This window comes from Phocaeicola coprocola DSM 17136, from assembly GCF_000154845.1.
GTDB lineage: Bacteria > Bacteroidota > Bacteroidia > Bacteroidales > Bacteroidaceae > Phocaeicola > Phocaeicola coprocola.
Window position 1 is genome coordinate 1 of record NZ_DS981450.1, and the last position, 57,671, is coordinate 57,671.

At 42.7% G+C, this 57,671-nt stretch carries 41 protein-coding genes, 1 pseudogene and 1 riboswitch (1 of these 43 running past the window's edge); of the genes and pseudogenes, 25 read left to right on the plus strand and 17 right to left on the minus strand.

What is annotated here, in order from left to right; translation table 11 throughout:
• From BACCOP_RS02795 to BACCOP_RS02850, 12 genes and pseudogenes are all read left to right on the plus strand, one after another.
• Positions 1-824, plus strand: a pseudogene (locus BACCOP_RS02795) (IS66 family transposase); the annotation flags it as partial.
• Between the two features lie 269 nt (positions 825-1,093).
• Complete coding sequence (locus tag BACCOP_RS02800) at positions 1,094-1,678, plus strand: RNA polymerase sigma factor (protein ID WP_022125633.1); 585 nt, start codon at positions 1,094-1,096, stop codon at positions 1,676-1,678.
• Positions 1,679-1,778: 100 nt separating this feature from the next.
• Positions 1,779-2,204: a SoxR reducing system RseC family protein gene (locus BACCOP_RS02805; protein ID WP_007566067.1), complete on the plus strand. Its 426-nt coding sequence runs from the start codon at positions 1,779-1,781 to the stop codon at positions 2,202-2,204.
• A 20-nt stretch (positions 2,205-2,224) separates the two neighbouring features.
• Positions 2,225-3,190 carry a Fe-S cluster domain-containing protein gene (locus tag BACCOP_RS02810; protein WP_007566068.1) on the plus strand — a complete coding sequence of 322 codons (966 nt, stop codon included), beginning with the start codon at positions 2,225-2,227 and terminating at the stop codon, positions 3,188-3,190.
• Positions 3,191-3,225: 35 nt separating this feature from the next.
• The gene (gene rsxC / locus BACCOP_RS02815; protein ID WP_007566069.1) at positions 3,226-4,563 is read left to right on the plus strand and encodes an electron transport complex subunit RsxC; all 1,338 of its coding nucleotides are present in this window, start codon (positions 3,226-3,228) and stop codon (positions 4,561-4,563) included.
• Between the two features lie 13 nt (positions 4,564-4,576).
• Positions 4,577-5,566, plus strand: a complete 990-nt coding sequence (locus BACCOP_RS02820) for an RnfABCDGE type electron transport complex subunit D (protein WP_007566070.1) — start codon at positions 4,577-4,579, stop codon at positions 5,564-5,566.
• The gene (locus BACCOP_RS02825) at positions 5,563-6,225 is read left to right on the plus strand and encodes an RnfABCDGE type electron transport complex subunit G (RefSeq protein WP_007566071.1); all 663 of its coding nucleotides are present in this window, start codon (positions 5,563-5,565) and stop codon (positions 6,223-6,225) included. Before BACCOP_RS02820 ends, BACCOP_RS02825 begins: the two co-directional genes overlap by 4 nt.
• Before the next feature lie 16 nt (positions 6,226-6,241).
• Positions 6,242-6,826 carry an electron transport complex subunit RsxE gene (gene rsxE, locus BACCOP_RS02830; protein WP_022125638.1) on the plus strand — a complete coding sequence of 195 codons (585 nt, stop codon included), beginning with the start codon at positions 6,242-6,244 and terminating at the stop codon, positions 6,824-6,826.
• Positions 6,827-6,845: 19 nt separating this feature from the next.
• Positions 6,846-7,445, plus strand: coding sequence for an electron transport complex subunit RsxA (gene rsxA / locus BACCOP_RS02835; protein ID WP_007566073.1), 600 nt, complete (start codon positions 6,846-6,848; stop codon positions 7,443-7,445).
• Between the two features lie 204 nt (positions 7,446-7,649).
• Positions 7,650-8,684 (plus strand): UDP-glucose 4-epimerase GalE, encoded by a 1,035-nt coding sequence (galE, locus tag BACCOP_RS02840; RefSeq protein WP_007566077.1) that lies wholly within the window; start codon positions 7,650-7,652, stop codon positions 8,682-8,684.
• 299 nt (positions 8,685-8,983) lie between these two features.
• Positions 8,984-9,052: riboswitch (Fluoride riboswitch) on the plus strand.
• Between the two features lie 113 nt (positions 9,053-9,165).
• Positions 9,166-10,443 (plus strand): voltage-gated chloride channel family protein, encoded by a 1,278-nt coding sequence (locus BACCOP_RS02845; protein WP_007566079.1) that lies wholly within the window; start codon positions 9,166-9,168, stop codon positions 10,441-10,443.
• 112 nt (positions 10,444-10,555) lie between these two features.
• On the plus strand, positions 10,556-11,908 hold the full coding sequence (locus BACCOP_RS02850; RefSeq protein ID WP_007566081.1) for an MATE family efflux transporter: 1,353 nt from the start codon (positions 10,556-10,558) through the stop codon (positions 11,906-11,908).
• Here BACCOP_RS02850 and BACCOP_RS02855 read toward each other — a convergent pair.
• Both BACCOP_RS02855 and BACCOP_RS02860 read right to left on the minus strand, forming a co-directional pair.
• The gene (locus tag BACCOP_RS02855; protein ID WP_007566082.1) at positions 11,905-12,648 is read right to left on the minus strand and encodes an SDR family NAD(P)-dependent oxidoreductase; all 744 of its coding nucleotides are present in this window, start codon (positions 12,646-12,648) and stop codon (positions 11,905-11,907) included. The two genes, BACCOP_RS02850 and BACCOP_RS02855, sit on opposite strands and share 4 nt — an antisense overlap.
• 25 nt (positions 12,649-12,673) lie before the next feature.
• Positions 12,674-16,942, minus strand: coding sequence for an AAA domain-containing protein (locus BACCOP_RS02860; protein ID WP_007566084.1), 4,269 nt, complete (start codon positions 16,940-16,942; stop codon positions 12,674-12,676).
• 198 nt (positions 16,943-17,140) lie between these two features.
• Here BACCOP_RS02860 and BACCOP_RS02865 point away from each other — a divergent pair, with 198 nt between their 5' ends.
• Positions 17,141-17,716: a Crp/Fnr family transcriptional regulator gene (locus BACCOP_RS02865; protein WP_007566085.1), complete on the plus strand. Its 576-nt coding sequence runs from the start codon at positions 17,141-17,143 to the stop codon at positions 17,714-17,716.
• 107 nt (positions 17,717-17,823) lie between these two features.
• Entirely contained in the window at positions 17,824-19,002 is a 1,179-nt protein-coding gene (locus tag BACCOP_RS02870; protein WP_007566087.1) for an acyltransferase family protein, read from the plus strand.
• 22 nt (positions 19,003-19,024) lie between these two features.
• On the opposite strand, the gene BACCOP_RS02875 is transcribed toward BACCOP_RS02870, so the two are convergent.
• Entirely contained in the window at positions 19,025-21,253 is a 2,229-nt protein-coding gene (locus tag BACCOP_RS02875) for a heavy metal translocating P-type ATPase (RefSeq protein ID WP_007566089.1), read from the minus strand.
• Between the two features lie 76 nt (positions 21,254-21,329).
• Positions 21,330-21,902: a helix-turn-helix domain-containing protein gene (locus tag BACCOP_RS02880; RefSeq protein WP_022125645.1), complete on the minus strand. Its 573-nt coding sequence runs from the start codon at positions 21,900-21,902 to the stop codon at positions 21,330-21,332.
• Between the two features lie 149 nt (positions 21,903-22,051).
• On the opposite strand from BACCOP_RS02880, the gene BACCOP_RS02885 reads away from it, so the two are divergent.
• Positions 22,052-22,258: a hypothetical protein gene (locus BACCOP_RS02885; protein ID WP_007566093.1), complete on the plus strand. Its 207-nt coding sequence runs from the start codon at positions 22,052-22,054 to the stop codon at positions 22,256-22,258.
• Here BACCOP_RS02885 and BACCOP_RS02890 read toward each other — a convergent pair whose 3' ends face one another.
• From BACCOP_RS02890 to BACCOP_RS02905, 4 genes are read right to left on the minus strand one after another with little or no spacing between them, the layout of a single operon-like run.
• The gene (locus tag BACCOP_RS02890; protein WP_007566095.1) at positions 22,259-24,187 is read right to left on the minus strand and encodes a transglutaminase-like domain-containing protein; all 1,929 of its coding nucleotides are present in this window, start codon (positions 24,185-24,187) and stop codon (positions 22,259-22,261) included.
• Positions 24,188-24,200: 13 nt separating this feature from the next.
• A complete protein-coding gene (locus BACCOP_RS02895; protein WP_007566097.1) occupies positions 24,201-26,336 on the minus strand; it encodes an O-antigen ligase family protein in 2,136 nt (711 codons plus the stop codon).
• Complete coding sequence (locus BACCOP_RS02900) at positions 26,320-27,513, minus strand: zinc metalloprotease (RefSeq protein WP_007566099.1); 1,194 nt, start codon at positions 27,511-27,513, stop codon at positions 26,320-26,322. The genes BACCOP_RS02895 and BACCOP_RS02900 overlap by 17 nt, the downstream gene beginning before the upstream one ends.
• A 1-nt stretch (position 27,514) precedes the next feature.
• The gene (locus BACCOP_RS02905) at positions 27,515-29,800 is read right to left on the minus strand and encodes a TonB-dependent receptor (RefSeq protein ID WP_007566101.1); all 2,286 of its coding nucleotides are present in this window, start codon (positions 29,798-29,800) and stop codon (positions 27,515-27,517) included.
• Between the two features lie 363 nt (positions 29,801-30,163).
• Between BACCOP_RS02905 and BACCOP_RS02910 the strand changes: the two genes are divergently transcribed.
• A complete protein-coding gene (locus BACCOP_RS02910) occupies positions 30,164-31,381 on the plus strand; it encodes a transposase (RefSeq protein WP_007566103.1) in 1,218 nt (405 codons plus the stop codon).
• Between the two features lie 13 nt (positions 31,382-31,394).
• Here the strand turns inward: BACCOP_RS02910 and BACCOP_RS20220 are convergent, their stop codons facing one another.
• Positions 31,395-31,655 carry a glycosyltransferase family protein gene (locus tag BACCOP_RS20220; RefSeq protein ID WP_007566104.1) on the minus strand — a complete coding sequence of 87 codons (261 nt, stop codon included), beginning with the start codon at positions 31,653-31,655 and terminating at the stop codon, positions 31,395-31,397.
• Positions 31,656-32,134: 479 nt separating this feature from the next.
• Positions 32,135-33,967 (minus strand): ABC transporter ATP-binding protein, encoded by a 1,833-nt coding sequence (locus BACCOP_RS02920; protein WP_007566109.1) that lies wholly within the window; start codon positions 33,965-33,967, stop codon positions 32,135-32,137.
• Positions 33,968-34,094: 127 nt separating this feature from the next.
• Between BACCOP_RS02920 and BACCOP_RS02925 the strand changes: the two genes are divergently transcribed.
• Genes BACCOP_RS02925 through BACCOP_RS02935 form a run of 3 tightly spaced genes read left to right on the plus strand, consistent with a single transcriptional unit; the run spans position 34,095 to position 36,128 of the window.
• The gene (locus BACCOP_RS02925) at positions 34,095-35,009 is read left to right on the plus strand and encodes a lysophospholipid acyltransferase family protein (RefSeq protein WP_007566111.1); all 915 of its coding nucleotides are present in this window, start codon (positions 34,095-34,097) and stop codon (positions 35,007-35,009) included.
• Between the two features lie 5 nt (positions 35,010-35,014).
• Positions 35,015-35,725: a glycosyltransferase family 32 protein gene (locus BACCOP_RS02930; protein ID WP_022125499.1), complete on the plus strand. Its 711-nt coding sequence runs from the start codon at positions 35,015-35,017 to the stop codon at positions 35,723-35,725.
• A 40-nt stretch (positions 35,726-35,765) separates the two neighbouring features.
• The gene (locus BACCOP_RS02935; protein WP_022125498.1) at positions 35,766-36,128 is read left to right on the plus strand and encodes a hypothetical protein; all 363 of its coding nucleotides are present in this window, start codon (positions 35,766-35,768) and stop codon (positions 36,126-36,128) included.
• Positions 36,129-36,198: 70 nt separating this feature from the next.
• On the opposite strand, the gene BACCOP_RS20915 is transcribed toward BACCOP_RS02935, so the two are convergent.
• Entirely contained in the window at positions 36,199-37,050 is an 852-nt protein-coding gene (locus BACCOP_RS20915) for a metallophosphoesterase family protein (protein ID WP_317618168.1), read from the minus strand.
• Positions 37,008-37,553, minus strand: a complete 546-nt coding sequence (locus BACCOP_RS20920; protein WP_007566118.1) for a fibronectin type III domain-containing protein — start codon at positions 37,551-37,553, stop codon at positions 37,008-37,010. Before BACCOP_RS20920 ends, BACCOP_RS20915 begins: the two co-directional genes overlap by 43 nt.
• 161 nt (positions 37,554-37,714) lie before the next feature.
• Between BACCOP_RS20920 and BACCOP_RS02945 the strand changes: the two genes are divergently transcribed.
• On the plus strand, positions 37,715-39,679 hold the full coding sequence (locus tag BACCOP_RS02945) for an LTA synthase family protein (protein WP_007566120.1): 1,965 nt from the start codon (positions 37,715-37,717) through the stop codon (positions 39,677-39,679).
• A gap of 268 nt (positions 39,680-39,947) precedes the next feature.
• Here BACCOP_RS02945 and typA read toward each other — a convergent pair whose 3' ends face one another.
• Together typA and BACCOP_RS02955 are read right to left on the minus strand one after the other, a co-directional pair.
• Positions 39,948-41,750: a translational GTPase TypA gene (typA, locus tag BACCOP_RS02950; protein ID WP_007566122.1), complete on the minus strand. Its 1,803-nt coding sequence runs from the start codon at positions 41,748-41,750 to the stop codon at positions 39,948-39,950.
• 108 nt (positions 41,751-41,858) lie between these two features.
• Entirely contained in the window at positions 41,859-45,602 is a 3,744-nt protein-coding gene (locus BACCOP_RS02955) for a family 78 glycoside hydrolase catalytic domain (RefSeq protein WP_227994768.1), read from the minus strand.
• 239 nt (positions 45,603-45,841) lie between these two features.
• Between BACCOP_RS02955 and rpsO the strand changes: the two genes are divergently transcribed.
• From rpsO to BACCOP_RS02975, 4 genes are all read left to right on the plus strand, one after another.
• On the plus strand, positions 45,842-46,111 hold the full coding sequence (gene rpsO / locus BACCOP_RS02960; protein WP_007566128.1) for a 30S ribosomal protein S15: 270 nt from the start codon (positions 45,842-45,844) through the stop codon (positions 46,109-46,111).
• Between the two features lie 406 nt (positions 46,112-46,517).
• Entirely contained in the window at positions 46,518-49,748 is a 3,231-nt protein-coding gene (locus tag BACCOP_RS02965) for a SusC/RagA family TonB-linked outer membrane protein (protein WP_007566130.1), read from the plus strand.
• Between the two features lie 13 nt (positions 49,749-49,761).
• Positions 49,762-51,831: a RagB/SusD family nutrient uptake outer membrane protein gene (locus BACCOP_RS02970; protein WP_022125782.1), complete on the plus strand. Its 2,070-nt coding sequence runs from the start codon at positions 49,762-49,764 to the stop codon at positions 51,829-51,831.
• A 26-nt stretch (positions 51,832-51,857) separates the two neighbouring features.
• Positions 51,858-53,492, plus strand: coding sequence for a DUF5123 domain-containing protein (locus tag BACCOP_RS02975; protein ID WP_040311753.1), 1,635 nt, complete (start codon positions 51,858-51,860; stop codon positions 53,490-53,492).
• A gap of 121 nt (positions 53,493-53,613) precedes the next feature.
• Here BACCOP_RS02975 and BACCOP_RS02980 read toward each other — a convergent pair whose 3' ends face one another.
• Both BACCOP_RS02980 and BACCOP_RS02985 read right to left on the minus strand, forming a co-directional pair.
• On the minus strand, positions 53,614-54,093 hold the full coding sequence (locus BACCOP_RS02980; protein WP_007566136.1) for an S-ribosylhomocysteine lyase: 480 nt from the start codon (positions 54,091-54,093) through the stop codon (positions 53,614-53,616).
• 17 nt (positions 54,094-54,110) lie between these two features.
• The gene (locus BACCOP_RS02985) at positions 54,111-54,806 is read right to left on the minus strand and encodes a 5'-methylthioadenosine/adenosylhomocysteine nucleosidase (protein ID WP_040311757.1); all 696 of its coding nucleotides are present in this window, start codon (positions 54,804-54,806) and stop codon (positions 54,111-54,113) included.
• A gap of 97 nt (positions 54,807-54,903) precedes the next feature.
• Here BACCOP_RS02985 and BACCOP_RS02990 point away from each other — a divergent pair, with 97 nt between their 5' ends.
• On the plus strand, positions 54,904-57,399 hold the full coding sequence (locus tag BACCOP_RS02990; protein ID WP_007566140.1) for a hypothetical protein: 2,496 nt from the start codon (positions 54,904-54,906) through the stop codon (positions 57,397-57,399).
• 266 nt (positions 57,400-57,665) lie between these two features.
• Here BACCOP_RS02990 and BACCOP_RS02995 read toward each other — a convergent pair whose 3' ends face one another.
• Positions 57,666-57,671 carry the 3' portion of a M48 family metalloprotease gene (locus tag BACCOP_RS02995; RefSeq protein WP_007566145.1) on the minus strand. Its footprint extends 1,530 nt past the window's final position, so the window shows 6 of its 1,536 coding nt (coding positions 1,531-1,536); its start codon lies beyond the right edge, outside the window — the gene reads right to left on this strand; the stop codon is at positions 57,666-57,668.

Below are 57,671 nucleotides of genomic sequence, written 5' to 3' on the forward strand. Positions count from 1 at the left end.
AGAGTGTCTCCAAGGAGTTGTCCACCAGGCAAAATTCCTATGGTTGACGAGACGACGAGCTGTCGAGTGAACACCGATGCAGCTTACAGAGAAGTATTATGGGCTTTTTGCAAAGCATGTCAAGTGGTTTACTATCATTACAATAACGGCAGCAGAGCCTCTGATGTAGCAAAGACCTTCCTTGAACATTTATGGGATCTGTATCTACAGACGGATATACGGTTTACAGGATGTTCGACGGAGAAGACTCAAAGGTGCTTCATATAGGATGCTGGACACACTGCAGGAGGCTGTGGGTCGATGCCTTGCCATCAGACAGAACTGCGATGGATATAATAGACCCTATCGGTGATATGTTCAGAAATGAAGACTTGTTCCGCACAATGAAACTCAGCGGTGAGCAGATTAAGGAAAAAAGACTTAAGCTTACGAGACCTATTCTTGAACGTATCCATCATAAGGTGGTCATGATGATGCAGGATACCAAACTCATGGCAAACGAACTGATGAGAAAGGCTGTGAACTATACGATAAACCAGTGGAAATCCCTGAAAAATATCCTCAAGGACGGTTCTGCGGAAATATCGAACAACCTCTGTGAGCAAAGGATGAAACCTGTAAAGCTGCTGCTCAAGAACTGTATGAACATAGGCAGTGAGGATGCAGCAGGAAACTCGGCATTCATCTTTTCTCTGATAGAAAGCTGCAAGCTTAATGATATAGCCCCTCAGGATTACCTGAAGCACTTGTTTGAATGTATTCTTCATGGTAAGGACTGCGACAAGAAGGTCCTTCTGCCATGTTTTTATAAATCGGAATGTTAAAACTAAACTATTTTCTTGCGGACATTTTTATTTTATCGGCTGAAAAACAGCCGATAAAATTGTCGTGGCGGAAAATAGAATGGTTACGAATTCAAAAACGCTTTCTGTTGAATATAAATTCGTTTGTGGTTTTGAGTTCTTGATTTTGAAATTGTCTGTAACACGGTATCACTCTTCTACAGTAGTTGTCTTTGGGTTTCAGAAGGAATAATTGAGCAGGGGACGCTGTGTGCGGGCAGATTGTTAAACCCTTAAAAGTCAATCCTGCTATGGAAGATAACGAAAGAATATTCCCGGATGATAAGTTGGTTTCTATGTTTCGTAATGGTGACAGTCACGCTTTCGAAATTTTGTTGTCACGTTATGATGAATGCATAATGAGAGCTATCCGAAAGAGTACCATTAATAATAATGATAGCGTAGAAGACCTGTATCAGGAAATTGTTACCCATCTCTATGAAAAACTAAAATGCGTATACAAGGCAAATGGCCATTTCGGAGCATGGCTGAATTGCGTCGTTGGGAATTTTTTATGTAGTGTGTATCGTAAGAAACATCAGGATTGCCTTCCATTGAAACTTGATATATTGAAAGATGACGATTGTCTTGTCGATAATTATATTTCAGCAGAAAGAAGAGAGCGGAAATTCGAGGATCTGAAAGAGGCTGTAGAAGGCCTGTCGGAAGAATTGGGCCGTTTGGTTAAAATGAAAATCTGGGAGGGGATGACCTATCAGGAAATATCAGAACAGACAGGTATTAATAGATCTACAGTTGTAAAACGCTTGAAGTCTGCTTATCAGGAGTTGGAAAAAAGGATGATTGCTAAAGGATATGACGATGCTTTGATATAAAATTTTACTTTTTTTAATGAGAAAAACATTGTTAACGTTACCAATGAAACAATTTTTATAGTACATTTGCCACGGATTTGTAAAGTACGGTTTGCAAAACATGGTAAATAGTATAAAACATCTAGGTATTGTGGAAAACATCAATGGCTCTCGCTTGAAAGTAAGAATTGTGCAGAGTTCAGCTTGCTCGTCTTGTAGTGTGAAAGGACACTGTAGTGCTTCCGAAACCAAAGAAAAAATAATTGATGTTTATAATAAGAATGGAGTTCCATGCCAGATTGGCGAACGAGTAATGATTGTTGGAACTACCTCAATGGGTATGAAAGCTGTCTTTTTAGCTTTTGTACTCCCTTTTGTCGTGTTATTGCTTGCCCTGATTTTTTCGTTGAAACTGACTGGGGGGGATGAGGTTTTGTCGGCTTTGATTTCTTTGGCTACCCTGGTTCCCTATTACCTTATTATATATATGTGCCGGCAGAAAATCAGCCGCTCGTTTATGTTTACCCTAGAATCAATATATAATTAATAAACTAACTTTATATTTTTATGAACTTAATTTTGGTTGCAGTGATTTCATTGGGGGCCATTGGCTTGATTGCCGCAGTTATTTTGTTTGTGGCTTCAAAGAAATTTGCTGTGTATGAAGATCCGCGAATTGCTCAGGTAGCCGAAGTGCTTCCACAAGCTAACTGCGGTGGATGTGGTTATCCGGGATGTTCTGGTTTTGCCGCTGCTTGCGTGAAGGCTGGTTCACTCGAAGGAAAACTGTGTCCGGTGGGCGGTCAGCCTACCATGGAAAAGGTTGCTGGTATTTTAGGACTGGAGGCTACAGCTTCAGAACCTAAAGTAGCGGTAGTGAGATGTAACGGTACATGTGCCAACCGTCCTAAACTTACTCAGTACGACGGTGTGCGTTCATGTGTAGTAGCTAATTCCACTTATGGAGGTGAAACCGGATGTACATTCGGCTGCTTGGGATGTGGCGACTGTGTGAGTGCTTGCCAGTTCGATGCCATTCACATGAATCCGGAAACCGGATTACCCGAAGTGGATGAAAGTAAATGTACTGCTTGTGGTGCTTGTAGCAAAGCATGTCCGCGCAACATTATCGAAATCCGTCCGAAAGGAAAGAACAACCGTCGTGTATACGTACAGTGTGTCAATAAAGATAAAGGTGCTGTTGCACGTAAGGCTTGTACCGCTGCATGTATCGGCTGTGGCAAGTGTGTGAAGGTTTGTCCGTTCGAAGCTATTACACTCGAAAATAATCTGGCATACATCGATCCGGCTAAGTGTAAATCTTGCCGCAAGTGCGAAACTGAATGTCCTCAGAATGCAATTGTTGCAGTAAATTTCCCTCCTCGCAAGGCTAAACCTGCTGACGCTGCTCCTGCAGCACAGGCTGCTTCTGCTGCACCAAAGGCTGCTCAGCCTGTAGCTGAACCTAAAAAGGAAACAGTGGAAGTTAAAGCTGCTGAAGCTCCGAAAGAAGCTCCTAAAACTGAGGCTTAATCAAAATTAGTAATTAAATTAAAAAGATATTTACAGTGAAGACATTTAGAATTGGTGGAGTTCATCCAGCAGAAAATAAATTGTCAGCAGGCAAAGCTATCGAAACGCTTGCTCTTCCTAAGCAGGCTGTTTTCCCTTTGTCACAGCATATCGGTGCTCCCGCTACTGCTATCGTAAAAAAAGGTGATGTAGTGAAGGTCGGAACCAAGATTGCTGAAGCAGGAGGCTTTGTTTCTGCCGCTATCTTCTCTTCTGTTTCTGGTAAAGTAAACAAAGTGGATAGCGTTATCGACGCCAGTGGCTATCGTAAACCGGCTATTTTTATTGATGTGGAAGGTGACGAATGGGAAGAAAGCATCGACCGCAGCAGCGAACTGGTAAAAGAATGTAACCTGACTCCTGAAGAAATTGTTGCTAAGATAAAAAATGCAGGTGTTGTTGGTATGGGTGGTGCTTGTTTCCCTACTCATGTAAAACTTACTCCTCCTCCGGGCTGTAAGGCAGACTGCGTAATTATCAATGCAGTAGAATGTGAACCATATCTGACAGCCGACCATCGTCTGATGCTGGAAAAGGCAGATGAAATATTGGTTGGCGTACAGATTCTGATGAAAGCAGCTAAGGTTACCAAAGGATATATCGGCATTGAAAATAATAAGCCGGATGCCATCAAGCTGATGACAGAGAAGGCTGCTGCTTATCCTGGTATTGAGATTGTTCCTTTGAAAGTGAAATATCCGCAAGGAGGTGAAAAACAGTTGATTGATGCTGTTATTGGCCGTCAGGTTCCTGCTCCTCCCGCAATTCCTATTAATGTAGGTGCAGTCGTTCAGAACGTAGGAACTGCTTATGCAGTATACGAGGCTGTACAGAAAAACAAGCCTTTGTTCGAACGTATCGTAACCGTTACAGGAAAATCGTTGAAGAACCCTTCAAACTTCCTGACACGTATGGGTACTCCGATGAGCCAGCTTATTGAAGCTGCCGGCGGTCTGCCCGAAGACACAGGAAAGGTAATCGGCGGTGGTCCGATGATGGGTAAGGCACTGGCCAATACCGAAGTTCCTATCTGCAAAGGTAGTTCGGGCGTATTAATCATGAACGATAAGGAAGCATGTCGTGCAGAACCTCAGCCATGTATCCGTTGCGCTAAGTGCGTTAGTGCTTGTCCGATGGGACTGGAACCGTTCTTGCTGGCTACTTGCTCGGCTCATGGCGACTGGGAACGTGTAGAACATGAAATGATTATGTCATGTATCGAGTGCGGTTCTTGTCAGTTCACATGTCCTTCTCATCGTCCGATGCTGGACTATATTCGTTTAGGTAAAGGTAAGGTGGGCGGAATTATCCGTGCACGTAACGCTAAAAAATAATTGAATTTTAATTATGGCAAACAAATTAATTGTATCATTATCACCCCACGTGCATAGCGGTGACAGCGTACAGAAGAATATGTATGGTGTAATCATCGCTTTGGTGCCTGCCTTGCTTGTATCATTCTACATGTTCGGTCTGGGGGCTGTCATTGTCACGTTGACTTCTGTCATTGCGTGTCTGTTTTTCGAATGGGCTATTACAAAGTATATCTTGAAGCGTGAACGTACTACCATTATGGATGGTTCTGCTGCGCTGACCGGTATTCTTCTTGCATTCAACTTGCCTTCTAATCTTCCTTTATGGATTATCATCATCGGTGCGCTGGTTGCTATCGGTATTGGTAAGATGACTTTCGGCGGATTGGGATGTAACCCGTTCAACCCTGCTTTGGTAGGACGTATTTTCTTGCTGATTTCTTTCCCTGTACAGATGACTTCATGGCCTGTTACCGGTCAGTGGGCAAGCTATACAGATGCTGAAACAGCTGCAACTCCACTTGCTCTGATGAAGCAGGCTGTACATGGCGATGCAAATGCATTGAGCCAGTTGCCCGATACAATGAGTCTTTTCTTGGGTAACAATCCGGGATGTATCGGTGAAATCAGTGCATTGGCTTTGCTTATCGGTCTGGTATATATGTTATGGAAAAAAATCATTTCATGGCATATTCCGGTATCTATCATCGCAACAGTGTTCGTATTCTCAGGCTTGATGCATCTGGCAAACCCTGTAGCTTATGCATCTCCGTTCGTTCACCTGTTTACCGGTGGTTTGATGTTGGGAGCAATCTTTATGGCTACCGACTATGTTACTTCACCTATGACTCATAAAGGAATGATCATTTATGGTGTAGCTATCGGATTCCTGACAGTGGTAATTCGTCTTTTCGGTGCTTATCCGGAAGGAATGTCATTCGCTATTTTCATCATGAATGCATTTACTCCGTTGATTAACACTTATTGTAAACCTAAACGATTCGGGGAGGTAGTAAAGAAATGAAAAAACTTGAATCATCTTTAAAGAATATGGCCTTGGCACTAACAGGCTTTTCTGTAGTAGCCGGAGGTTTATTGGGCTGGGTGAACGATATTACCGCTGAGCCGATTGCTCAGGCAAATGCTAAAACATTGAGTGATGCAATTGCTGTAGTGGTTCCGGGATTTGACAACAACCCTGCCGAAGCGCCCGAAACTGTAGAGGTAAACGGTGCTACTTATAAGATTTATAAAGCAACTAAAGGCGGAGAGCCGATAGGAGCTGCCGTAGAGTCGTCGGCAAACGGATTCGGTGGTGCGCTGACCGTATTGGTTGGTTTTGATAATGATGGAAATATCATCGATTATTCTCTGTTAAGTCATGCAGAAACTCCGGGATTGGGTTCGAAGGCTGCCGACTGGTTTAAAAAGGGAGCTAAAGGCGACATTACCGGAAAGAATCCGGGTGAAGCAGCCCTGACTGTAAGCAAGGATGGGGGACAGATCGATGCGATTACGGCTTCTACCATTACTTCACGCGCTTTCTTGCTGGCAGTGAACAATGCTTATGCAGCATATAAGAATCAGTATGTAGATGGTGCTAGCGGTGCAACTACCCAGGCTGAAGAGGCAGATGCTGAAACAGCTGTTGCTGCTGATAGTACAAATGTTGAAAATAATTAATAGGAAGGAGCAGACTATGAATAATTTTAAAGTATTGATGAACGGGATTGTAAAAGAAAATCCTACGTTTGTACTCCTTTTGGGTATGTGTCCTACGCTGGGTACTACCTCTTCTGCCATTAATGGTATGGGAATGGGACTGGCTACTATGTTCGTTCTTATCTGTTCGAATGTGGTGATTTCGTTGATTAAGAATCTGGTTCCTGACATGGTACGTATTCCTATTTTCGTTGTAGTTATCGCTTCGTTCGTAACCTTGTTGCAGATGGTGATGCAGGCTTATGTCCCCGCACTGTATGCTACCCTCGGATTGTTTATCCCCTTGATTGTGGTAAACTGTATCTTGCTGGGACGTGCAGAAGCTTTTGCTGCAAAGAATAATCCGCTTTCGTCGTTCTTCGACGGACTGGGTATGGGACTTGGTTTTACCATTGCTCTGACACTGTTGGGCGGTGTTCGTGAATTCCTTGGAACAGGTAAGTTGTTTAACATTGCCATCATGCCGGAAGAATATGGTATGCTGATCTTTGTACTGGCTCCGGGAGCATTCATCGTATTGGGTTACCTGATTGCTATTGTAAACCGTCTGAAAAAGGCATAACTCCTAAAAAGTAGAAGATATGGAATATATATTGATATTTATCACCGCTATCTTTGTGAACAACATTGTGTTGTCACAGTTTCTCGGTATCTGTCCGTTCTTGGGCGTTTCTAAGAAGGTAGAAACCGCTATGGGTATGGGAGCTGCTGTTGCCTTTGTGTTGACGCTGGCTACCATTGTGACTTACGTTATCCAGAAGTTTGTGCTCGATGCTTTCGGACTGGGTTATTTGCAGACCATTGCATTTATCCTTGTCATTGCGGCATTGGTTCAGATGGTGGAAATTATTTTGAAGAAAGTTTCTCCGGCTTTGTATCAGGCTCTGGGAGTATTCTTGCCGTTGATTACAACAAACTGCTGTATCTTGGGTGTGACTATTCTGGTTATTCAGAAGAATTATGATTTGCTGACAGGTGTTGTCTATGCGTTCTCTACAGCTCTCGGTTTTGCTTTGGCATTGATCGTCTTTGCTGGAATTCGTGAACAACTCAGTCTGGTGAATATCCCTAAAGGTATGCGTGGCATGTCTATTGCATTGGTCACAGCTGGTCTGCTGGCAATGGCATTCATGGGCTTCTCTGGTGTAGATAAAGGCCTGGCAGTTTTATTTGGACTGTAATCCGCACGAAACCTGATTGGTTAATATATTGAATGAGCAGAACTCTTTTCTGTCCGGAAGGATGAAAGAGTTCTGCTTTTTTTATGCCTTTGCATATTTATTTGATAAATTTGAGAGAGTTTTTTCTGACAGATGACGTGATATTCGATAATTATTTCTACTTTTGTTGAAGAAAAAATTTGAAGGACGTAATTTTATAGCAATATGAAAGAAAGAATTCTGGTAACAGGTGGAACCGGTTATATTGGTTCTCATACAGTTGTAGAGCTTCAGAATAGTGGTTATGAGGTAATTATTGTAGATAATCTTTCGAACTCTCGTGCTGATGTAGTCGATAATATTGAAAAGATTACAGGTATTCGTCCTGAATTCGAACAGGTAGACTGCTTGGATTATGCAGGAATGGATGCTGTGTTTACCAAATATCCAGGTATTAAAGGAATTATCCATTTTGCAGCAAGCAAGGCTGTAGGTGAATCAGTGCAGAAACCTTTGTTGTATTATCGCAACAATCTGGTTTCATTGATTAACTTGCTGGAGCTGATGCCTAAGCATAACGTTCCGGGCATTATCTTCTCATCTTCATGTACAGTATACGGTCAGCCCGACAAACTTCCTGTTACAGAAGAGGCTCCGATTAAGAAAGCAGAATCACCTTATGGAAATACAAAACAGATAAACGAAGAAATTATTCGTGATACTGTGGCTTCCGGCTCTCCGATTCATGCTATTCTGTTGCGTTACTTCAATCCGATAGGTGCTCATCCTACAGCACTCATCGGTGAATTGCCTAACGGTGTTCCGCAGAATCTTATTCCGTATCTGACTCAGACAGCTATCGGCATCCGTGAAAAATTGAGTGTATTTGGTGATGATTATAATACACCTGATGGTTCATGTATCCGCGATTATATTTATGTTGTCGATTTGGCTAAGGCACATGTTATTGCCATGAACCGTATCCTGGAAAACAAACAGAAAGACAAAGTTGAAGTATTCAATATTGGTACAGGTAGAGGCCTTTCTGTTCTGGAACTGATTCATGCTTTTGAATCGTCAACAGGAGTGAAGCTGAATTATCAGATTGCAGGTCGTCGTGCCGGAGATATCGAACAAGTGTGGGCCGATCCTTCTTACGCTAACAATGAATTGGGCTGGAAGGCTGAAACTTCTATCGAAGAAACACTGCGTTCAGCATGGAACTGGCAGCTGAAACTTCGTGAAAAAGGAGTTCAGTAATCGGTTGAATGAAAAATGATAAAAAACGTTAATATATAAAACCAAAACGTTTGAAGAAATGTTTTATTGATGCAGACGCTTAAAACACTTGGATGTATGTGAATATGTGTAAGTGTTACCTGTTCCAGAAGTGGAAAAGGAGCGTTAATGCATAGTAGTTTTGTCGTGTTTTATTTTGTGTTTGTGTTGTGACTGTTTCTCGACGTGAGTCGGGAAACAGTTTTTTGTTTGCAGAATTTTGTATAACTTTGCAGCCGATTTTGAATTCTGTCCGATTTTACCGATTATTCAGGCTGATTCAAAGTCAGGGGAATGGGACTTCCCTGTTATAAACCGCTAATAAAGTAGCTGATAGTTCCTGCCGGAGTTGGTCTTTGGAGTAAGACTGGCAGGAAAATCTATATCTGCTTGTCTGAAAAAAGAATCCGGCTTCCGTTTTCGAAGAAGTTATTTTTATTGTTTGACAAAATATAGACAAGAGATGAAGATTCAGAAAAATCAAAACATTGCGATGAAACTGCAACAGTTTCCTTTACTTTTTTATTTATTCAAGTGGCTTTTTCTTTCTGCTATATCCGGAGCGTGTATCGGTTCGGCTTCCGCCTTATTGTTGGTTTCGCTGGAATGGGCAACCCAATATCGTGAACACCATCTGTGGATTATAGCCCTGCTTCCTGTAGCCGGCTTGGTCATCGGACTGATGTATCATTACCTGGCAGGTACGGCGTCACGGGGAAATAATTTTTTGATAGAAGAAATCCGTTCTCCGCATGACATAATTCCTTTTCGGATGGCTCCTCTTGTTTATATAGGAACAGTTCTGACACATCTGTTTGGCGGATCAGCCGGACGTGAAGGAACCGGAGTGCAGATGGGAGGGGCAATAGCCGACCGTTTTTCCAAGCTTTTCCGTTTGCCCAGACGCGACCATCGGGTTATGGTGGCAATAGGTATCAGTGCCGGCTTTGCTTCTATTTTCGGTACACCGCTGGCAGGAGCTGTATTTGGCCTGGAGGTAATCATTGTGGGAAGAATGCGTTATGAATCTATTCTTCCGGTCTTTTTGTCGGCTGCCTTTGCACATTTGACTTGCCATTCCTGGGGCGTAGAGCATACGCTTTATCCGGCTCCTGTAGTTCCGGAACTGGGCGTTTCAAATATCTTGTGGGTTGCTCTTTCGGGCATTGTATTTGGAGTTGTCGCGATGGCATTCTCACGTTCTATCGGTTTCTGGGGAGGAGTGGCAAAAAAGTTTATATCCTATCCACCTTTACGTCCGGTAGCAGGAGGTATAATAATTGCCTTGGCAGTCTGGCTGTTGGGTACGACCAAGTACATCGGACTGGGTGTGCCGACCATCGTAGCCTCTTTTTCGGAACAGCAGATGTGGTATGATTTCCTCTTGAAACTGATTTTTACAACATTTACGATTGGTGTTGGTTTTAAGGGAGGAGAGGTTACTCCTTTGTTCTTTGTCGGAGCTACCTTAGGCAGTGCCTTATCTTTTATCATTCCATTGCCCATGAGCCTATTGGCCGGACTCGGATTTGTAGCCGTTTTTGCCGGAGCCACCAATACCCCGATAGCCTGTACCTTTATGGGAATCGAACTGTTCGGTATAGAGCCGGGAATTTATCTGGGCATAGCTTGTGTCGTAGCCTATTTGTTTTCCGGACATACAGGAATATACACGTCGCAGGTTGTTGGTACTCCCAAACATTTACTCTATTTGCGTGATAAGGGAAAGACGCTGAAATAAGTCTTGATTTATAGCAAGATTTTGAAGATAAAAAATGAGAAAACTGTTAAATCGGCAATATTATCCATGGGTTTCCGTAATTTTGTAACCTATTTCAGAAACAGACACGGATATGGCACAATTAAGAGAAATGACAACAGGCCCTTCACTGCCGTTGATCTTCAATTTCACATTACCTTTATTGCTGGGTAACTTGTTGCAGCAGACTTATTCATTGGTTGATGCGGCTATTGTCGGAAAATTTCTTGGGATAAATGCCCTGGCATCGGTCGGAGCAAGCACTTCGGTGGTCTTTCTTATATTAGGCTTCTGCAACGGATGCTGTGGAGGATTTGCTATTCCCGTAGCTCAGAAATTTGGTGCGCGCGACTATGTGACGATGCGGCGTTATGTTTCTGTCAGTCTGAAAATAGCCGGAGTCATGTCGGTCATCATCGCATTGCTTACCAGCCTGCTGTGTGCCTTTATTCTCCGGACGATGCAGACGCCTGAGAATATTTTTCAAGGAGCATACAGCTATCTGCTGGTAACTTTCATCGGAGTGCCGTGTACATTTTTCTACAATCTGCTGTCCAGCATCATACGTGCGTTGGGCGATAGCAAGACACCTTTCTGGTTTCTGCTTTTCTCGACAATCTTGAATATTATACTTGACCTCTTCTGCATACTGATTATGGGGTGGGGGGTAACAGGAGCTGCTGTCGCTACGGTATTTTCTCAGGGAGTTTCGGCTGTATTATGCTATTTTTATATGTACCGGAAGTTTGATATTCTGAAAACAGAACCTTTAGACCGTCGCTTCCGTCCGGAACTTGCCAGACAACTGATGTACATTGGCGTGCCTATGGGACTTCAGTTTTCCATAACCGCTATTGGCAGTATCATGCTTCAGAGTGCGAATAATGCGCTGGGTACGGCATGTGTGGCAGCCTTCACAGCCGCTATGCGTATCAAGATGTTTGTGATGTGCGCGCTCGACAGTCTGGGAATGGCGATGGCTACGTACAGCGGGCAGAATTACGGTGCGGGCAAACCAGGCCGTATCTGGCAGGGCATTAAGTCGGCTTCACTGATGATGATAATCTATGTAGCTGTAGTGGCAGCTCTTATCTGGGGATTTGCCGATAAGTTTGCCTTGCTGTTCATTTCTGCTGATGAAACGGAAATCATAGCCGATACAGCCTTATTTCTGCACTTCAATGTTTCTTTCTTCCCCTTGCTGGGCATGCTCAGCATACTCCGCTATTCCATTCAGGGAGCGGGATATACCAAGCTTGCCATGTTTTCCGGCGTTTCAGAGATGATAGCACGTGTGCTGGTAAGTGTGATTATTGTTCCACTTTGGGGATTTGTAGGAGTATGTGTGGGCGACCCAACCGCATGGCTTTTTGCCAATCTCTTCTTGATACCCGCATTTATCTATGTATATCGCCGTTTGCAGGTCATTGTAGCCAAAGAACGTTAGTTCTTCACCGGCATCCGTTTCCAGATTCCCGCAGGGATAAGCTTCCAGAAGAATACTAGCAGACGGTATCTCCAGTCGATAACGGCAATGCGCTGTTTCCTGTGTAGGGCTCGTACGATATGTGCGGCTACTGTTTTCGGTGACATGAGCATGGGATAATGTTTCCCGTCGTTCAGAAGTCCGGTAGCGACAAAGCCCGGCCGGATGTCTGTGAAACTGATATGCAGGTGATGCATACGCGATAATTGTTCGAGTGCATCGATATATGTATTCTGGAAACGCTTGGTTGCCGAATAAGCCGGTGCGATACCCAAGCCTTTAGTTCCGGCTATGGAACTGATGATTGCGATATGACCTTTACCCTGCTGGCGGAAGTGCCGGAAAGCATATCCTACCATACGTACGAATCCTGTACCGTTTGTTTCAAGCGTATTCAGTTCAATGTCGGGCGAAAGCTCAAAATTCTGGAAACCGATACCGGAACTTTGTAGAAACAAATCCATGCCTCCCAGTTCCCCTATTAGTTTCTCCAGTTCGTTTTCTGCCCCTTCTTTCCTGATGTCGAGTGCACAGATTTTTATTCTGTCGGGAGATTTCTTCTGAAATTCCAGCAGATTTTCCCGGCGTCTTCCTGCTATGCCGAGATACCATCCTTCGGCTAATAATAACTGTGCTACCTCATAGCCTATGCCCGAGGTTGCTCCTATGATGACTGCACGTCTGGTTTTCGGTGAATCCATATCAGTGGTTGTTATAGTGTGTAAATTATTTGTTTGTACGTATTTCGTATATGAATGTTTCAGCGTTTGGAATATCCGCACCCTTACAGTTGTAAAAGAACTGGCCGGCAAAAGGCATTTGTTCATTCAAGGGCCGGAGCTCTTGTGTAAGATGGGCACAGAATGTTTTGTATGAATGGATATTCATGCGTTCGCCGGCATCGTCACGGAAAAGGATGGCATAATGGTTAAGCGGACGGGCATGCACAAGCTGGTTGATTTCCAGGGCAAGTGAGCGGGCTTCCCGAGCCGATATACGGTCGAAAAGACTGGAAACATTGAAAATAATCAATTCAGATAAGACAGCGTGTGCCGTCCAGAATGAAGTCGGTACAGCCGATATTCTCGGATAGAAACAGTGAGTTGCATGGCGATACGCTTCCGACTGGAAGAACTGCAAGGCTATATCGTCCATTTCTTTTGTCGGGTAAATACCCATATAAGTCAGATCCAGATGAGGGAGCCGTCGGCATGCGTCGATAAAGGCAAGCCCGGAAGCACCTGTTTCGTAGCTTAAGTCGCAGAACACTACACGTCCCGATAAGTTGCGGACAGCACTGAACAGCCAGCCTCCGTTGCTTTCGAACAAAGCACGTGCCGCACTGTATGCACGCCTCATATAGTAGCAGTTGTAGAGCTGTATTTGCTCGTATGCAGAAACGGTATCCGTTCCGTTCCGGAAATCACATCTTCCGTAAGCCGTCAGTTCACGGTTACGTGCTTCATCCTTGTTTATTTTGCTGTTTTCTTCTACTATATGACGGAAAGCATGGTCGAACGCTTCAGAAAGAGGATAGTTTTCCGATTGTAAATCCCATCCCGGCATATATTCAGGCAATGTGAAATCTCCCCGGCAGAATGCGTCGGTATCAGTCTGGCTATATCCGTTGTTCATGCGGATATATTCCATCAGTTTATAAAATGTGATGTTTGCCCCCAGTATTTGTGGGTTTCCGGTAAGAAACAACTGCTTTCTTGCGCGGGTGATCGCCACATTAAGTTTTCGGTCTATTACATATTCATCTTCCTGAAAAGTATTGGCCGTCAGGAAATTCAGCTGACTGAAATTCTGTATGGTAAACGAATAGATGATTACATCACGCTGGCTTCCCTGATAGCGTTCTACCGTATCAATGGAAATATGGGCCAGTTCCGGGATTCCTTTTCTGGCAATCTCTCTGCGTATCATCGCTATCTGATTTCTGTACGGGACAATCACCCCCACAGTCTTGTAGGCGTCAAAAGTGCCGGAAGTCATCCGGTAAATACGTTCGAGCAGAGCGGCGACGATTCGTGCTTCATTGATGTTCGTTTTCTCCGAATAAGCGAGATTGTCGGGAGCATCTGCGGGGATAAACACCATACGGCGGCTTTGTATTAATTTATCCAGATTATCCTGTGGGGCAGGTGCGGAGGCGTAGGGCAAGCACTCCTCCTGATGCGGCAACGGGACTGGCTCCAGTTGCTCACGATAGTAAAATGTCTGGTTAGGAAATTCCGATATGGCAGGATGCATACGTCCCTGTTTATGCAGAATACTTCTGAAATCCTCCTTACTCTGTTTATACAAACGCTCGAAAAGCGAATTGCGGCAGTCGTTCAGTCCGATAGACTGTAACAGCGGATCATCTACGCGAGCTTCTTCCTCTTCCTGCTGGGCGATGGCGGGCAACTGCTTGTAGTCGCCTATCAATATAAACTTGTCGATTGCGTTACTACGGTCGTGGCGTGCCGATAAAATACCGACCAGGTCCGGTTCCAATATCTGTGAAGCCTCATCGATGATAGCCAGTGTGAAATGTTTCAGATTAAACAGGTGCAGACGGCTGTTTATTGCAGTCGTAGTACCAGTGAAAATGCGTGTATGAGCTATTTTCTGCTGAATATCCGTCAGCTTGGGGCAGTCGGCAAGGCTGTTCTTCAATAAGTAAGGCGCGAAACGTTTATCGCATGACAGTTCACTGCCTATCCGGATAAAAGGAGTACTTTCTGCGATGCCCGAGTCGACCAGCATGCTACAGATCTCATCAACAGCCCGGTTGGTGTACGACAAAAGCAGGAGAGAAGCTTCCGGATCGGTCAGAGCTTCTTCTACCATATACCGCAAGGCACACGATGTCTTTCCGGTTCCCGGAGGACCTACCAGCAGGAAGTAATCGTCCGTCTGCTTTTCTTTCAGAATCAGTTCGTCAAAACGTCCGTACGAACCGTTCAGTGTACGTTCCGGATGTTTCCCCGGAGTACGTAGCCCCAGCAACAGTTCTTTACGGTCGGTTCGGGCAGACAGGAACGCATATAGTCCGCGCATGGCATTCATGGCCGAAGAGTCAGACGAGTCATGTTCTACGGCAAACACTTCATCGGCTCCACCTATGATATCCTTGTTCTGCTGTCCGTTACGCAGCAATATAGTAAGGTTGTTAGCCTGTATGTCGAGTATATTGCCTTTCATCAGTATCTGTTGGCGTACGTCGGGCTCCTTTTGATATGCATAAAAAATGATGATATCCCCCGTGCGGAAGTTGGGCAGGAAGTCTTCCCCCTGTTGCGGTATATGGAGTTCGATAATATCATATCCTTTTCCCGGTCCGCTTTGACGCTTTTCGGTGACTGTCAGTCCGAGCAGAATATTTCCCGATTCGATTTTTTCGGCAAGAGGAGTGTGCCAAAGGCCGGCAAATCCGTTCGAAGAATCATTCTTTCCTCCCGTTTTGCTTAGTATCTGCTCTTTCGATACAAAGGTGAAGAACCGCTGGAAGTAGGCCCGTTCCAGTGGCGTACAGCGTTTCAGCGTATTGATTGTTTCCTGCAACTGCGGTTCTTGAAAATCATTCCATAAGCGGTTGCTCACCTGTAGCTCGTTCAGCAGGTCGGTGCTCAGTTCTTCCGTTACAGAAGCGATAGCTCCGTCACCGAAAGCCATTTCGCGTGCCGCTATCCGGTTGCGCAGATGTATGCTCTCACGAAACAAAGTTTCGGCAAAATGTTCTATCATGAGGCCATCGGTATATTTGGAATAAAGCAGGAAAGTCTGCAAGTCCTCCGTCTTCCGTCCGAAGTTATACATCAGTACCCCCTGATAAAGCATCATCTGGATGAAATGATCCTCCTTATGACGCCGGTTGTATTCATCCCGTTTTCCCGATTTCTGTTCCACAAGTACCTTGAAATCCTTTTGAAGCATATCGACACGTCCCTGCAAGCCAAGCTGTTCGCAGATGAAAGAAGCCTCCAGCAAGGTATTGTGCTTGTCGAAAGCCTGAATATTATGTGGCAGTACATCGTGTACAAACGAGCGGATGTTCATCATTTGTGCCTGCGCCTGCTCGTGAAAGTTGGCGGGAATAGGGCAGGTACAAAACTCCAAAGCCGCTGAAGCAAAAAACTTCTTGACCGTTGTGCTATAGGCTACCGGGGCATCTTCGCGTTCGTTTATATAATCATCCAGAAACTGGCTGGCCAGGTTACCCAGCAGAATAGGAGCCGTATTAGCCTTTGGCTTGACCTTGTTCATGAAAAAGTTCAGCGGATGATGCCCGTACTCGCGGAAACAGGCAGCCAGCGAACTGATATCTATCAGATAGTCGGGATGGATGACAATCAGGTTCGGTATATAATGATTCTCTTCATCCACATGTACATCCAGCAGATTCAGCTGAAGATTTTCAGCAAGCAAGTCTTTTACGTAAAGCATGTCGCTGTTATATCCTCCTTTTGCATAGTCAATGATGATGAAAGGATCTTCATCACTGTCGGTTGCCGCAAATATCTTTGTATCATCCCAACTGCTTACGGCTGCGCGTATATAGGGGATGCGTGAGTACTGCGTACCGCGATAAGGACGGTTCGAATGTGGAATTTCCGGAATTAAAGAAGCTGGAATATCTTCATCGAAAGCCAGGGAAACGAAACGGACTATGGCACGGAGGTCGTACAGGTATTCTTCCATTACGGGACGGAAATCGTCGCGCATGGCAGCGTTGCAGTTGCGTCGCATGGTCTGTATGGCATATTTGTCCGAAGGAGTCATCCGTTTCTCTTTACAGATATAGTCGAGGCGTGAAAACAAATTTGCGAAAGAGAACGTAACCCCTGCCGTCAGTTCGTAACATGCCTGTTCGAGCACTTTGTATAAAAGAATATATTTGGCCCGGATATTTTCGGGAGCGGCTGTAGGCTGACGGTGAATTTGTTCGATGCGATTATATAAATCGAAAGATTGCAGTTCGATGTGGTTCGTTAAGTTTCCAGACATGGCAGATGAATATCCTTGAATAAAATGACTTTACATAACAAACAAAGTAAAGCCCTTACCTATTAATCTTTTGTTCAAAGATACAACTATTTTCCGAAACACTGCAACCTCTCCTGCGTTCTGCTAAAATCTTTTGCGGTTCGTGATGCTTTTTGTTTCTCTTGCTTATCTTTGTCATTTGAAAAACGAAATAGTATTATGAAGCATGTAATAGCGTGTATGAGGGCCTTATGTCCTATATCGGATGAAACAGTGAAGGAACTGGAAAGTCTTGTTGTAAAATGTAATTATCCCAAAAGATATCAGCTTATAAAAGAGAATATTTTCTGCCGATACGCTTATTTTATAGAAAAGGGAATGACGCGTTCTTTCTGGCTGGTAGACGGAGAAGAAATTACGACCTCATTTTCGTGTGAGGGAGGGATTGTCTTCAGTATGGACGAACTCTATTATAATAAAAAGAGCGAAGAATTTGTTGAAACACTGGAAGACGTAGAGGTGTATAGAATAGAACTGACAGATTTAAGACGGCTGTTCGAAACCAATCTTGAGTTTTGTAACTGGGGGAGAATCATACATCAGAATGAATACAGAAGGCTGCACAGAAGTCATAAGGAAAGGCTTACACTTCCGGCCAGACAGCGGTATGAAGAGTTCAAGAAACAGTTTCCGTATGTTTGCCAGAGAACCAATTTAGGCTACATCGCCTCTTATCTGGGCATTACTCTCTCTACGTTGAGCAGGCTTCGCTCGAATGAGAATGATAAGGCATAATGGCAGCCGATTTTGATGTAGGACAACTTTTTATTGGCGGATAGAGGCTACCTTTGTTGTGTGATTAACCTTGAAAGTTTATTTGTTTAATTTAAAAATCGATAATCATGCAACAATTAAAAGCATCTGCAGCTTTTTCTGATACAAAGCCTCATTACGACTTGCTCGACGGTCTGCGTGGGGTAGCTGCTATCTTGGTCTTATGGTATCATGTTTTTGAAGGATATGCTTTTGCGGCAAATGCCCCAATCATCGAAACTCCTAATCATGCATATTTGGCCGTAGACTTCTTTTTTATCTTGTCCGGATTTGTCATCGCTTATGCGTATGACGACCGCTGGGGAAAATCAATGTCTTCCGGCAACTTCTTTAAGCGCCGTTTAATCCGTCTGCATCCCATGGTCGTAATGGGAGCTGTATTGGGAGTAATAACCTTCTTGTTACAGGGCAGTGTGCAGTGGGACGGAACACATGTTGCCACATCAGCAGTGATGATTGCCCTTTTGTGCGCCATGTTCTTTATCCCCGCTGTGCTGGGTTGCAGTTACGAAATACGCGGAAATGGCGAAATGTTTCCGCTGAATGGTCCTGCATGGTCACTTTTCTTCGAGTATATAGGCAATATCTTGTACGCATTGTTTATTCATCGTTTCAGCAACAAAGCGCTGGCTGTGTGGACGGCCGTCATGGGAATTTGCTTAGCCTTCTTTACACTGACCGATTATTCGGGTTATGGTTCGCTCGGAGTAGGATGGACACTCGACTCTGTCAATTTCATCGGAGGCTTGCTGCGCATGCTTTTCCCGTTCAGTCTTGGTATGCTGGTGTGCCGTTATTTTAAACCCGTGAAGGTTCGTGGCGCATTCTGGATTTGTTCACTGGTATTGATATGCCTGTTTTACGTACCGTTTATTCCGGGCTTGGAACCCATCTGTTACAACGGCGTGTTTGAAATGGTGTGCATTATGATTGTTTTCCCGGTTCTGGTATGGCTAGGCGCTTCCGGTTCTACCACCGATACGATTTCCTCTTCCGTATGTAAATTCTTGGGCGATATATCTTTCCCCGTTTATATCATTCACTATCCTTTCTATTACCTGTTTTACGCGTGGCTGATAAAGAATCAGTATTTCACTTTCGGAGAAACATGGGAAGTTGCAACCTTGTTGATGGCCGGTAATATCGTTTTAGCCTACCTGTGTCTGAAGTTATACGATGAACCGGTGCGTAAATATCTTGCAAAACGTTTCATGCATAAAAGACAACAGGCAGGCAGTCTGCGTTGATTTGATATGTTGATTTAGAGGACTATCTGATTCGCTTCATTCTCAGTCGGAGGCTGTTTGTTACTACCGAAACCGAACTGAATGCCATGGCAGCTCCCGCAATCATCGGGTTCAGCAAGAATCCCGTGAAAGGGTAAAGCACACCTGCCGCTACGGGAATTCCTGTCAGGTTGTAGATAAATGCCCAGAATAAGTTCTCGCGAATAGTACGTACGGTGAGTGTCGAAAGCCGGATGGCCTCACTTATTTTAGTCAGGTCCGACGATATAATGGTCATCTTTGCCACATCCATGGCGATGTCGCTTCCTTGTCCCATGGCGATACTCAGGTCAGCTTGGGCAAGGGCGGCGCTGTCGTTGATGCCGTCGCCAACCATGGCTACATGCTTTCCTTCCGCCTGAAGCTGTTTGATATACTCCGATTTTTGCTGAGGCAACACTTCCGCGCGGAATTCGGCGATACCAGCCTCCGCAGCAATCCGACGGGCAGTCTGCTCATTGTCACCCGTCAGCATGACAACTGAAATACCTCTTTGCTGTAACTCGGCGATGGCCTTTTTCGATGTTTCCTTTATCCGGTCGGCAATGGCGCAAGTTGCCAGTGCCTGCTGTTCGTCGGCAAACCAGATGACGGTTTTGGCTTCCTGTGCGAAAGCTTCAGCCTTTTCTGAAAGGGCAGGAGAGATAGTAATACCCCTTTCGGCAAGCATCCGGCGGTTTCCTGCATAATACGTTTTGCCGTTCCAGCTTGCTTTCACACCTTTCCCCGTAATACTTTCGAAACCGGTTAGCAGACAATCCCCTCCGTTATCAGCATTTGCCTGAGATAATGCCTGCACTACGGCTGTAGCCAGCGGATGTTCGGAATGCTTTTCCAGTCCCAGAAAGATACGCTGTATATCAGCATTCTCAGCTTCCCAGACAATGTCTGTCACCACAGGCTTCCCTTCCGTTATGGTTCCCGTCTTGTCGAGTACAATCGTATCTATCTTTTTGGCCATTTCCAGACTTTCGGCATCCTTGATCAGTATACCGTTTTCGGCCCCTTTGCCGATACCCACCATAATAGCCGTAGGGGTAGCCAGTCCCAAGGCGCACGGACAGGCGATAATCAGTACGGTAACGGCTGCCAGCAGTCCGTGCGTAAAGCCGTTCTCCGCCAGCACGATCCATGCAATGAAAGTAAGCACGGCCATTGTCATGATAGCAGGGACGAATACAGCTGCAATTTTGTCGACCAGTTGCTGTACGGGCGCTTTGCTTCCCTGAGCTTCCTGTACCAGATGAATAATGTGAGAAAGCATCGTATCAGCTCCCACCTTTTCAGCCCGAAACCGGAAACTTCCTTTCTGGTTGATGGTTCCTGCATATACTTTTGCTCCTGCCGACTTACAGACAGGAATTGGCTCGCCGCTCAGCATACTTTCGTCGATGAAAGAACTGCCTTCCGTTACGGTTCCGTCTACAGCGATACGTTCTCCCGGTTTCACGACAATCATGTTGCCTGGAACAATCTGATCAATACTCACTTCCCGTTCGCCGGTTCCGTCATCGATAATAACTGTACGGGGCTGTAGTCCCATCAGTTTCCTGATAGCAGCCGATGTATTGCCTTTTGCGCGTTCTTCCAGTGTGCGTCCCAGCAGGATAAAGGCGATAATCACGCTGGCCGCTTCAAAATACACATGCGGAGTCACTCCCCTTGATAGCCAGAAATCGGGAAAAAACAAGTTGAACAAGCTGAACAGATAGGCGATTCCGGTACTGTTTGCCACCAGCGTGTCCATATTGGCAGAACGGTGCTTCAGCAGCTTCCAGGCATTGACATAGAATCCGCTTCCCAGCCAGAACACTACAGGAGTAGATAATATCCACATGATGTAATTGGCATATGGCATATCCATGAAAAACATTCCGATAATAGCGACAGGAAGCGATAGGATAATAGCCCATATAGTCCGGAACTTCAATTGCCTGTAATGGGCGGCATGTGTGTCTTCAGCCTCTTTTTCGGCTTCTTTAGCCGTATCAATCAGCAAGTCGAATCCTGCGTTTTGTACAGCCTGCTTCATCATTTCGGGCGAGCAGAGCGACGGATCATATTCTACGGTAGCGATAGCTGTTGCCAGATTGACATTGGCCGAGCACACCCCTTCCTGCCGGCTCAATGTTTTGTTAACACGTGCAGCGCAGGCGGCACAACTCATGCCCAGTACGGGGAAAGTCTGTTTTTTTATTTGTTGGTCTGTCATTGTTCTTTTCTTTTTGATTCTGGCGCAAAGATACACCGGCAGACCATTGTGTGTGTTATAAAATTATGGGTATGATTTATACGATTTCATCCAGTCCTTTGCGTAATTGGATCTTTTGTTTTTTGAATTCGCTAGGAGTAGTGCCGGTCACTTCTTTAAACTGCCGGCTAAGATGAGCCGTACTCGAATAATTTAGCAGGAAAGCGATTTCGTTCAGTGAGAGTTCATCATACACAAGTAGTTCCTTTACGCGCTCTATTTTTTGTGAAATGAAGTATTTTTCTATTGTAATGCCATTGGTTTCCGAAAACAGTTTGCTTAAGGAGCTGTAATCGTGATGAAGCCTGTCGGCAAGAAAGTCCGACAGAGTTGTTTTAAGTTCACCGTTTTGGCTATGTACCAGCCGGATAATTTCCTGCTTGATTTGCTCTATCAGCCTGTTGCGTTTGTCGTCTATCAGTTCAAATCCCACAGACTGTAACGTTTGCCGGATATGTTCCAGTTCGGCTTTTCCGACAGTTTCCTGTATGATAGCCTTTCCCAGCTCAACATGCAAGGGTGTAAAGCCCAGTTTGGCAAGCAAGTCTTCTACCACCATAATACAGCGGTAGCACACCATGTTTTTAATATAGAGCGTTGTATTGTTCATGCGTCTTAAAATAATTTCTGCAAAATAAAGCTTTTCAATATGAATATATGCCGGTTTGCTGAATTTTCTTTTGTTAAAAGAACCACAACTGTTCTTTTTTTGTTTCTATCTTATATTTTTGTAAAGTTAATAAAAATCAGCATAGAGAAATGAGAAAAATGCTTTGTCCGCAGTGTAAGATTGCTGCCATGTATGTAAAGAATGAAGCAGGCGACCGCCGTCTGGTATACGTTGTTGAGGGAGGAGAGGTCATACCTAAAAATCCGGAAGAGTCGCTCGACGGATTCGATGTGAGCGAAGTATTCTGCCTGGGCTGTTCATGGCACGGGAATCCGAAGAAACTGGTCCGCTATTGATTACCACCACATCTGTTCCCCATTTTCGTAAGTGAAAGGACGTTCCTCTTTTCCTGAAGTGCGGTCTTTCAACAGGAGTAGAGCATGTGCAGGTACTCTGTCGTATGTCAGTGTATAGGTTTCAGGCTTGCGTTTACCCAGTGAAACCCATCCTCTGTCGTAATAAAACAGCTCATATTCGTGTGTAGGAAGTACGAAGTTGTCATCGTTCCACGGATAGAATACGATAGAGTCCAGTACTGCCGGTTTTTCCAGTTCATAGCCCAATATATATCCCGGAGTGATATCCGGTCTGGTCAAAGTATTACCGTCCACACTCAGTTCCACTTTCTTTACTGTACTTTGACCCGGTACGGCTTTCATTTTGCTTCCTTTGTTCCAGAATTCCACTTCCGCCATCGGAGTATCACATGTATCATTCGAACAATAACGGATATAGCGGTACATCTGTTTGCTTTCCACTTTCAGTACATTGCGGAATACCGGCATCTGTTCTACCCGTGCCAGAACTTCCGCATGAGTAAAATTCTTGTCATTACTACCCTCAAACCGTGCCCCAGGCATTGGAGCCCATTCATTTGGCCACTTTCCCGTCAGCGGGTATTTACGGGTTAACACCACCCGTCCGGTCATACTTTTGTCAGGCGAAAGCGTGTGCTTCTTTCCGTTTAGCATCAGGAATGCATTATCCAGCGCTATCGGTTTTTCTTTTTCGAATCCGATTACCGCATATACAACCGAATCTCCCAATGCTTCAAAGCGGCACATTCCGTTCTTAACTTCGGAAGCAGCGACTGGCGACCAGTCTGTTCCGGTAGCGAATGTACACAGATATGCCCGTTTTACTGCACGGTCCGTTTGCATTTCCACACTATTGTTCAGCCCGTAAGCGGCTGATACATCCATACGGAAAGGTGATGATACGTTCTTTCCCCACTCATCTTCTGCGACATCCTCCGTCGGCTGTCGCTCGAACGTGCTTCGCCATATCTTGGCACAACGTTTCTTGAAATCCGTCCGCATCGGAAAATCTTCCGGTATCGGATACTTCAATTCGAATTCCGTAGCATCGATGCGGTTATTAATCTTTGCCACTCTTTCGTCTTCGTATACCGAGTAAGTCCCTTTGTCGGTAATAAGTGCCGCCCAGGCATGACCGTTCCGGCTGTAATTCGCCCATCTTCCAACATTGTCAATGGCAGCCGGAATCCCCAGCGCACGCATTACTGCCCCTAACATCACACATCTCTGTACACACATTGCCTTACGCTGATGTTGCATTGCCACTACATCCAGTATATGAGGAAAGTGCGAACTGCTGCTCAATAACCGTTTCCATACCGTATCGTGTACGATTTCGAACGCCTCTTTTACAGTCCGTGCATCTTTTACTAATGTATGATATTCCTGATAAAGCGAGTCCCTCCAGCCATACGCCAACAATTCCGACTCAAAACGATATGGCAACACATATCGGCAGAACAGTCCGAAATCTATTTCTTTTTGCCATGGCGCTTCCTGCCATGCCTGAAAAGCTCCATCTATGTTTTGAATGAGAAAATCGGCTTTCACGTAATTCAAGTCCCGCTTCAGTATTGGATGGTGATTCTTTGCCAGTTCGTCCCACCATGTATTCAGTGGTTCCATGGTCAGCAGCGAGTCAGCTTCCGCTACCCGGTTCCGGAAGGTATCAATCGCTTCACTCCATACTGTACCGTGCCCCCTCATGTTTTCTATCAGAAACAGTGCCGCTTTCAGTTTCAGCGAGTCACTGTTATCCACATTCTGGTAATGGTCTATCACCTTCAGCAGCTCCAGTCTGTTTTCGCCAGCCTCTTCCAGCGCCAGCTCCAGATTTGTTTGCCTACCACAACTATACAGCACCAGTACCAGGAGTGCACTTAAACTAAAAAGATTCCACTTATTCATATCATATCATTTATCAAAACATCAATTTACACCGATACCAGTTTTGAAACTTCGCCGCATAGTCCACCAGCATCAGCTGATGCTCGCCGAAGTTACGTTTTTCGTTTTCCATCGCTCGGTCACTGTTATTGAAAGCCCCTTTTATCCGCAGATTATATTTGCGGAAGCAGCTGTCCGCCTGTTCCATTTTGCCCTCTTCTCGATAGATTTGTCCTAAAAGCAGCCACGGCACAGCATATCCCGGCTGTGCATTTACTACTTGTTCCAGTACCTCTGTTGCCTCTTTTTTTCGGTTCAGATAATAAGCCAGTGCTCCGTATCGGGCATAGGCATGAGCCGTCCCTTCGTTTTTTGCCAGCCCTACCGTCAGTCCCTGTTCCACGGCACGGCGCAAGTCGGGGTCCGCAGTCAGCCACTCTTGTGTCTTTTCCGTACGCAGCCAGTCAGGACGCAACCATATAGCCCGGCGCAACTGTTCTGCCGCCTCATCCTTTCGTCCGATTTCATACAGTAACACCGCGCTCTCGTAGGCAATGGATGCATTTCGAGGAAACTCCGATTCTAACTTTTGCTGTACCAGCATTGCTTCCTCGTACTTTCCGTCAAGCCGGTACAGCCTGCCTCGCAGAAAATCGGCATACACATCCGTGTCGTTCATATCCAGTTCCAGTTGCTGCCGTATCTTTGCCCGATATCCCTCAGATAATGTGCTGTCGGGCGCGAACGCCGCAACTATCGCCTTGTTTATCCGGCAGGGAAAACGGTCGGAGGTCTGTTCCAATGCTTGTAATGCCTCTTTGTGATTTCCTTTTTTCCAAGCCTCGCAAGCCTGCTCCACCGCCTTGTTATCCATACGTAGACGTGTGTCCAACACCATAAACGCTATCCAGCAGCAACATCCCACGGCTAGCGGCATATACCGTATCCATGCAGTAAGCCTTACAGACTTTACAGTTTCGTTTCCGCTCTCTGCTTCCGTCTGCATCAAGGCAAGCAATATCAGGGTAAGTATCCATACGGATCCGTCGGCCAGCATGATGCTCATTGTCATTTCCTTTACTCCCACTGCCAGCAGACATGCAGCTATTGCCGTCATTGTCTTTTTCTTGCGATATTTTATCCAATATATTACTACCGCTGCACACAGACCGATATACAGCATCATCCCTGTCAATCCTTTCTCTACCAGCACCTGTACCACCACATTCGGTGCATACGAGGTATAAGGTCGGGTAGAGTCTTCGTTCAGTACCCGATCCATCGCCAGCGTATAACTTCCGTTTCCTGTTCCCGTCCACAGATGTTCCTTTATCACTGTCATTGCCTGCTCTGTGGCACGAAAACGGCTTTCCGTACTCTGTCGCTGCGATTCGGTACGCTTCATTGCCAGTGTAGTTCCTGTTTCGGTAGGAAACAGCATCCATACCGTTCCCACAATGAATACGCACACTGCCACCAGTACCAACCTGTACCGCCATGTAGCCATAGATACGCACAATACTGTCACATACACCGCCCACGACACAAAGGCTCCTCTCGAAAAAGACAGCAGCATTGTTACGGAAGCCAGCACCCAGCATATACCGAACACCTTCCGCCATCGGTCTATCCGGTATATCCCCATCGCAAGCATCCCCAATACGGGTAACCATACACTTGCCCATGCATTTGTGATGTAACCGAAAGGACGGAACAAGAAACGGAACGGATACACATCGGTAAATCCCGCTCCATGTACCGCTCTCGTCCAGATTGAGAATGAAGCCAGCGTAATCGCCAGGGCGATGCCTGCTATTCCGGCGGACAGTTTCAGAAAGAGCGAAATACTTTCTGCCCGGCACGATGCCTCTCGTAGCAACAGATATGCGCAAAGTCCCGTCAGCGAGATACGTGCCGCATACATTCCTGTTATCGGATTTAGAATCCAAGTTGCCACGTCATACAGACAGACTGCCAGCACCGCCGCGTCCACCGCCGAAAACCGGAAGTGCAGCCACAATACAGATACAGTTACACACAGCCCGAGCGGTAACAACATCCACGGGTCGTTTATGCGGAATAATTCCGCAGCCAGTGCCATGACAGCCATTACAGCCGCTATCTGCATGCCCCATCGTGCCGAAATCCGTTGTCTATCTTCTGCCGACATTCACTTTTAATTTGCGTATCACATTGTATAGCATGAATCCCACCAGTCCCAGCAACACAAGTTGCATGAAGATGTTGCGCAGCAAGGCGAACGAGGGCGCCATACCATTAGACAGATACAGCACCAACTGGTGTATCTCATCGGGAAACGAAGCCACAAAGTTTACCATAAACTTAGGCAGGATATAGAAGAAGTAGTATCCCATAAACAGATTCACCACCACGGTATACACCAGCAGTCCGTAACGCCCCAGCCGGTTGGTTTGGAGTAGATAGGGCCTTTCACTCTCCGCACGTCCGCGTATCCGGCTGTACAGATAGTTCAGCAATTCCTTCGAACGGTTGCGTAGGTTGGGGATGCCCAGCACGTCGGACGCTATCCAGTAGCCGTCGAACTTGAAGAAAGGATTCAGAGTCATGATAAATCCGAGGTTGAGTGTCAGTATCATGTAGCGAAGTGTATCGCTTCCAGTAGCATAAAACAAGGCAAGCACTGCCAGCAGGATATACATCTGGAAGTATACTCCCGCCAGGTTTACGATGCAACGGTCTGTACGCCGCAAGCGCCACACCTCGGTCACGTCGGTGTACAGCACGGGGAAGTTAAGGTACAGTCCGAATCCGATTCCTCCGTGGCGGATGCCGAAGTGCTTGCACGCCGAAGCATGTCCCAACTCATGGAAGAGCGATGATGCTACCATAAATATCAGCATTCCTATCACCATATAGGCATTGGCGGAACCGTTGAAGGTAAGTAGGTTGTCGGTGATACAGAAGAAACAGATGTCGGCTGCCAGTACCGCTATCATCAGCGGAAACATTACCGTTTTACGGAACAGAAAGCTACATGCATCCGAAAAGCGGTCTATCACCGAAGCGGAGAACAGCTCACGTTCGTAGAGGAATGTCCGTTTACGGGGTTTCGCATCGTCGGCAAACATCGGCTGGATCAGCCGTGTTATCACGTCCTCCACCTGAGCGTACGAAAACATGCCCTTCTTTTTTTCCACAAAGGCAACTACCGCCTCCTCTTGTGTATTTTCTTGTTGCAGACAGCGGATTAGGTCTACCACTGGTGCGCCAGCCTCGTAGTGCCGTCCGTTATACACCAGCAAGAAGCGTTCCTTCACCGAGGCCGAAGAAAAATTTTGTATATGTATCTGCTTATATTTATTCATTCTATTCCACTTTCAATATTGCGCTATTGATATTATAATCAACATCATTTCTGTCACGGGAAGTTTTCTTTCCGAATTCGAATGTATAGGCTACCTTTACGTATCCGCTTTGCTGATTATATCGGTAATATTGGTAACGGTCGAAACTATATACCTCCGAAGTCAGATAATTTCGTGTCTTGCTGCTGTCGATAAACGGATTATTCGTACCTCCTTCCAGTGACCAGTTGCCGTGATTCCAACTCAATGACAGCCCATAACAGCCGTCCTGTTCGCTGTAAATACCACTCATACTCAACTCCTTGCTTTTCATTTGTCCGTAGATGTTCAGTGCAAAATCTTTCCAGAAGTAATTGATGTCCAGTTTACCGTACACACTGTTTTCATGTTCTTTTTCTGTTCCTGTTATCAATCCACGCTGCCAGCGTCCGCTAATTTTCAAACGTAACGCATCAGTCACCTTGTACGAAAGATCCAATCCACCACGGAACGAATGATAATCTCCGTCACCTCTGAATGTTTCCACCACTTTATCCCCTTCAATAAAGAAAGCAGGCAGGGTGGTGTTTATCTCCGTATCATACATGAAGATTCCAAACAAGTTAAAGCGCCCGAACTGTACGCTATAGTTGGCTGATGCCGAATACATGGAAATCTTAGGCAAATATGGATTACCACGTTTCACATGAAGCATATCCACTGTCTGCTCAGCCGTGTTGATGGTATTGATTTCGGGATAGGCATTACCTACTGCCATTCCTCCGCCAAGGAACTGCTTCTTGCTGATGCTGTACATCAAGGCTACAGAACCTCGCGGGCTGATCCGGCTGATTTTGTCTTGACCATGCAGACGATACTGTAAGGAAGACATACCCGCTTGTGCATCTAACGTGAGTTTCTTGCTCAACTTGTGATTATAATTAAGAAACAATAAGGTTTCACCCGACCACAGATGTTGCCAGGAAGGAGAATCACCTTTATAGGTAGTCGAACTGATACGATGTATATGACGAACTTGAGCTGTCAGAGAGTTACCGTGTTTAAACTTGGCATAATATTTCACCGAAGGAGAAAGCGTGTACATTTCTTCCTGCACATTGCTATGTGAAATAAACTTGTTTTCCAGATACGAGCGGTCATAACTGTTATCGGTGTAATCTCCATTCAGCGTACACTGCAATTTCTGATTCTTATTGAAACGGAATTCTCCATATAGGTTTAACGACGGTTTCAGCGAGCGCTGTTCCATCCTGCTATGGGAGGATGAGCTGGGGTATAGCTCCGAATAGGTCAGGCTGCTTTCCTGTTCACTGCCCGGCTCTTCACTGTGTACCAACGCCATCTTGGCCATCAGTTTTCGTTTGTTGGTCTGGTTCAATATATTCAACTGTGCATATTGTCTATTGTTCTTCTTGCGGTCTAAGTCCGTATTGCCTTGTTTTACAATACTATGTTCCGGAAAATAATAGGTTTCTGTATTTACGCTTCCCTCATTCTCATATTCTTGCATAGAATGTCCGCCAAACAACGTATATGAAGTATTACCACTATACAGCTTGACTCCCAAGTTATAATCTCCTTTCAGATAACCGATTGTCTGGTCCGCATCTGCCGACACATAACCTCCGTTTATCCGCTTCTTGGTAATAAAATTTACGGAAGTTTTATCTCCGGCATATTCTCCGGTGGGCATATCCATGTATTCTATCCTTTCAATATCTTTCGGGCGTAGATTCTTTATTTCCCGATAGTCTGCTTCGCGTCCGTCTATATATAAAGTGGCGTTTCCGCCCATGGCTGATACTGTTCCTTTCCGGCGGTCGACATCCATGCCCGGAATCATCAGATTATAAAGCAAATCGTATCCTGTATGTGAGTGTTTCAACTGCTGCTTGTCGGGAATTATCAGTATTCGGTCGTCTTTACGGATGAATGAACTTCCTTTAATTTCTACATTGTTTAGCATTATATTGTTAGTCTGTAAGGTAATGACTGGTAATGTCCTGTCATTCTCACCATTGCTAATTACAGGAATTGTCTTGGTAAGATAGCCGATTGAACTGACAGACATCAAATATTCTCCTTTCCGTACTGTCATTTTATAGTTACCGGTACTATCGGTTGCTGTTCCTTGTACAAAAGTAGAATCCGGTTGTAATAATTGAATTGATGCATAAGGAACAGCAGTTCCAGTTTCTGATTTTACAATACCTTTCAGTATAGACTGTGCTTGAAGAGGAGTCGTTATCAAACTGCTGAAAAATAAAATTTTTATAATCAATTTCATAATCTTTAAAATTATGAGATTTAGGAATACTGACTAGATTCCTAAATCTCAATACAATAACTGTGTTACCAATCATAACCATGACAACTCATACCTGGACATTTGTATTCATCACAATGCCCTAGAGTATCAATATCCAATACTTCGGTAAATTTTTACCGAAAGATTAAAAGTTAAACAACAGAACCGGCAAAAGCTGGTTCGGAAACACTAAAGAGGTCATTGAAATGTTGTCAAAAACGAATGGTTAAGCATGAAGAAATGTGCTGAAAAAAGAGAGCTAACCTGCTGATAATAAAGGAGGAAAGTATTGCATAATTCGTTATTTCTTAGTAAATTAGAAGTCTCTGAACTCTTCTGATTATGACTAAAGAAACACTCCTTATGCAATACCAATCCGAGTGCCTGTCGGCTCTCAAATCAGTAGCGAATATACACAAACCTTTTGAAAAAGCATTCATGGACACCATGAAATTATTCATGGCCATCCCGGATCGTATAAATTTCCTTCAATTGGGCAGATATGGCTGTTTCTCAGAACAGACTTATCGCAACCTTTTTGAGCATGAAACTTTCGACTGGTTTGCGTTCAACGGATCTATCATCAGCAAGCATCTCACAGGCAAAAGAAAAGCCATTGCCATCGACCCTTCCTATATTCCCAAATCAGGCAAGAAGACACCTTGGATAGGTTACTTCTGGTCCGGTTGTGCAGGAGAGTACAAGCGTGGACTGGAAATCATGGGCATCGGTGTCATTGACATCGACAACCATGAATGCATGACTTTAGGTTCCATTCAGACACCGGATTGTAAGACCTTGGATAATATGGACAAGAACCTTGTTGACTGGTACAGCTGCTATCTTATCAGCAGAAAAGACAAGCTACAGAGCCTGTCCAGAACGGTGGTTGCAGACGCATTCTTTTCCAAGGAAACTTTCGTAACGCCTATGTGTGAGAACGGTTTCCATGTCATCAGCCGCTTTAGGAATGATGTTGTCCTGTACTATCCGACATTGGAAAAGAAAACAGGAAAACGTGGTCATCCCAAGTGGTTTGACGGCAGGATTGACTTTGCCAATCTGGATTTGACCCGGTGCAAGGAATACGAGGTGAACAAAGGAAAGCTATACGGATTGAGGGTTTATGCTAAAGCTTTCAAAAGGTATGTTTCCTTAGCCGTCTGGTATCCGATGGACGGAAGAACAGACAAGTGGCAACTTTATTTCTCTACAGACGATTCCATGGATGGACGCGAGGTGCTGGATTATTACAGAACCAGGTTCCAGTTGGAATTTTGCTTTAGAGATGGCAAGCAGCATGCAGGAATCACCAGCTGCCAGTCTACCGACTTCAGGAAATTGGATTTTCACTTCAATGCATCGCTTGCTGCTGTCAACTTGGCCAAAGCGGCATGTAAGAGGCTCGGAATAACCTATTCCATATCCTCCTGCAAGTCTTTCATACACAATGCTTATATGCTTGAACGATTTATTTGCGTGTTTGGGATTAGCCCAGACCCGCAAGTTATTGACAAACTTTTCAAAGAACTCATTTTATTTACTGCCAGAGCCGCTTAGGCTTGGCGAATTTTTAACGAACTATTGTTACTTCATAGGCATTTTTAAATGATTCTCCTACGTTAAAAAAAGAAACACGACAATCTTTAGAATAAAAATCTTGTATTTTTAAAATTTGGCTTCTATATTCTGATGAAAGATTTTCTTCATTATATAAAATGAAGAAATCATAGTAGGTATTTGTATGCTTGTTTAAAAGCATTGAAGTAATACATACACCAGCTGGCATTACCATATTTTTGTCAAAACAAAAAAATATAGGAATTTTATTCATATTTGTTTATTTTTTAACTAAGCGGGTGGCTTGGATTACTGAATGAATAATCCGATAAATTATTTTGTTTACAAAGTTATAGTTTTTACTAGATAAACACAATTTTGTCCCTTTAAAATGTTTATATTGATATGTTTCATATGTAAACTTTTGCTTTTTATATATAAAATGTTCTTTTCTTAAAATACTGCTTGTCTTTTTGTTTTTTGTTAGGTAAGGGTGGTATATTTAAAAGATGTATATACTTCGCAGATAGAAGAAAAATTAATTAGAAAACAAACTCTTCTTAGATGTTTATTTATAATTACTTGTTCTTTTTCTAAAAACATCCTCATCTTTTTTTATTTTTCGTACAAATCCATAGAACCTATTGTACAAAAAAAGAAGTAAAATTTGTAGAGAAAAAAATAAAAGGTCTTGTACTTTTCTTTTTTATACAAGACCTTTTGGTTATATTATACGTTTGGTATGGTCAGAATCTACAGAGCCTGCATATCGTTCAAACGTTTATAGTAACCGTTTTTCTGGAGCAGCTCTTCGTGTCTGCCGCTTTCTACGATACGGCCTTCATAGAGTACATAAATGCAGTCGGCATTCTTGATAGTCGACAAGCGATGTGCGATAGCAATAGTAGTGCGGGTCTTCATCAAACGTTCCAAAGCCTCCTGTACCAGGCGTTCACTTTCTGTATCAAGGGCAGAAGTAGCTTCGTCCAGAATCAAGATGGCCGGGTTTTTCAAGATGGCACGGGCTATCGAGATACGTTGACGCTGTCCTCCTGAAAGGCGGCAGCCGCGGTCGCCAATGTTGGTGTCGTAGCCTTTTTCACTTTCCATAATGAAATCGTGGGCATTGGCTATCTTGGCAGCGGCAACAACTTGTTCCATGGTGGCATTGTCTACACCGAAAGCAATGTTGTTGAAGAAACTGTCGTTGAACAGGATGGCTTCCTGATTTACATTACCTATCAGTCCGCGGAGGTCTTTTACTACCAGATCTTTAATATTTTTTCCGTCTATCAGAATTTCACCAGCCTGCACATCGTGAAAGCGGGGAACTAAATCGACTAGTGTTGACTTTCCTGAACCACTTTGTCCTACCAATGCAATAGTCTGTCCTTTGCGTACTTTCAGGCTGACGTCGTGGAGTACTTCATGCGTGCCGTAGCTGAACGAAATATTGCGGAATTCCAGTCCTTCTTTCATTTCGCTGATATGTTCGGCATCGGTACGTTCTGTAATGTTGTTTGGAGCTTTCAGAATCTTGTCTACACGTTCCATTGAAGCGAGCCCCTTCGGGATATTGTAACTTGCCTTGGAGAAATCTTTCAACGGGTTGATGATGCTGTAAAGTATCACCATATAGAAAATGAAGGTAGAAGCGTTGATGGTAGAGTTAGCACTTAGAATCAGTGAACCACCAAACCAAAGTACAAGTACGATGAGTACGGTTCCCAAGAACTCGCTCATCGGGTGGGCAAGACTCTGGCGCATGGCTACGCGATTGGTTGCACTACGATATTCATTACTGCACTTCACGAAGCGGTTTATCATTTTTTCTTCTGCGATAAATGCCTTGATGATACGCATACCGCCTAATGTTTCTTCCAACTGCGACATGGTTTCGCTCCATTTGTTCTGGGCTTCGAGCGACTGGCGTTTCAGTTTGCGTCCTACACGTCCCATGATCCATCCCATAACTGGCAGCACGATGATGGTAAACAGGGTAAGTTGCCAGCTGGTTACAATCAGGGTGGCGAAATAAGAGATGATAAGAATCGGGTTTTTCAACAGCATGTCGAGTGAGCTGGTGATGGAGTTTTCTATTTCGCCAACGTCGCCGCTCATACGGGCGATGATGTCACCTTTTCGTTCGTCAGATAGGAAGCTGAGTGGGAGGTACATTACCTTTGAATAAACCATGATGCGGATATCGCGTACTACACCGGTACGAAGCGGAATCATGATGGCTGTAGAACCGAAATAGCATGCGGTTTTCAGCAGGGTCATTCCTGCAAGGAAAAGTCCCAGCCAAAGTAAAGTAGTGGCAGGGCCGAATATTTCTATCAATTCGGATACGTAATAATAGAAATTATTTACGGCAACGTCTTTCAGTTCTCCGCTTCCCCATTCCATAAAATGATATACTTTTTCTGACTCTCCAGTCTTGAACAGGATGTTCAGAATCGGTATAAGAAGTGAAAAAGAGAAGACATTGAATATTGCCGACAGCAGATTAAGACCTATTGCTCCGACAACATACTTTTTGTAGGGCGAAATGAACCGCCGCATCATTTGGAAAAATTCTTTCATGCAGGAAAAATTTCTGTTATAATATAGTGCACAAAGATAGTGTAATTTATTGTTTTATTTTATATAAAGCAGGTGCTTTTGCATATTATTTTATAAATTTGCACTTTAACTGAAACATGGCAATTCAATGAAATTCATATATTATCTGATTTTTTTCTTCTGGTATCTGCTCTCTTTGCTGCCATTGAGGGTACTCTATTTCATATCCGACCTGCTGTTTGTACCGTTATTCTATGGCTTGAAATATCGCCGGGATATTGTACACCGCAACATTGCCGGTTCGTTTCCGGAAAAAAGTGAAAAGGAGATTCTGAAGATAGAAAAGGAGTTCTATCATTTTTTCTGCGATTATGTGGTAGAAACCATCAAATTGTTTTCCATGTCGAAAAAGCAGATGATGAAGCGTATGACTTTCAGCGGACTGGATGAGGTACGCGCGGAGTTGGACAAGGCTGGGAAAAAATGTTGCTTCGTATGTCTGGGACATTATTGCAACTGGGAGTATGTAGCTTCTCTGCAATACTGGTTTCCTGAAATTCATTGCGGACAGATTTATCATCCTTTATATAATAAGGCGTTCGATAAGTTATATCTCCGCCTTCGCGGACAGTTTGGTGGTGAGTCCATTCCGATGAAGGAGACGTTACGCCGGCTGGTTACACTCAGCAGAGGAGAAAAGAAAGTGATGATAGGCTTTATTTCCGACCAGGCGCCTGGATGGGAAGGGATGAGCCACTGGACAAAGTTTTTGCATCGGGACACTGCTTTCTTTCAAGGAACGGAACGCATAGGGCGCCGGCTGGATGCTGCCGTTTACTACCTGAAAGTAACACGGGTAAAGCGCGGATACTATCATGCTTCTTTCGAACTGCTGACCTTGCATCCTGCCGAATTACCTGAGTATCAGCTGACGGATATGTACTCGGAGCATCTGGAGCAACAGATAAAGGAAGCTCCTGCGTATTGGCTGTGGAGTCATAACCGATGGAAACGGACAAAAGAAGAATGGTTGAAAATGTCGTGGAACACTCAAAATTCGTAGATATCATGCCCCCGAAAATTATTCATTTATGCTGGTTCAGCAAGGATCCTTATCCGCTGGAAATCAAGATTTGTCTGGCAAGCTGGAAGCGTGTTCTTCCTGATTATAAGGTACGTGTCTGGACGTACGAGGATGCAAAGGCTATCGGTTGTAAATATATAGACCAGGCGCTGTCGGTCAGGAAATGGGCATTTGCGGCAGATGTAGTCCGTTTTTATGCTGTATATAAAGAAGGTGGCGTGTATATGGACAGTGATATTTATCTGCGTAAGCGTTTCGACCGGTTTATTCCTGAAACCGGATGTGCTACGTTTAATGAGCGGTGGGAAGAAGGAGAAACCGATTATGGTATTCAGGCCGCGTTCTTTATCGGTTCAAAGGGAAATGATTTCTGTAAGGAGGTCTTTGAGTATTATCAGGAACGGGACTTTATCCGTCCTGACGGTTCGCTGGACCAGACGATTTCTCCGTATATCATGCGAAGTGTTGCGGAACGTAGGGGATATGTCTGCAAGGAGGAGGAACAGCATTTGGATGGTATACATATATATCCTACTCATTGGTTGTCGCCAAGAAGCCGCTTCAAGCATAGTCCGGATGCTTTTGGGGAACATCGGGTGTACGGAAGCTGGCGTGACCATAAGTTTGGCAGGAAACTGGAACGTTCGTTCAAGCATTTCTGTAATGCGGTAAGATTTTATCTGCTTGGCAGATAATGTGACTGGATTACATGGTAAACTAAAAAATAGAGTAAGTATGGCTTTTAAAAATTTACGTTTAGGTTCTGATACATCAAGGCTTATATTATTATTTGTCGCGATATTGCCTGCTACGGAGTCTAAGGACTGGCTCTTTTATACGGTTTCTGTCTTAATCATTGGGCTGTTTATAATGCATGTGATTTATGCTATACAATTGTACAGAAAGGAAAAGTCTTTCTTGTGTATAACGGGCAATCTGCGGAGTGAGCTGATTGATTTGATGGTTGACATCGCAGGGCTTATGGTAGCTTATTCTATGGATTATACTGGATATATCCGCTTTTGGTGGTTCATGATTGCTATTACGCTGGTAGGGATTCTGCTTCAACTGAAACTGAAAAATCAAAAGAAAGGATAATTGCTTAATACGATATGGAAAAAGGATTTATGACATTTCAAAAGTCATAAATCCTTTTTTCATCTTATATTTATTGGATACCTTTCCGCTGTTTGTATTCATCGATTCGCTTCTGGAAGGCTTCTTCTTTTTTTCCGCCGTTGGAATGGAATATCAGTGCTTCGGGAATCTCTTTTCCACGGTCTTCCAGTCGGGATTTTCCGGTTTTATCTTTTATTATATCGACAGCATCGTATAAGTCGTTGGTCGTGGCATCGTAGGCGTTCATGGTGAGGGTGTCGCCATGTACACGGATTTGCTGATAGTAACGGCTACCTGTTCCGAACTTGTCGAACCGCTTGTCGAACTCAATGTAGTAGTTTTTGGGTGAGCAGTGACTGACTGTATAAACAGGTGCTTGGGCTTCTCCATTTTCACCGTGGGCAGTCATACGGGCATAAGCGTGTTCGTGTCCTTGCAGTACGAGATCGACTCCATATTCCTCAACCAGCGGGTTGAACATGGTACGTTGAAACAGGTTGTTCATACTGCCTTTAATGGAGTATAGCGGATGATGAAGTACGACGATCTTCCATCGTGCATTGCTTTTCTTGAGCTGTTCTTCTAACCATTTTTTCTGAGTCCACAGGTAGAAGAACTCGCGGTTACTGTCGAGACAGAAGATTTGCATGTCGTTATACTTCAGAGTATATACTTGATTTTCGCCTACCATTGAGTCGAGATAGTATGAAAATACCAGTGAGAAGCGGCGTTCCAGTTTGCGAATGATGTATTTCAGGTATTCGTGGTTTCCTGTAACGGTGATGACAGGGTATTGTTGTCCGATGGAATCCAGCCCGCGATATGTTTCTTCCCAGCGTTGTTCAGTTGGACGTTCGGTCAGATCGCCTCCGAAAACTCTGTATCGGGATGACGTTGCAATGCTTCACGGAAAAAATGGTTTGCTTTCCCGTTGATGCTGTCTTGCACATCGCCTACATACATGAATGAATAATCGTTGCGGGTAGACTGATTGTATGTACGGAAGCTATACCAGGATGAGGTCTTGCCTTCATTACAAACGCGGTAAGTATAATAGCGGTCAGGTTGTAAGGTACGGAGTTTGGCAACGTAGTATGCTGCCTTTCCGCTACGTGACTGGAAAATTTCTCCTTGTACATCGATTTGTATGGTATCTTTCGAAAGTGTATCTACCAATTCGACATGCGACGGTACGACTATAGAGTCGTACTGCCAGCTGATATTGCGCGACAGTTCGTTTTCATCGCCGAAAGTGAGTAGTACTCGTCCGGGTTCTGACTGCGGTGCATAAGGAAGTTCTGCTTCGTTGTGGAACCATGCGCTCCAGCGTGAATTGATCCACAGTGCGAGTGCCGCGATGACAATCAATGTGATGCTAAGTCGGATGATAGTTTTCTTTTTCATGTTGTAACAGATTGTTATTCGGTTACAAAGATAGAAAATGGTACTTTAAATTTCTTATATTGTGTTCTGTTTTACAGAAAAGTTATTTTAAAATAAGGTCTTGAGAGGGTTTGGAAAATAATCGTTAACTTTGTCGCTCTTAACCTCCAAAAACATTGGCAATGAAAAAAGAATTGTTTTCGAATGTCTTTTCCTTGATATGGAATTTGTTCATTATCTATGTGTGTTATTCGCTTTGCCGTTTGACTTTTTTGCTTGAGAATTTCCGTCTGTTCAGTGAGAACTTGACAGGAGAATATGCGCTGAATATGTTCGGAGCAGGTATTATTTTTGATACGACGGCCATTTTGTATAGCAATGCCTTGTTTATTTTATTGTTTCTGCTGCCGTTTCATTGGAAAGAGAATGCTACCTTTTATAAGGTTGTCCGCTGGATTTTTACGGTAGTCAATGGCTTTTTCCTGATATCGAATCTGGTAGACTGTGTGTATTTCCGTTTTTCCGGACGGCGTACTACCATGAGTGTCTTTCAGGAATTTAGCAATGAGGGTGGGGGTAATCTGGCTTCTATCTTCATGGATGAGTTTATTTCGCACTGGTATCTGGTGGTATTGGCGGCAGTGTTCTGTTATGCTATTTATAAATTGTATCGGGCACCACGGAATATTCCGGTATATAGCAAGTGGCAATATTATCTGATACAGACCGTTACTTTGCTGGTTGCCATACTGTTTACAGTATTTGGTATGCGTGGAGGTATGACAACTGCTACACGTCCGATTACCATTAGTAATGCCAATCAGTATGTCGACCGGCCGCTGGATGCGGGGGTGGTGCTGAATACACCGTTTTCTATTTTCCGTACACTCGGGAAAAAGGCTTTTATTGTTCCCGACTATATGCCCGAAAGTGAAGCACTTGCCGTATATTCTCCGGTACATGTTCCTGCCGATTCAGTACAGTTCAAGCCGATGAATGTGGTTGTGATTATTTGGGAAAGCTTTACGAAAGAATTTGTAGGCAAGCTGAATCCTGATCTGGATAACGGGACATATAAGGGTTATACACCGTTTATCGATTCACTGTTGACAAAGAGTCTGAGTTTTACATATACTTATGCCAACGGGCGAAAGAGTATCGAGGGAATGCCTTCGGTCTTGTCGTCCATACCGAGTTTTGTTGAGCCGTTCTTCCTTACACCGGCTTCGCTGAACGATGTATCCAGCATTGCAGGTGAGCTGACTAAGAACAAAGGATATTATTCGGCTTTCTTCCATGGGGCTATGAACGGTTCGATGGGATTTCAGGCCTTTGCTCGTTCAGTAGGATTTACTGATTATTACGGACGTACGGAGTATAATGAAGATCCTCGCTATCACGGTGATGATGATTTCGACGGTACATGGGCTATCTGGGACGAAGAGTTTCTGCAATACTATTGTGATAAGATGACAGAATTTAAGCAGCCGTTTGTTACTTCCGTATTTACGGCAAGTTCACATCATCCGTTTGCAATACCAGCATGTTATGAAGGAAAGTTTCCAGACGGACCAACTCCGCTTCAGCGTTGTATCGGCTACACGGATCATGCCTTGCAGCTCTTTTTTGAGAAAGCTTCCCGTCAGCCTTGGTTCAATAATACATTGTTTGTGATAACTGCCGATCATACCAGCTTTGGTACATATCCAGAGTATATGACCGACTTGGGTTTGTATAGTGTTCCTATCTTGTTTTATGCTCCCGGTATGCCGGAACTTCGCGGTATGGAGGACAAGATTGTCGAGCAGATAGATATTATGCCGACTGTACTGGGATTGCTGGGTTATGATCGCCCATATATCAGTTTCGGACAGGATGCACTCCAAACTCCGGCTGCTGAGAAATTCTCAGTGAATAATGTAATGGGTACAAATGTCTATCAGTTTGTAAAGGGAGATTACATGATTCAGTTCGATGGAGAGAAAGTGCTGAAAGCTTATCGTTACCGTACCGACCGTTTACTGAAAGATGATGTGAAGGATACCATGCCTCAGGACACACTTCGGGCTATGGAAACACAAGTGAAATCGTTTATCCAGCAGTATATGCAACGTATGAACTCGAATGATCTGGTTTACAGAGAGTAAGTTCGCTTTGTGTCAAACTCTGCAAAGAATATAATAATTTTCTATAACTATTGCTTATGGTTGTTGCTCTATTTTGAAAAAGAATGGAGTGAAACTCTCCTTCTTTTAATGGACGAAAGGTTTTAATAGTTAGCTATATATAAAACAGCCCTGTCAGATTCAGCTTTTAAAGTGAATGACAGGGCTGTTTTATATATAGTTAAATCTAAAATCAGATTAAAAGTTTATTTTCTGAAGTTGAAATTTAGCTTTTATTCTGTATTCTTTATCAGTTCTTATTTGCGCGCTTACGTTCTGTTTCATCCAGAATGACTTTACGCATACGCATGCTCTTTGGAGTTACTTCTACATATTCGTCTTCTTTGATGTATTCCAAAGCTTCTTCCAGTGAGAAGATTACCGGAGGAATGATACGAGCTTTATCATCCGATCCGGAAGCACGCATGTTTGTCAGTTTCTTCGATTTGGTAACGTTGATGACAAGGTCGTTTTCGTGAACATGTTCTCCTACTACCTGACCAGCATATACTTCATCCTGCGGGTAAATAAAGAATTTTCCACGGTCTTGCAGCTTGTCGATAGCATAAGCAAACGCTGTTCCGCTTTCCATTGCAATCATAGAACCATTAGTACGGCGAGGAATTTCACCCTTATATGGCTGATATTCTTTAAAGCGGTGAGCCATGATAGCTTCTCCCTGTGAAGCTGTCAGTACATTGGTACGCAGACCGATGATACCACGTGAAGGCATGTCGAATTCGATGTTTACGCGGTCACCCTGAGTTTCCATAGAAACCATTTCACCTTTACGGCGTGTTACCATATCAATCATCTTGCTGGCAAACTCTTCGGGTACGCTGATGGTCAGTTCTTCAATCGGTTCGCATTTTACACCGTCTATTTCTTTGAAGATAACCTGAGGCTGTCCTACCTGAAGTTCGTATCCTTCGCGGCGCATGGTTTCAATCAATACAGACAAGTGCAATACACCACGTCCGGAAACAATCCATTTTCCATCTTCATTTTCTGTCTTGCGTACACGTAATGCCAAGTTCTTGTCAAGCTCTTTCATCAGGCGGTCGTGGATGTGACGTGAAGTAACAAACTTACCTTCCTTGCCAAAGAACGGAGAATCGTTGATAGTGAACAGCATACTCATGGTCGGTTCATCGATAGCAATAGGTGGCAGTGGTTCCGGATTTTCAAAATCGCAGATAGTATCACCGATTTCGAATCCTTCTATACCGATAAGTGCACAGATATCACCTGAAGAAACTGATTCTACCTTTTTGCGGCCCAATCCTTCGAAAGTGTGAACTTCCTTGATCTTAGATTTCACCATTGTTCCGTCACGTTTAGCCAATGTGATATTCATGCCTTCGCGAAGTGTTCCGCGATGTACACGACCTACGGCTATACGTCCGGTATATGAAGAATAATCAAGAGAGGTAATCAGCATTTGTGGAGTACCATCCAATTGATGAGGAGCCGGTATATATTTAACGATAGCATCCAATAATGGAGTAATAGTGCCGGTAGGAGTTCTCCAGTCTTCGCCCATCCAGTTATTCTTTGCAGAACCGTAAAGAACAGGGAAGTCAAGCTGGTCTTCTGTAGCGTTGAGGCTGAACATCAGGTCGAATACCATTTCGTAAACTTCTTCCGGACGGCAGTTTGGCTTATCTACCTTGTTGACAACAACAATAGGTTTCAATCCGATCTGTAAAGCCTTTTGCAATACAAAGCGTGTCTGTGGCATCGGACCTTCGAACGCATCAACCAGCAGGATGCATCCGTCTGCCATGTTCAAAACTCGTTCTACTTCTCCACCGAAGTCGGCGTGTCCCGGAGTATCGATAATGTTGATTTTTGTACCGTTGTAATTGATGGATACGTTTTTAGAAAGGATAGTTATACCTCTTTCACGTTCCAGATCATTGTTATCCAGTACCAATTCGCCATTGGCTTGGTCATTGCGGAATAAGTGTCCCGCCAGCATCATTTTGTCCACCAGTGTAGTTTTTCCGTGGTCTACGTGGGCAATAATGGCAATGTTTCTAATATCTTGCATACTATACCTATAATTTGGTTGCAAATTTACTACTTTTTTATTGAACGCAAAAACGTAAAGATACAGAAGTTTTTATTTATTCTGATATGAGCGTAATAAACTGTGTCTTTAGAGTTTGTCTAAGTCTATTTTCATATATTTTATAAGTTCTCTGCGCCAGGTAAAGGTGATATGTAGTTTTCCATCTTTTCCTTGTATGATTGCAGGATAGGAGTATTCACGTATCGGAGAATCTTCCAAAGTAAGTACAGGTTTCCAGTGGATACCATCCTCGGATAAAGCAAGGTTGAGTGGAGTACGCACTGCTTTTTTTGCACGAAGCTGTGGCTTGGAGTTATTGTAGACTAATACATGTCTTCCATCTTTCAATGTAACAGCATCGGTTCCGGAGTTATTGTTGGGAAGTTCGTCGATCAGGGTCACTTTGCTCCAGGTTGTTCCATTATCTTTGCTCCATGAGGTTGCCAGATGGGAGTTTCGTGTACGGCAGATTACTTGTAGCGTTCCATCCTTATGCTTGAGTATACTGGGCTGGATAACTTGTATGGGACGTTTCAAGGAATCATCAGCTCCGATACCTTGATGCTGGCTGAGAAACTCTTGTTCTGCATCTATCGGACCTGTTGTTTTCCATGTCTTTCCCATGTCGTCAGAATATTCCATATGTATGCGCCAGCCGGCATTTCCTTCCGTGCTTGACGGACAAATGATTCTTCCGTTTATGAATTCAGGTTTATTTTTAATGGGACCTAAAAAGCCTTTGGGAAGCGGTTCACGTTTGCTCCAGGTTTTTCCTCCATCCTTTGAACGTACCAACCAGCCCGTCCAGTCGGGAACGTTTAATCCTATTTTGAAGAAAAGTAGCAGGTCGCCTCCCGGAACTTGAAACAGGACTGGGTTCCAACAAGCTTTACGATGATCTTTTATGTCGGCGGTTACACCGGCTATGGTTGCATCAGGATCGTCTAAATCGAACACACCGTCGGCTGCTTTTATCGGTGCAGTCCATGTATTGCTGTCATGAGATTTACGGCATACCCAGATACATACATCGGGATTGCGTTCTTTTGTGCCACCGAAGAAAGCAGTTACCAAATCGCCATTGTCGAGTTCTACAATCGTAGAGGCATGACATTCGGGGAAAGGAGCCTTTTCATATAGAAATTCATTTTGAATAACAGCGGGATGAATAGCTGGTATTTCTACTGCATAATGATATTTTCCCGATCCTATTTGCTGTATGCTGCCATCAGGGAAATGGACTTCTGCTGTGGTATTGCAGGGGATGGTGATGTCCCACTCTACATGAGTCAGTGTCTTTTTCCACCGGCTTTCTATTTTGCCATACAATGAACGATAAGAGGCGTTTACCCAGAATAAGTTCTGGATGCTGAAATCAGGTTTTAATATAATGTGTTTAAATCCTGTCTTTTCACGGTCACTACGTATCCCAGCTGCGTTTTCATAACACCATGGCAGTAAGTCGCCCAGCAGCATAACATGATTTCCGCTATTCATTGCTGGGTTAGCGGTATTGCCATTCCATAATTCCCATATCGTAGTAGCTCCTTGCTGAGCCATATATCCCCAGGAAGGGTAGGTTTTGTTTGATGCAAGTAAGAATGCTACATCGGAAAAACCTCTTCGGGAGAGTTCACGCAAGAGCCATTGTACTCCAATGACTCCGCAACCTATATGACCTCCGTTTCGGAGAATGGTATTGGCTATGATTTGGCCTGTAACATCTTTCTGGCAATCTTCTGGTACAATATCGAATGCCAAAGGCAACAGATTGGCTGTGACAGTATTATTACTGTAGCGGATGCTATCCGGATAGAGTGGGTTACCGGGTTTTTGTGAAGTCCCGCGTTCGATGTGCAGATATTTTTTATTGAAAGCATCTTTCATTTCTTTGGCCCATGCTTGCCATTGGTTTCTATCCTCTTCAAGATTCTGGAGGGATGCAAAACGGCTCATCATATCAAGAAGCTTAATGTAATATGCTGTAGATATCAGGGTTCCGTCGGTTATACGTGCAGAATCTTTGCTGTGAATCAGTTCCAGAGATTCTGGTGGAACACACCAGTCACCGTATCTGTCTTTGGTAATTAATCCGTCTTTTAGATATTCTTTATGAAGATGTAACATCCACTTGCGAATGTAAGGATAACAGCGTTCTATGGGTTCACGATTTCCAAACTGTGTATACAGCATGTCGCAGGCAAAAGGTAAAGCTGCCGGCCATGTAACATTGTCGCTGTAGTACATCCAGAAGGCTGGGGCCACATCGGGAATGCAGCCATCTTCGCGTTGGGCCTCACAGATGTCGCGTGTCCATTTACTATATAATGTGCTGTTATCGAATAAAAAGCTTTCTCCCCAGCAGCCCATTGTGCGGTCGCCGAGCCAAGGTTGACGTTCGTCACGCTGCGGACAGTCTACTGGCATACCTTTATAATTATCAAGTATTCCCCACCATGCATTTTGGTGAATGCGGTTTAATGTGGTATCAGAACATTCGAATGTTCCGATTGGTTCCAGGTTATCACTGACAACTTCTCCCGTGAAATCAGACAGTTTAGCATTTTTATATCCACTGATTTCTACAAAACGGAATCCGTGATAAACAAATCGTGGAGCCCATGTCGCCCCATTCTCTTTTCCGTTACATATATAAAAGTCGGTAGATTCCGCATGTCGGAAATTATCCCGGTACAGTTCGCCGTTAGCGGAGAGCGTTTCAGAAAAACGCAGTCGGATTGTATCGCCCGTATTTCCCTTTATTTTCATACGAATCCATCCGGCGATGTTTTGTCCTAAATCGAGTATGTATTTATCTCCTAGAGGAGAGATTTTGATGGGCTTAATTGTTTGTACGATAGTCATTGGGGAAGTCATTTGAGAGCGGAGAGTACCTCCCGGCATACCTACTCGTTCGGCTTCGAGCCACTGACTGTCATCGTAACCGGGTTTTGTCCAGTCGCCTAATTCATAGCGTGCATCGTAAATTTCTCCATCATATTCGTTATTGCTGCGTATGGGACCATTGGCTGTAATGCGCCAGCTGGTATCAGTTGCAATTGTTTCTTTGCTGTCATCAGTATATTCTATAAGCAGGTTGAGGCGTAGTTTGGGATAACCGAAATTGACAATCTTATATGATTTGTATTTTTGTTGCATGGTGTAATAACGTCCATTGCCTAATGTAACTCCTATGGCGTTATTGGTTGTCAGCAGGGAAGTAACATCGAATGTATTATATAACACCGTTTTCCGATAGTCAGTGGGTGCAGGTGTCAAGACTTGGTTGCCTATATGCTGACCATTGATAAATAGTTCGTAGAGTCCGAGTCCGCAAATAAATACAGTAGCTCTCTTTATCGGTTTACTGATGGAAAACTCTTTGCGTAAATAGCGTGCGCTGAGGCGGCTGTGGGCTGTTTCTTTTTCCCATGGGAAGACTTTATCCAGTCCTATCCACCGGCCTTTCCATTTTACTTCTCCTAATAATCCGATGCTCCATGTTGCAGGCTGGCTCCATTCACTTTCTCCTACAGTAGTGTAACTCTTTACTTTCCAGTAGCATAAATCATTGCTCTTTAATGGTTTTCCTGCATACTGAATCCACTGAGAACTGGATGACTGAACTTTTCCAGAATCCCATATGTCGCCTTTGTCTTGTGCCAGGAGCTCGGGCGAAGAAGCTACCAGAATATGATAGGCTGTTTGCATCACATTTTGTTTGTCCGATTCCAGTTGCCATCCTAGGCGTGGACTGGCAGTATCAATTCCCATCGGATTGCTAAGCTGTTCTGTCTTTAATTGGGTGACTGATACATTTTCGGCAAGCATGATAGCCGGAATAAGACAGCAAGTGAGCAGCAGTGTCTTGATGAAATAAGTAGTTTTCATAATACGGTTTTATTGTGTTTTTGGATTGTTTGTATTTTCAAAGCTTTAAATATAATGAAAATCTGCATGTTTCTTTCATTTTTTGTGTATAAAAAAGAAGAAAAATGTTGTATAACGGAAGATTATCACTATCTTTGCACCCGCAAATCAATTTAGTATATTAAAAAATAGTCAAAATTATGTATTTAGACGCAGCTAAAAAACAAGAAATCTTTGAAAAGTACGGAAAGTCTAACACTGATACTGGCTCACCTGAAGCACAGATTGCATTGTTTTCATACCGTATTTCTCACCTGACTGAGCACATGAAGCTCAACAGAAAAGATTATAGCACTGAAAGAGCTCTGACAACACTGGTAGGTAAGCGTCGTTCTTTGCTGACTTACTTGAAGAACCGCGATATCGAAAGATACCGTGCTATTGTTAAGGAACTCGGTCTGCGTAAGTAATTCATTACTTGCTGCAACAAAACACAAATCGAGCCGCCTCTTCGAAAGAAGGACGGCTCGATTTGTGTTTTGTTGTTAAAGAAAAAATTAACCGAGCTTTTATTGATGAACCAATTTTTACCTTGCTAACCTTCTTGTAAATTTGTTGAATTATTTAAACTCATTGATTCCTATAGAATTACATTTTTATATCCCAAATTGTATACAAAAAAGAATAAATAGTTCACTTTATAAAAAATGTGGTAGCTTAAATTTGTTTGCAAAAACGAAAAGAACTTAAAATCTTATAGCTTATTGATTTTAATATATCTCAATTATTGAGGAGAAATATTTTCCATATTTATATTATATCAATTTGTTATAGTGGTTTTATCCAATTGATTTTGTTGAACTAAAATAATATATCATGAAAAAGGAAGTGAAAAGAAGCTGGCTATTTTTTTTATGGGTGTTATGTTTTATGATACCGATAGAGGCTCTAGCCCAGCGTATTACTGTGGAAGGAATCGTAACAGACTCAAACGGTGAACCTATTATTGGTGCTACTGTCATTGAAAAGGGCAATAAAACAAATGGTGTAGTTACGGATCTGGATGGAAAGTTTTCTATTACGGTTTCTGAGAAGAAAAAGGTACTTGTTATTACCTATATTGGAATGAAACCTCAAGAAGTTGTATCTCAGCCTGGTAAACTTTTGAAGGTTAAGATGGAGGATGAATCTCAGTTACTTGATGAGGTAGTGGTTGTTTCCGTTGGTTATGGTAATGCTCGTAAACGTGATTTGACGGGAGCTATATCTTCTGTAGGTGAAAATACATTGAAGAATATTCCTGTGACTTCTGCTTCAAGTGCACTTACAGGTCGTTTGGCTGGTGTTAGCGTAATTACCTCCGAAGGTTCTCCTGATGCTTCTGTCAGTATTCGTGTACGTGGTGGTGGTTCTATTACTCAAAGTAATGAGCCGCTCTTTATAGTAGATGGATTTGAAGTTAGTGGTATTGATGATATACCACCTACAGATATTGAAAGTATTGATGTATTAAAGGATGCTTCCTCTACGGCAATTTATGGTGCGAAAGGTGCTAATGGAGTTATTTTGGTAACAACTAAGAGTGGACGTACTGGACGTACAGAAGTTTCGTTTAACGCTTCGGTTGGCTTTAGCCGGATGTATAATCAGACGGAAGTGCTTTCTCCTTATGAATATGTGTATTTACAGCGTGAATTGGATTCTTCTGATAATGCAGGTTTCTTTGACAAATTTGGTCGTTGGGAGGATATTAATAATTATAAGGCTCGTGTTGGAACGAATTGGCAGGATATGTTATTCGGAAATACAGGTATTAAGCAGAATTACAATTTGAATATCAGTGGAGGTAGTAAAGATTTGATCTATAGTCTAAGCTATACGCATGATGATGAAAGCTATATAATGTCTGTTTCTAATTTTAAACGTGATAATTTGAATTTAAAGTTGACTAAAAAGTTTGGAGATAAATTACGCTTAGACTTTAATGCAAAAATGACCAATAGAGTGGTTGATGGCCCAAGTGTATCTAGCGGCTCAAAACTTCGTGATGCGATTAAATATCCTAATATCGGAACATTGACAGACCTCTCGGATGAGGATTTGGCTGGTGATGATGAAATACTGATAGAAAATATTAGTAACTTGAATGATCCGATGTTTAATATTACAAATGAGTATAAAAAACAGACTAAGTTTAACAATAACTATAATGTAGCTTTAATTTGGAATATTATCAAAGGTTTGGAGTGGCGTGCAGAAGGTACATATGGTTATTCTTATGATCGTACGGATAATATTTGGTTAGCAAATACAGGTGAAGCTAATAGTAAGGCAGGACAGCCTGTTGCTCGACGTCAGTATTGGAATGGAAATAACTGGGCATTACGTACTATATTGAATTATAAATTTGATATTCAGAAGAAACATAGATTTGGTATTATGGCAGGTTGGGAAGCTAAACATTCTCAACGTGATGAAATGGAAATAAATGCAGATTATTATCCTGCAGATTATACAGTAGATAATATTCTAGCAATGTGGAATAACGGTACTTCTGAACCGACTTATACTACTATTGAGGAACCTAGTCGTAGCATGTCTTATTTTGGACGTTTAAATTACATTTTTAATGACCGCTATTATTTGACTTTTACATTACGTTCGGATGGTACAAATGTTTTTGCTCCAGGTAATAAATGGGGAATTTTTCCTGCTGGTTCGTTAGCATGGCGAATTAGTGACGAGAAGTTTATGGATTCTGTTCGGAACTGGTTTAATAACTTAAAATTGCGTGCTAGTTATGGTAAGTCTGGTAATGCTCGTGTAGGATCTTATTGGCGTCAGACTTATAGCCCTGTAACTAATACAAAGAATCTTTATTATCAGAATGAAATAGGACAAAGCAGCTTGCAGCCATCAACTCGTTTGCGTAACGAAAATTTAACCTGGGAGTCAAAGTATTCTACCAATCTTGGATTGGATATGACTTTTTGGAATAGATTAAATGTTACTTTCGATTTTTATAATGATGTAACAAAGGATTTGATTATGGAGATACAGCTGCCTTCTGTTTCTGGTTATCGAACTCAATATCAGAATTTAGGACAGACTACAAACCGTGGTGTCGAACTTTCATTGAATGCCAATTTAATAAATAAGAAAGATTTCTTTTTAGATTTTAATTTTAATATAGCTTTCAATAAAAATAGAGTAGATGCGCTTTATGGCTCAGAGGATACTGAAATGATTATTAAAGGTGATAAAGTAGAAGTTGGTAGTGATAATTATCGTGTATTTGTTGGACAGGAAGTTGGTTTGATGTATGGCTATGTTTGTGACGGTATGTATACTTTTGATGATTTTAATTTTGACGAAACAACTCAGCGTTGGGTTTTAAAAGAAGGAGTGCCCGATGTGACAGAAGAACTGTTGACTAATAGTGGTCAGTATTTTGGTCCAGGTCATTTGAAATTAAAAGACTTAAATGGAGATGGGCATCTTGATGCAGATAACGATCGTCAGGTAATAGGTCATGCATTACCTAAACATACTGGAGGTTTTGGTATTTCAGCAGGATGGAAGGGATTTGACCTCACTGCTTTATTTAACTGGTCTTATGGAAATGATGTGTTCAATGCTAATAAAATAGATTACACCTCGTTTGTTGGTTCAAAACGTTATCAAAATATGAGTTCGGAAATGAGTCTGGCAAATCGTTTTGCTACAATTGATCCGGAAACTGGATATAATATCTATTATGGTGCACATGCAGATCCTGTTCGTTTACAAGAACTTAATGCAAATGCTACAATCTGGCATCCTTTGATGAATAACTCGATTATGACAGATTGGGCAATAGAAGATGGTTCTTTCTTACGTCTAGGAACATTAACACTTGGTTATACGCTTCCTCAAAATTTAACTCGAAAGTTTGGAGTACGTAATTTACGATTGTATGCTACAGGTAGTAATTTGTTGTGTATTACAGGATACAGTGGACAAGATCCGGAAGTGAATACAAGTTCTAATAAGATGGTTATGGGATTTGATTATTCAGCTTATCCCAAATCACGTTCTTATATAGTAGGAGTAAATGTAACATTTTAAATAAAATAGAATAATGAAAAAATATAAATCAATAATATTACTATTTGGATGTCTGTGTATGGCTTCATGTAGTGATTTCCTAGATACAGAATCTTTGTCGGAACAGACAGGAGAGGTTATTTATGAGAATGAGGGTATGACACGGTCAGCTATAATGGGTATTTATTCTCAACTGTGTGATAGTTATGTGTACGGACAAAAAATGTCTGTCAATTGGCAAGGTGTCTCTGATATAGAATTGGCTAGTGGCTATCAAAAAGATCCTTCTACTGCAGGGGCAGATAATGGTATTGCTAATTATTGGTGTAATTGGTATTTGGAAAATACAAAATGGGAAGGTATTTTTAAAATGGCAGAATTAGCAAGTACTACAGTTGATGGTTTACGTAAATCTACTAAGTTATCTGAATCTAAGACTTTACAGGGATATTTAGGTGAGGCCTTGGTGCTGCGTTCATTAGCTTATTTTGAATTGGTACGTCGCTATGGAGATGTTCCTTATAAAGAAGGTATGTCTAATTCTGATCTTTCGAATGTGTATATGGGAAAGACTGATCGTGACAGTATCTATTCTTGTATAATAAAAGAAATGAAAGAAGCGATAAACTATTTGCCTTGGATGGGAACTTCAGATTATAATAGTGAACGTGTAACTAAAGGTTTTGCAAAAGGTTTATTGGCACGTATTGCTTTGTTTGCAGGTGGTTGGTCTGTACGTGATGGAAATGCTTTTGATGATACGAATGTAGAACATTATCCTAACATTGAAGGTAATCCTGGGATGGAAGAAACAAACGGTTTTTATGTAGGACGTCCTAAAAACTGGCGTGATTATTATGAAATTGCTGAGCAGCAGTGTGCAGAGTTGATTGCAGATCCAGAGAATCCTCATGCATTGGACCCCGATTATGGAGATATATGGAAAACAGTTTGTGGGTTAGGTTATAATGCATATAACGAGAATTTATTTGAAGTTGCTAATGGTGTTGGATATAGTGGGGATATAGGAACACTGATGGGACGTGCCATGGATGGAAATATAGGTTATGGACAACGTGGATTCGGTGGTACTTATGTAAGTACGAATGCTTATTATTTCTATTCATTCGATAGAGCTGATAAGCGTCGTGACTATGCATGTTATTGGCCTACTTATAAAAAAGATTCGGATGTGGATGGTGGCAACCGTGAAATAATGAATAATGATATAATGAATGTGCGTTTAGGTAAATGGAGTTTTTGGTGGACTTCTGACACTTACCGCAGTATTGCAGCTACTGCAACTAGTCGAACTCCGACCGGTATAAATTGGATTATTATGCGCTATTCTGATGTGCTGTTAATGTTTGCGGAAGCTGGTTATGCATTGAATGGTAGTGCCGATATGATAAATTCAGTAGCCGGAATCAGTCCTCGTCAGGCTTTGGAAGCTGTACGTCAACGTGCATTTGGAGCTGATTCTCCACAAGTTTCATCATATGATTCAGATTTCTTTGAAGCCATAGTTAATGAACGTGCTTGGGAATTTGGAGGTGAAGGTATCCGTAAATTAGATTTAGTACGTTGGGGATTATTGGATAGTAAAATCGAAGATATGAAGAAGGCTATGCTATATATGATGGATGGTACAAAGACCGTGCAGATTTTTGATAAAACTTATAACCCAAGTGATTTTCCGCAAGTATTATATTATACTTATGAAGGAAGCAATTTAAATGGTGAGCTTATTGACTGGTCTTCTGTTAATTTCTATATGAATCGAAATGCCAATCCGAATCCTAAGATTTATCGAGAAATACGCTGGTTCCCCGGAAACTATTGGGAACGCAAAGATGAGAGTGCAGCAAAAACTTTAATTCAGAACTCAGCTAAAGTGTGTGCTTGTGCATCTGGATTACGTGCATCCTATGATTATACTGGATTGTTACAAGAACTACAATGGGGAGCACAGATTCAAGATTATATTTTAAAGAATATAAGTCAGATGGGAAATGGCAAATGTAATTATCGCCATCTTTATCCTATTTATTATGAAGATGTTTATAAATCGAATGGATGTTTGTCCAATTCGTATGGATATTGATACTTGTTTTATTAAAATTGAGAATTATGAAACTAAATAGGTTATTGATTTTATTGGGCCTGCTCAATCTTTTGATTGTTTCTTGTGAAGACCCTAATAACTGGGGATATGACCCGAATTATGATAATATGTATCGTCCTATTCATTTTGATATAGTGGAGGAAAGGCCTACATCTGTAATTGTTAGTTTTACAGGGGTTATAGATGCTACCAAATATGTATTTGAATTTAGTGAGGGAGACAGCCTTCTTTTTAATAATATTGTACGTACTGAAACGGCATTAGTTGATACACTGACCGCTTATAAAGAGGAAAGTACAGTAACAGCTACCGAATATCGTTTATTATTTGAAGATCTTCATGGTACTAGCCGTTATTCAATTAGAGTGAAAGGTGTGGATGATCTTACTGGTAAAGAGTCTGGATGGACAGCTCTTTGCTTTGATACACCTGCTGAGCAAATCTTTACTAAGGTTGTTCCAGGAATTACTAGTGCTACATTGCAGTGGGATATTGAAAAGGAAGCAACAAATATTAAGTATGGCCAATTAATACAAAATGATGAACCTGAACTTGATACGGATACTCTTTGGATTGAAGATCATCAATTGACAGATACCGAATTACAGAATGGGCAATTAGTTATCTCTGATTTGCAAATTGGAACTAATTATATTGCTCAAATATTAAATGATGGAATCTTACGAGGCACGTATACTTTCCGAACTTTAGGCTCATCTACTTCAACCTTGATTAATGTCACTCCTCAAGATGATATTAATATAGTTTTAGCTAACGTTGCTGGTACAGTTGAAGCACCTGTAGATGTGACTCTTGCTTTTGAGGGAGGGTTGGTTTACAAGGCTGATGAAATAATTATTCCTGAAGGAATCAAGAATATTTATTTATCAGGTAATATTGTGAATGGAATAAATCCTGTTTTGGAAATGAGTAAGTTTACTTTCTCTGCTCCAATGGGTAACTTCTATGTTCAGTATATGGATGTATTAAGTAATGGAGGATCACAATTCCTTGTCGAAATAGGTAATGGTAATTGCTTTACGAATATCAGTTTTACTGGATGTACAGTTCGTGAAGTTCCTCGTAGCATTATTCGAATGAATTCTAATGACGCAATGGCTGAAAGTATAAATATTGATAATTGTATATTAAAGAATATTGGCTTAAGTGGATATGGTTTATTGAATATAGGGAAAGCTGGAACGTTAAGTTCCATTTCTATAACAGACTGTACATTATGGGAAATCGGCAATCAGATTATTGACCTGCGTGTAGCTTTATCTGAATTTGAGTTCTCTAACTGTACCTTTTATAATAATGAAACAGGTATTCCTAAGATGTTCCGTTTAGAAAAGCAACCTAAGATGATTACTATCACTAATTGTATTTTCTCTGGTCCTAATGGAGGAAGTAAAGTTAATTCAGGTAATAGTGATTATTCCGGTTGGCTAAGTTATGCTGGTTGTTATGTGACATCTGATATGGTAATTGATAGTAGAGAATTTAATGATGCCATTAGTTTGGAATACACAAGCGATGATCTGTTTATCGATCCTACCAATGGTGATTTCCGTTTTAAACCAGAACTGAAATTTGACGGTGAAGGTGTTGCTGGAGATCCGCGCTGGTGGGCTAATTAAACCTTCTAGTTACCTAATTTGAGTTTCTTCTTAAATTAGGTAACTAAAAACTCCCTTATATTTGATTGTATATTATCATTAATGATCAAATATAAGGGAGTTTCTTTTTTTATTATCTATTTTATTCCGGATACTGAAGTTGTGCTTCGGTAATATTCTCTAATACTTCGTGAAGATATTTTGCAGCTTCCCAGCGGGCCATCGGAAGATTCATCATCAGATAGTTGCCACAATCTTTAGCGCTGGCTCCGGGTACATCACCTTCATAACCGGCAATGAAGCGGAAGGTTTCCTGCATCAATGGAAGGATATCTTTCGATTCAAGATCACCTTTTACAACCAGATAGTTGCCAGTAAGGCAACCCATCGGGCCCCAGTAGATAATTTTGTCGGCCCATACAGGATGATTGCGCAGGAAAGTTGCAGCCAGATGTTCCATGGTGTGGATGGCCGATGGACTGAGGCAAGGCTCACGGTTCGGCTCCTTCATACGGATATCGAATGTTGTTACGATTTCGTTTCCTACCGTATCTTTGCGTGATACATAAATACCGCGTAACAGACGGATATGATCGACAGTAAAACTTGGGATTTTCTTCATAATCTTCTTGTCTTTTATTATAATTTGTTTGGCAAAGCCTTTAAGAATGTTTCAGTAACATGGAATGAACGGTCGGCCATTTCGCCCCAGAAGTTCTGGTACTGTTCGAAATGTTTGTCTGCTCCCGGAGTGTCACTGATAATGCGGAAGCTGATGAAAGGTACTTTGTACAGGTAGCAAACTTGGGCAATCGCAGCAGATTCCATGTCTACTGCAAGACCTTCGGGGAAGTTTCCCTTGATTGTTTCCAGTTCACTGCGATCTGTAATGAACTTATCACCGCTACAGATTAGTCCACCGTGGATGGCTGTTTCTGTATCAAGCGACAGAGCACAGTCGTAAAGTGTTTCATTACCGTCGAAAAAAGTCGGAAGTCCTTGAATTTGTCCGTAAGCATTTCCTTCGCCACACCATACATCGTGATACACAATCTGTCGGCTTGCTACTACATCCATGACTTTAAGGCAAGAATCAATGCCTCCGGCTACTCCTGTGCTGATAATGCAGTCAGGTTCAAAATTGCGGATAAGCTCTACTGCTCCGGCGGCAGCATTTACTTTACCGATACCGCATTGCATCAGTATGATTGTATTGTTCTTGATTGTTCCTTCAATGTAGTTAAAGGGACCTTTGGTACATTCTGTCTTGTCTCTCAGTTGGTTTGCCAGTTGCTTCTGCTCTGAAGACATGGCGGTTATGATTCCTATTTTCATATTATTTTTATGATTTTCGATGGCAAAGTTACTATTTTTCATGGACTATTGTGTTATCTTTGCTGCCTGAAAACATTAATTAATAAACTATTTCTGTATGAATCAATTAAAGAAACTTGTCCCTGATATTGTGGCGATTGTACTCTTTGCAATTATATCAGTCGCCTATTTCTTTCCGGCTATTACCGAGGGACGTATCCTGGCACAACATGATGCTGTAGCAGGTATCGGAGCGGGAAGAGAACATCAGGAATACTATGAAAAGCATGGTAAGGCTACCCGATGGACAAACTCATTGTTTAGCGGTATGCCGACTTATCAGCTGGCTCCGGGATATGAGTCGAGTCGTACATTGAACTTTGTTCAGGAAATCTACCGGCTGTTTCTTCCTACCTATGCCGGATATATTTTTATCATGCTGCTGGGTTTTTACATCCTGCTTCGTGCATTCAATTTTAAAGTCTGGCTATCTGCTCTGGGAGCTATTATCTGGGCTTTTTCTTCTTATTTCTTTATTATTATTGCTGCCGGACATATCTGGAAGTTTGTAACGCTTGCTTATATACCGCCTACTATCGCAGGTATGGTTTTGATATATAGAGGAAAATATTTGTGGGGTGGTTTGCTGACTGCATTGTTTGTTGCTTTACAAATCGTGTCAAACCATGTGCAGATGACTTACTATTTCCTTTTTGTCATGCTGTTCATTGCAATAGCCTATGGTGTTTCGGCATGGAAGGAGAAACGTTTTCCGCAATTCTTGAAATCGACTGGAGTATTGGTTGTTGCCGGAATATTGGGAATATGTGTGAATCTGTCGAATATATATCATACATATCAGTACAGTAAGGAAAGTATGCGCGGAAAGAGTGAACTGGTAAAAGAACACTCTGCCAATCAGACCGGAAGTGGACTGGAGCGTGATTATATTACTCAGTGGAGCTATGGTATAGGAGAAACTTTTTCATTGCTTGTTCCTAATGTAAAGGGTGGGGCATCTGTTCCTCTTTCACAGAATGAAACGGCTATGAAGAAAGCAGATCCGACATACATGGGACTGTACAGTCAGATAGGGCAGTACTGGGGTGAACAGCCTGGAACTTCGGGACCGGTATATGTGGGAGCTTTCGTAATGTTCCTGTTTATTATGGGCTGCTTTATAGTAAAAGGTCCGATGAAATGGGCTTTGCTGGGCGGTACACTGTTCTCTATTTTACTGTCGTGGGGAAAGAATTTCATGGGACTGACCGATTTCTTTATCGATTATATCCCGATGTACAATAAGTTCCGTGCTGTATCATCTATTCTTGTAATAGCAGAATTTACCATTCCGTTGTTGGCTATCATGGCATTGAAGGAAGTGATTGAACATCCTTCTGTATTAAAAGAAAAAGCAAAAGCTTTTTATATCAGTCTGGGATTGACAGGCGGACTGGCCTTGTTGTTTGCTGTTGCTCCGCGTGTATTCTTCCCGTCGTATGTTTCGAGCATGGAAATGAGCGCTTTGCAAAACGCTATTCCGGCAGAACAGCTTGCTCCGATCCTGATGAACCTGGAAGATATGCGTGTAGCTATCTTTACGTCGGATGCTTGGAGAAGTTTTGTTATCATATTGATTGGTGTGGCATTACTTTGGGCTTATTGTGCCGGAAAACTGAAAGCCGGGTTGCTTGTCGCTACGCTGACTATATTGTGTCTGGTAGATATGTGGAGCGTGAATAAGCGTTATTTGTACGACGAACAGTTTGTGGCTAAAGGAACAGAGATGCAGCCTTTCCTGCAACCTTCGGAAACGGATAAGAAGATTCTGGAAGACAAGACACTCGATTATCGTGTACTGAATCTGGCTAGCAATACATTTAATGAAAACCAGACTTCGTACTGGCATAAGAGTATCGGAGGTTATCACGCAGCCAAGTTGCGCCGTTATCAGGAAATGATAGAAGAGCATATCCAGGGTGAAATGACTGCCTTGTTTAAAGAACTTCCGGCAGCAGGTGGAGATATGACAAAGGTAGATCCCGTTCATTTCCCTGTACTGAACATGTTGAATACCCGTTACTTTATTTTCCCGCTTCAGGGTGGTTCTACAGCTCCTATATTCAATCCGTATGCCTTGGGCAACGCTTGGTTTGTAGATAAGGTTCAGTATGTGAACAATGCCAACGAAGAAGTAGAGGCTATTCATCAGATTGATCCTGCCAAAGTGGCTGTAGTAGACAAACGCTTTGCCGAAGCTGTAAAAGATTCGGGAGCAGGAAAAGACAGCTTGAGTACAGTTGTTCTGAAAAGTTATGAACCGAATGAACTGGTTTATGAAGTTAATTCTCAGAAGGGTGGAGTAGTAGTATTTTCTGAAATCTATTATCCGGGTTGGGGATCTTACATAGACGATAAGGAAACAGTTCACGGACGTGCCGACTATATTCTTCGTGCAATGAATGTTCCGGCCGGTAAACATACAGTACGTTTTGTTTTCGATCCGAAATCATTGCATGTTACCGAAACTGTTGCGTTTGTTGCTTTGGGAATATTGGCTGTTGTAGCAGTTATTGCTGTCGTCTTGCAGCTTCGTAAACGAAGAAAAGAATAAGTATGACACCGCTTGTCTGATATAAATGTTTGTCAGACTAACATAAGATATGCCCTTTACTTTTTATACTATTGAGTTTGTATAAAGAAGTAAAGGGCATATTATTTTCTCTCGAAGAGCTCTCTGAAAACTCTTCCTTTTCTTCTGAAAAATATTTGTACGAAAAATAAAAAAATATCAGCATGTTTGGAGGAAAACATGCTGATATTTTCTTGTTATTATGCTGATGAATTTTTTCTTGTAGTAATCCTTTTATTTTGAGAGAATTACAG

Excerpts from the sequence above, each read along its gene's own strand:
- BACCOP_RS02800 (WP_022125633.1), top strand. The coding sequence starts at position 1,094 with ATGGAAGATAACGAAAGAATATTCCCGGATGATAAGTTGGTTTCTATG.
- BACCOP_RS02805 (WP_007566067.1), top strand. The coding sequence starts at position 1,779 with ATGGTAAATAGTATAAAACATCTAGGTATTGTGGAAAACATCAATGGC.
- BACCOP_RS02810 (WP_007566068.1), top strand. The coding sequence starts at position 2,225 with ATGAACTTAATTTTGGTTGCAGTGATTTCATTGGGGGCCATTGGCTTG.
- BACCOP_RS02820 (WP_007566070.1), top strand. The coding sequence starts at position 4,577 with ATGGCAAACAAATTAATTGTATCATTATCACCCCACGTGCATAGCGGT.
- BACCOP_RS02825 (WP_007566071.1), top strand. The coding sequence starts at position 5,563 with ATGAAAAAACTTGAATCATCTTTAAAGAATATGGCCTTGGCACTAACA.
- rsxE (WP_022125638.1), top strand. The coding sequence starts at position 6,242 with ATGAATAATTTTAAAGTATTGATGAACGGGATTGTAAAAGAAAATCCT.
- rsxA (WP_007566073.1), top strand. The coding sequence starts at position 6,846 with ATGGAATATATATTGATATTTATCACCGCTATCTTTGTGAACAACATT.
- galE (WP_007566077.1), top strand. The coding sequence starts at position 7,650 with ATGAAAGAAAGAATTCTGGTAACAGGTGGAACCGGTTATATTGGTTCT.
- BACCOP_RS02845 (WP_007566079.1), top strand. The coding sequence starts at position 9,166 with ATGAAGATTCAGAAAAATCAAAACATTGCGATGAAACTGCAACAGTTT.
- BACCOP_RS02850 (WP_007566081.1), top strand. The coding sequence starts at position 10,556 with ATGGCACAATTAAGAGAAATGACAACAGGCCCTTCACTGCCGTTGATC.
- BACCOP_RS02855 (WP_007566082.1), bottom strand. The coding sequence starts at position 12,648 with ATGGATTCACCGAAAACCAGACGTGCAGTCATCATAGGAGCAACCTCG.
- BACCOP_RS02860 (WP_007566084.1), bottom strand. The coding sequence starts at position 16,942 with ATGTCTGGAAACTTAACGAACCACATCGAACTGCAATCTTTCGATTTA.
- BACCOP_RS02865 (WP_007566085.1), top strand. The coding sequence starts at position 17,141 with ATGAAGCATGTAATAGCGTGTATGAGGGCCTTATGTCCTATATCGGAT.
- BACCOP_RS02870 (WP_007566087.1), top strand. The coding sequence starts at position 17,824 with ATGCAACAATTAAAAGCATCTGCAGCTTTTTCTGATACAAAGCCTCAT.
- BACCOP_RS02875 (WP_007566089.1), bottom strand. The coding sequence starts at position 21,253 with ATGACAGACCAACAAATAAAAAAACAGACTTTCCCCGTACTGGGCATG.
- BACCOP_RS02880 (WP_022125645.1), bottom strand. The coding sequence starts at position 21,902 with ATGAACAATACAACGCTCTATATTAAAAACATGGTGTGCTACCGCTGT.
- BACCOP_RS02885 (WP_007566093.1), top strand. The coding sequence starts at position 22,052 with ATGAGAAAAATGCTTTGTCCGCAGTGTAAGATTGCTGCCATGTATGTA.
- BACCOP_RS02890 (WP_007566095.1), bottom strand. The coding sequence starts at position 24,187 with ATGAATAAGTGGAATCTTTTTAGTTTAAGTGCACTCCTGGTACTGGTG.
- BACCOP_RS02895 (WP_007566097.1), bottom strand. The coding sequence starts at position 26,336 with ATGTCGGCAGAAGATAGACAACGGATTTCGGCACGATGGGGCATGCAG.
- BACCOP_RS02900 (WP_007566099.1), bottom strand. The coding sequence starts at position 27,513 with ATGAATAAATATAAGCAGATACATATACAAAATTTTTCTTCGGCCTCG.
- BACCOP_RS02905 (WP_007566101.1), bottom strand. The coding sequence starts at position 29,800 with ATGAAATTGATTATAAAAATTTTATTTTTCAGCAGTTTGATAACGACT.
- BACCOP_RS02910 (WP_007566103.1), top strand. The coding sequence starts at position 30,164 with ATGACTAAAGAAACACTCCTTATGCAATACCAATCCGAGTGCCTGTCG.
- BACCOP_RS20220 (WP_007566104.1), bottom strand. The coding sequence starts at position 31,655 with ATGAATAAAATTCCTATATTTTTTTGTTTTGACAAAAATATGGTAATG.
- BACCOP_RS02920 (WP_007566109.1), bottom strand. The coding sequence starts at position 33,967 with ATGAAAGAATTTTTCCAAATGATGCGGCGGTTCATTTCGCCCTACAAA.
- BACCOP_RS02925 (WP_007566111.1), top strand. The coding sequence starts at position 34,095 with ATGAAATTCATATATTATCTGATTTTTTTCTTCTGGTATCTGCTCTCT.
- BACCOP_RS02930 (WP_022125499.1), top strand. The coding sequence starts at position 35,015 with ATGCCCCCGAAAATTATTCATTTATGCTGGTTCAGCAAGGATCCTTAT.
- BACCOP_RS02935 (WP_022125498.1), top strand. The coding sequence starts at position 35,766 with ATGGCTTTTAAAAATTTACGTTTAGGTTCTGATACATCAAGGCTTATA.
- BACCOP_RS20920 (WP_007566118.1), bottom strand. The coding sequence starts at position 37,553 with ATGAAAAAGAAAACTATCATCCGACTTAGCATCACATTGATTGTCATC.
- BACCOP_RS02945 (WP_007566120.1), top strand. The coding sequence starts at position 37,715 with ATGAAAAAAGAATTGTTTTCGAATGTCTTTTCCTTGATATGGAATTTG.
- typA (WP_007566122.1), bottom strand. The coding sequence starts at position 41,750 with ATGCAAGATATTAGAAACATTGCCATTATTGCCCACGTAGACCACGGA.
- BACCOP_RS02955 (WP_227994768.1), bottom strand. The coding sequence starts at position 45,602 with ATGCTTGCCGAAAATGTATCAGTCACCCAATTAAAGACAGAACAGCTT.
- rpsO (WP_007566128.1), top strand. The coding sequence starts at position 45,842 with ATGTATTTAGACGCAGCTAAAAAACAAGAAATCTTTGAAAAGTACGGA.
- BACCOP_RS02965 (WP_007566130.1), top strand. The coding sequence starts at position 46,518 with ATGAAAAAGGAAGTGAAAAGAAGCTGGCTATTTTTTTTATGGGTGTTA.
- BACCOP_RS02970 (WP_022125782.1), top strand. The coding sequence starts at position 49,762 with ATGAAAAAATATAAATCAATAATATTACTATTTGGATGTCTGTGTATG.
- BACCOP_RS02975 (WP_040311753.1), top strand. The coding sequence starts at position 51,858 with ATGAAACTAAATAGGTTATTGATTTTATTGGGCCTGCTCAATCTTTTG.
- BACCOP_RS02980 (WP_007566136.1), bottom strand. The coding sequence starts at position 54,093 with ATGAAGAAAATCCCAAGTTTTACTGTCGATCATATCCGTCTGTTACGC.
- BACCOP_RS02985 (WP_040311757.1), bottom strand. The coding sequence starts at position 54,806 with ATGAAAATAGGAATCATAACCGCCATGTCTTCAGAGCAGAAGCAACTG.
- BACCOP_RS02990 (WP_007566140.1), top strand. The coding sequence starts at position 54,904 with ATGAATCAATTAAAGAAACTTGTCCCTGATATTGTGGCGATTGTACTC.